Below are 56,701 nucleotides of genomic sequence, written 5' to 3' on the forward strand. Positions count from 1 at the left end.
CCGCTGGCATTGTTGCGGCGGGTCAATGGCGGCCACTGGCGCAGCAGCCGGTCCAGCATGCGGCCGCGCAGCCGCGCGCTGTTGACCGGCGCGCGCGGGTGCGCCGCCAGCGCGATCTCGTTCCAGTTGGCCCGGGCCAGCCGGTAGGCCACCAGCTGCTGGCCGAAGGGCTGCATCAGGACCGCCCACAAGGCCGCGAACACCAGCGCCGCCAGGCTTGCCAGGCTGCTGTTGAAAATGCCGGCGAAACTTGCCGCGGTCAGGTGCTGCGGGCCCGGGAACGATGCCGCCGTGACCGCCAGCAACACGCCGAACAGCGCATTGCGCGGCTGCGTGGTCATGGCGCCGATGACCAGGTAGGGGCCGCACAGCAGGGCGGCCAGCGAGCCAAAGTCATGGGCCAGCTGCAGCACCACGAACTGGTAGTACCAGGACAGCAACGCACAGCCGATGCTCCACGCGATCACCCGGCCGGCCATCAGCCGCGGCTCCGCGGTGGTGGCGATAAAGCAGCTGGCAAGCGCGGCCAGGCCGACCGGGACGGCGCCATCGACCCACCCCGACACCATCCACAGCAGGCCCGCGACGAAGGTGGCCGAGCCGGCGGTGGCGCCGCGGAACAACAGTTGCGCGTGGTCATGGTGCCGCGCCTGCCCGGCGGGTTCCACGCGGTAGCGCAGCGCGGTGGGCTCGCTCCCGCCCTGGCGCAGGCTGGCCTGCAGCAGGCGGCAGTCTTGCCAGAGGTCGCCCAGTTCGTCCAGGTAGGTGCAGGTCGCCGCGACCAGCCGTGCATGCCAGTCCGCGGGTGCGGCGGGCGTGGTGCCTGCCGGGTACCAGGAAGGCGGCGGCCGGGACGCGCAGGCGTCGCCGGCGATCCAGGCCAGCGTGGCGCGCATGCGCTGCGCGACGGTGTCAGGCATGCCCGCCGGATGCCGGTGCAAGGCGCCGGCGGCATCGGCCAGCGCCAGCACCAGCGGCAGCAGGGCCGTCATGCGCTGGTGCAGGGCACGTGCGCGCCGCAGGGTCAGGGCGCCGTCGGCTTCATAGGTCAGCTGCGCCAGCTGGGTTTCCATTGCCAGGATATCGGCGGCCAGCAGGCTGAAGCTGTCATGGCGCTGGCCCGCGCTGGCGCCGGCGGCCAGCACGTCGGTGATCCAGCGCGAGGCGTGGTCCAGCCACGCCGACGCGCGCGCGGCCAGCGCCGGCGTGGTGCGCGAGGGAAACACCACCGCGCTGACCACGCTGGCGCAGACGATGCCGATGACGATTTCCTCGATGCGGGTGAGGGCCACGTCGAAGACCGTGGCCGGGTTGGTGACCGTCGGCAGCGCCACGATCGGCAGCGTATAGGCGGCCAGCAGGCAGATGTAGTTGCGCGGCGCCGGCTCCAGCAAGGACAGGTAGAGCAGGGTGCCGGTCCAGCACGCGATCGCGGCCATCAGCAGCACCGGCTCGTCGACCAGCCAGGGCACCAGCGCCACCGCGCACACCGCGCCCAGCAGCGTGCCGAAGACGCGGTAGGTGCCCTTGGCATAGGTGGCGCCGGCCAGCGGGCTGGACACCAGGTAGACGGTGGCCATGGCCCAGTAGGGCCGCGGCAGCCCGAGCGCCAGCGCCACGTAGAGCGCCAGCATTGCCGCGCCGAACACCTTCAGCGAATGCAGCCAGGGTGCAAGGTCGGGGCGTCCCGCCCAGGCTGCCGCGAGCGTGTCGAACACGCCGGCGGTGCGCGCGGGCAGCGCGGGACGGGAGAGCGGGCCAGAGGACGGCATGGCTTCAGTTGGCAAGCCCGGCTGCCCGCATCAGCAGCTTCATCAGGCTGGCGCAGACGAAGACGGTGCCGACCCCCGCCAGCCACAGCGCCAGCAGCCAGCCCAGGCGGGCCGCCAGCCGCGATTGCGGGATCCTGGCCATCAGTGGTACCCCTCCCCGCGCTTGACCTTGCCGCGGAACACGTAATAGGACCAGGAGGTGTAGGCCAGGATGATCGGCACGATGAACAGGGTGCCGACCAGCGCGAAGCCCTGGCTTTGCGGGGGCGACGACGCATCGAAGATCGAGATAGACGGCGGGATGATATTGGGCCAGATGCTGATGGCAAGCCCGGTATAGCCCATGAAGATCATCAGCAGCGCGTACAGGAACGGCGACACGTTCGGGTGCTTGCGCAGGGACCGGTAGATGCCGAAGGCCGAGAACAGCACCAGCAGCGGCACCGGCAGGAAGAAGAACAGGTTGGGCAGCGCGAACCAGCGTTGCGCGATCTCCGGATGGGTCAGCGGCGTCCACACGCTCACCGCGGCGACCATTGCCAGCATCACGCCGGTCAGCACGTTGGTCACGCGCAGCATGGTCCATTGCAGGCGGCCCTCGGTCTTCATGATGAGCCAGGTGACCCCGAGGAAGGCATAGGTGATCACCACGCCCACGCCGCAGAAGACCGGGAACGGCGCCAGCCAGTCGAGCGCGCCGCCGGTGAAGGTGGCGCCTTCCATGGCGATGCCGTCGATATAGGCGCCCAGTGTCACGCCCTGGAAGAAGGCGGCGAGCACCGATCCCCACGTGAACGCGGCATCCCAGTAAGGGCGGCTGCGGTCGCTGGCCTTGAAGCGGAATTCAAAGGCCACGCCGCGGAAGATCAGCCCCATCAGCATGAACATCAGCGGCAGGTAGAAGGCGCTGAGCAGCACCGAGTAGGCCAGCGGGAAGGCGCCCAGCAGCGCCGCGCCGCCCAGCACCAGCCAGGTTTCGTTGCCGTCCCAGACCGGGGCCACCGTGTTCATCATGACGTCGCGGTCATGACGGTCGCCGACGAAGGGAAAGAGAATGCCGATGCCAAGATCGAATCCGTCCATGATGACGTACATCATCACACCGAAGAAGATCAGGGCGGCCCAGATAACGGGAAGGTTGATACCCATGTTGATCACCTGTTCAGGATTCGCGCTGGCCGTGCGGGGCCATCGGGTTGGGTGTGGAAGCCGCGGCGATGGCGGCGGGGACGACGCTGCCGGGGCCGTAGGACGGCTCTTCGTGCGGGTGCGCGTCGGGGGCGGGGCCGGCGCTGGCCAGCTTGAGCATGTAGCGGATGCCCACGCCGAAGCAGACGAAGTAGATCACCACGAACAGTGCCAGCGACAGCGCCACCGGGCCGGCCGCATGCGCGGAAACGGCATCATGGGTACGCAGCAGTCCATAGACCACCCACGGCTGGCGGCCGATCTCGGTGGTCATCCAGCCGGCCAGCAGCGCGACCAGGCCGGCGGGGCCCATCACCACCGCGAGGCGCAGGAAGGCCTTGGACCGGTACAGCGCGCCGTTGCGGCGCAGCACCCAGCCCAGCAGGCCGAACAGGATCATCGCCACCCCCAGGCCAACCATGATGCGGAAGGTGAAGAACAGCACTGTGGCATTGGGGCGGTCTTCCCTGGGGAAGTCCTTCAGGCCACGGATCTGGCCGTCAAGGCTGTGCGTGAGGATCAGGCTGCCCAGGCGCGGAATCTCGATGGCGTAGCGGGTTTCCTCGCGTTCCATGTCGGGGATGCCGAAGACGATCAGCGGGAAGCCGCCCTTGTCATCCTTGGCCGCGGTGTTCCAGTGCCCCTCCATCGCAGCGATCTTGGCGGGCTGGTGCTCCAGCGTGTTCAGGCCGTGGGCGTCGCCCACCACCGCCTGGATCGGCGCCGCGATCAGCACCATCCACAGCGCCATCGACAGCATCTTGCGGGCGGCGGGCACGGCGCGGTCATGCAGCAGCTGCCAGGCCGAGGATGCCGCCACGAACAGTGCCGTCGACAGCAGCGCGGCGATCACCATGTGCGCCAGGCGGTAGGGGAACGACGGGTTGAAGATTACCTCGAGCCAGTCGGTCGGCACCACCTTGCCGGCAACGATGACGTAGCCGGCCGGCGTATGCATCCAGCTGTTCGATGCCAGGATCCAGGTGGAGGAAATCATGGTGCCGAGCGCCACCATCACCGTCGAGAAGAAGTGCAGCCCTGGCCCGACCCGGTTCCAGCCGAACAGCATCACGCCCAGGAAGCCCGCTTCCAGGAAGAAGGCGGTCAGCACCTCGTAGGTCAGCAGCGGTCCGGTGACGCTCCCCGCAAACTGCGAGAAGCCGGACCAGTTGGTGCCGAACTCATAGGCCATGACCAGGCCGGAAACGACCCCCATGCCGAAGTTCAACGCGAAGATCTTGATCCAGAACTGGTACAGGGTCCTGTACACCGTGTCCTTGGTGTAGAGCCAGCGTGCTTCCAGGAACGCCAGGAAACATGCCAGCCCGATCGTGATGGCGGGAAATAATATGTGGAAGGAAACCGTGAATCCGAACTGGATTCGAGCGAGTTCCAGGGCTGTGAGTCCGTACATCGATGTGCTCTCCGTGGGGTGGCCGCCGGCACGACGGCGTGTCGCGCGAGACTGTGTCCGGTCCCGCAACGACGCATGGCGGGCAACTGGGCGATTTCATATCGGGTCAATTGCGGGACAGGACACCATGGACAAGCGTAAGGACTACAGCCTGCCCGCTAGGGATACAGTTCTTGCGGAACCGTTCAAGCTCAGTTCTTCAGGCCGGAAGCAGCGCTTGCCAGGCACTTCGCGCCACCGGTACAGATGACGCGATTGCGCGGGATCACAGTCATGCGACAGGATCCCGCGGCACCAGTCAGGAGGCTCTCGGGTGTGCGCTGCGAAGATGGATCAGGACGCAGCGGACGGCCGGCGCGAGCGCTCAGCTGAACAGCTTCATGGCCTTGCCGAGGGTCGACCAGATCCCCGCGCCCAGCGGGATCAGCACGTATGCCCAGAACGCGAGCAGCAGCAGCGTCTTGCCGAAAGTACGGTCGTCTTGCACGGTGGTGTCTCCTGTGTATTGGTATCGGAAGCCGGGGTGGCGCTCAGGCTGCGCTGGTGGCTTCGCGCAGGTGGTGGCGCTCATGCACCGGCCGGATCAGCAGGTTGCAGACGAACCCCGCCACCAGCAGGCCGGCCATGATGTGCAGGGTGTCGACATAGACCTCTGACCTGGGCACACCCATGGCCAGCTTGTGCTCGCGGATGTAGTTGACCAGCGCCGGGCCGGCAATGCCGGCGGCGGCCCAGGCGGTCAGCAGGCGGCCATGGATGCCGCCGACGTAGGCCGTGCCGAACATGTCCGCCAGGTAGGCGGGAATGGTGCTGAAGCCGCCGCCATACATGGTCAGGATCAGGAAGTAGCAGACCACGAACAGGGCCACGTTGCCGGACGAGCCGACGGCCGGCACCGCCATGTACAACGCGGCGCCGAAGGCGAAGAAGATGGCATAGGTGATCTTGCGGCCGAAGTAGTCGCTGGCGGAGCTCCACAGGAAGCGCCCCGTCATGTTGCCGATGCTGAGCAGGCCGACGAAGCCGGCGGCGGCTGCCGCAGTGATGCTGCCCTTGAAGGTTTCCTGGATCATCACCGCAGCCTGGCCCAGCACGCCGATGCCGGCGGTGATGTTCAGGAACAGGATCACCCACAGCAGGTAGAATTGCGGCGTCTTCAGCGCCTGGTCGATGTGCACGTTGGCGTGCGTGACCATCTTGCGGGCCTTGGTGGTGGGTACGTAGCCCGGGGGCGCCCAGCCCGGGGCCGGGATGCGGATGGCCAGCGCCCCGATCGACATCGAGATGAAGTAGATCACGCCCATCACCAGGAAGGTCTGAGCCACGCCCGCGCTGGTCGCGCTCTTGAAGTAGTTCATCAGCGCGACCGACAGCGGCGCGCCGATCATCGCGCCGCCGCCGAAGCCCATGATCGCCATGCCGGTGGCCATGCCGCGGCGGTCGGGAAACCAGCGGATCAGCGTGGACACCGGCGACACGTAGCCCAGCCCCAGCCCGATCCCGCCCAGCACGCCGTAGCCCAGGTACAGCAGCCAGATCTGGTGCAGCCAGATGCCCAGCGCCGAAACCAGGAAGCCGCCGCCGAAGCAGCACGCGGCCGTGAACATGGTGCGCCGCGGCCCGACCTTCTCCAGCCACTTGCCGGCAAAGGCGGCAGAGATGCCGAGGAAGAAGATCGCCAGCGAGAACACCCAGCCCAGCGTGGTCAGTTGCCAGTCGCCTGGCGCGGACTGCGTGACGCCGAGGATCCGCGTCAGCGGCTCGTTGAAGACCGAGAACGCATAGGCCTGGCCAATGCACAGGTGCACCGCCAGCGCGGCCGGCGGTACCATCCAGCGGTTGAAGCCGGGGCGGGCGATGATGGCCTCCTTGGAGAAGGCCGACGGGCGTGATGCTGGCCGGGACGGCGACGCGTGCTGGGACTTCTGCGAGGGCGTTTGCGCTTGCGCGGGGTATGACATGAAGGTGTCTCCTACCTGGAAGTGGCAGCCTCTTTTTTGCGCGTGATGCGACGGGCTGGAGTGCGTGGTTCAGCAAAAGCCATGCCCAAGGCGCAATCCCTTTGTCGTCAATGGATTGCGTCGCGCGGCCCCGCGCGCCGGGGCGCAGCCTTGGACAAAATGTCCGGACGGAGGCCCCTTGCCCGCGCCAAAATGTCCATGTGCGGCGGCCGGCTCGGTTTAATTCCCAATACAGCCGGGTGGCCGACTGTCGCTAGACTCTTCCCTTGCCCCGCAACAACTAAAGTGATGAGCGAAAGACAAAGCAACCCGCCCGATGCCGACAACTGGCAGCGTCGCACGATCCTGGTGGTGGACGACGAGGCCGGCATGCGTTCGTTCCTGTCGCGCGCGCTCGAAGGCAAGGTGGGCAGCGTGGTGACGGCCGACAGCGCCGAAGCGGGTGCCGCGCTGCTGGAGCAACGGCATTTCGACCTGATCCTGCTCGATGTGGCGCTGCCCGGTGCCAGCGGGATGGAGTGGCTCAAGGCACTGCGCGCGGCCGGCAACCCCGCCGACGTGATCCTGATGACGGCCTTCGCCGACATGGACACGGCGATTGCCGCGCTGCGCTCGGGCGCCGCAGACTTCATCGTCAAGCCGTTCCGGGTCGACCAGATGCTCAATGCGATCCGGCGCTGCTTCGACCGGACCCGGCTCACGCGCGAGAACTACCTGCTGCGCCGCGAGCTGGACAAGTACACCATCCACAAGCACTTCATCGGCGAGTCCGAAGCGATGAAGAAGGTCATGGCGCTGGTGGCACGGGTGGCACCGATGCCATCGACGGTACTGGTGACGGGCGAGTCCGGCACCGGCAAGGAAGTGGTGGCGCGCGAGCTGCATCGCCTGAGCGGACGGCAGGGCCAGTTCGTGCCGCTCAACTGCGGCGCGATGGCGCCCGAGATCATCGAAAGCGAATTGTTCGGCCACGCCAAGGGGGCCTTCACCGGCGCGGCCGGCGGGCGCCATGGCCTGTTTCTCTATGCCGACGGCGGCACGCTGTTCCTGGACGAGATCTCGGAGCTGCCGCTGCCGATGCAGGCCAAGCTGTTGCGGGTGATCGAGGACCGGCGCATCCGGCCGCTCGGCACCGAGCGCGAGATTGCCGTGGATGTGCGCATCGTCGCGGCCTGCAACCGCAACCTGGCCAACGAGGTCGCCGCCGGGCGCTTCCGCCAGGACCTGTTCTACCGGCTCGATGTCGTGTCCGTAGCCATCCCGCCGTTGCGCACGCGGCCGGAAGACATCGTGCCGCTGGCCGAGCATTTCTCGGAGCAGCTGTCGGCCCAGCTCGGGCTGCCGGCGGTGCCGCTGTCGCCCTCATTGATCCGGGTGCTCAAGGGCTACGACTGGCCAGGCAATGCGCGCGAACTGCGCAACCTGGTGGAGCGGGCGCTGATCCTTGGCGAATACCCGGTCGAGCTGCTCGCGCACCAGGCCGATCCGGCTCAAGCCAACCTTCCGGAGGAAGAGCGCGAGGATGCAGCCATGCCGGCCGACGACGGCACGCTGCTGGAGTCGGTGGAGCGGCGGCACATCCTGCAGGTGCTGGCGGCCGAGGGCGGCAACCGGGTGGAAGCGGCGCGCCGGCTTGGCATCTCGCGCCGCACGCTGGACCGCAAATGCCTGCAGTGGGGCCTGCGTCCTTGAGCCCGGCTGCGCTGCTGCGCCACTATCGCGCCTCGCTGCGGGCCAAGCTCGTATCCATCGTGGTCGCGCCCCTGCTGGTGGCGCTGCTGGCACTGCTGCTGATCATGGGGTTGTGGGGCAATCGCGCGTTCCAGGCCTTGCTTGCCTACAAGGTCAACAGCGACTTGCTGGTCGCCCACGAGTATTTCGAGCATATGGTGGGCGGCGTGGGCGACCGTGTCCTGCAGGAGGCGAGGTCATATGCGCTGGTGGACGGACTTCGCCGCGGCGGCGCCATGCCCGGGATCCTGGCTGACGCGCGGCGCACGCATGGGCTCGATTTCCTGCAGTTGCTCGATCCGCAAGGGCGGCTGCTTGCCGCTGCGCCTGCCGGTGCGGCAGGGGCGGACTACGCAGCCTGGCGCGTGGTGGCCAGCGCCGCCGCCGGCCGCACGGACGCCGCCACCGACGTATGGTCTGCCACGCAACTGGCCGCGGTTTCCGGCGAGCTTGCCCGACGCGCACAGGTGGCGCTACGCCCCACCGCCAACGCAGCGCCGACCGACAGGACCCAGGAAAGCCGCGGCATGGTGATGCACGCAGCCGCACCGGTATTTGACCAGGCGGGAACGCTGGTGGCGATCCTGCATGGCGGCACGCTGCTGAACCACAACCTCGGCTTCATCGACACGATCAACGCGCTGGTCTACCAGCCGGAATCGCTGCCTCGTGGCAGCGAGGGCACGGCGACCCTGTTTCTGGACGACACGCGCATTGCCACCAACGTTCGGCTGTTCCATGGCGAGCGCGCCCTGGGAACGCGGGTCTCCCGCGAGGTGCGCGACAAGGTGCTGCTGCGCGGCGAGAAATGGCTGGACCTGGCGTTCGTGGTCAGCGACTGGTACATGAGCGCCTATGAGCCGATCGTGGACAGCCGCGGCGAGCGGATCGGCATGCTCTATGTTGGCTATCTTGCCAGGCCCATCGGCCAGGTGAAGAACCTGGCTTTTGGGGTCCTGGTGGGCCTGTTCCTGCTGCTGGGCGTGGCGGGGTCGTTATTGGCCTTGTTCTGGGCCAGGCGCGTGTTCGCGCCGATGGCGCGGATGGTCGGCACCATGCAGGCGCTGAAGGCGGGCGACGCCGATGCGCGCGTGGGCCCGGTGCGCAGCGAAGACGAGCTCGGCCAGCTCGCCAGCCAGTTCGACCAGCTGCTGTCGGCCCTGCGGCAGCGCAATGACCAGCTCAGGGACTGGGCGGACTCGCTCGATCGCAAGGTGGCCGAGCGCACGCGCGAGCTGGAGGACGCAAACGCCGAGCTGCGTGCCACCCGGCAGCAGCTGATCACGTCGGAGAAGCTCGTCGTCGCAGGGCAACTTACAGCGGGCGTGGCACATGAGATCAACAATCCGATCGCGGTCATCCAGGGCAACCTGGACGTGGCGCGCGAGATTCTTGGCCCGGCTGCCGAGCCAGTCCGGCACGAGCTGAGGCTGATCGACGAGCAGGTGCGGCGTATCCACCTGCTGACCAACCGGCTGCTGCAGTTTGTCCGGCCAGAGGCCTACGCGGGCAATATGGAGCGCCTGGATGCGGGCGAGGTGGCGGCTGGCTGCGTCGACCTGGTCCAGCACATGCTGAAGGGCGCGTCGATCCGGGTCGAGCTGGACTGCCTGGCCACGCGGCAGGTGCGCATCAGCCGCAGCGAGCTGCAGCAGGTGGTGGTCAACCTGCTGACCAATGCCATCCACGCCATGCCCGAGGGCGGCACGCTCACGCTCGGCACGCGCGACTGGGACGGGCAGGGCGTGACGCTGCATGTGCGCGACACCGGGCACGGCATCCGGGAAGAAGACGTGCCCAACCTGTTCAATCCGTTCTTCACGACCAAGAAGCAGATGGGGACGGGCCTCGGGCTTTCCATCAGCTATGCGCTGGTGGAGCGCTACGGCGGCCGCATTACCGTGGAGAGCGCGGTGGGACAGGGGGCGGAGTTTATTGTCTGGCTGCGCGAGGACGGGGCGGCCCCGGCGCAGGCGGGGGCGGGCGGCGGCGTGCCATGACATGGCATGTTGGCGGCCCACGTGAGAGCACCAAGCCTTCCAAGCCAGGGTGATGCAGCGCGGTGCACGGTCCGAAGGAGCAGTTCAATCAGGCCGATCGACTCACCTGATCGGTTGCCCGATGGCAAGGAGGTTGCCCTCGCTGTCTCTGAACCAGGCACCTTTCTCGCCCAGGCCACCCTTGGACGGGTAGTTCCCCTGGACCTCGGCGATCCCGTTGATGGTCTTGAGGCCGGGAAGATCGTATTCTTCGAACACGACTCCCAGCTGCCGCAGCTCGCTAACGGTTGCCTGGATGTCATCGACCTCCCAGGCCATTTGTGTGTGATTGCCAGAGGCCGAGCCAGCCGACTCGAAAAGTACGAAGTAGCTGTTGCCGCACTTGTAGCGCAGGCCGCCGGGCCGTTCCTCAACTGGCTCAAGACCGAGCTTGCTCGAGTAGAAGGATCTCGCTCGCGCGAGGTCTTGCGCAGGAATCCTGGCCGCGACGTCACTGTTCTGAAGCATGGGAAACCCTCCTGGTCAAGGCTGGACCTGTGACTAGCTTAGGCGTGGGACGGGCGCTAGAGAAAGGGGTAGCAGCATGACGGTACTGGTTTTGGGATTGCTCATTTTTCTGGGTTCGCACTCGGTACGCATGGTTGCCGACCCATGGCGCACCGCGCAGATTGCCAGGCTCGGCCCCCGTCGCTGGAAAGGCTTGTACACCCTGGTTTCGATTGCCGGCCTGGCGCTGGTTGTCTGGGGCTACGGCCTGGCCAGCGCGGATCCTGTGATGGCCTGGACGGCGCCGGTGTGGGGGCGGCACGTTGCCGCATTGCTCACGATCCCGGCCTTTGTGCTGATTGCGGCGGCGTATGTGCCTCGCAACCGCATCAAGGCTGCGCTTGGCCATCCGATGCTGGCAGGCGTGCAGGCCTGGGCCCTGGGGCACCTTCTTGCCAACGGAACACTCGCGGCAGTGGTGCTGTTTGGCGCGTTCCTGGCGTGGGCGGTGGCGGACTTCGTGTCAGCGCGCCGGCGGGACCGGGAAGCAGGAACCAGCTACCCGGCCGGGACACCTGCGCGCGATGCGATGGTGGCGGTCGTCGGGCTGGCAGGCTGGGTGCTGTTCGGATTCGTGCTTCACGAATGGATGACTGGCGTGCGGGCGTTCGGATAGGCGAAGAATCTGGTCGTCAGCAGGACAGGTCGGGCAGCGCCTCATCCCGGCAGCGCAAAGGGATTAAACCCGGTCCGTTGATAGCCCTCCGCCGTCACAGCATCGTCCAGCGCCAGGGAGGCAAGGTCATCGGCCACGGCCTCGGCCTGCGGGTCGCGTTCCAGTGAGATCACCTTCAGGTAACCGTGGCACACCCCGCAGCTTTCGGCGCGCACCGTAGCTTCGGCGGTGTCGAAGCTGAGGTAGTCAAGCTCCGAGGCTTCGCCGCAGTTGGTGCATTTCGCCCGCACCATGTGCCACTGGCTCTCGCAGAGCGCGCAATGCAGATAGCGCATGCCCTGGCGGTCGCCGATCAGGATCAGGCTTGCCACGGGGGCAGTGCCGCAGACCGGGCAGGATGCGTGCTCGGCCGGGCCGCTGTCGGGCACGGGCGCCGCCCGCGCGGCGCTGGCACATTGCAGCGAGAGCGCAGCCCAGAGGAAGGGCGCGATTGCCGCCGGCACCGCATCAAAGCGGCCCTCGGTCAGCGCCTGGGCGGCGCCAAGGCGCGCATCCGCAGGGAGGGCGCGCAGCGCCGCAAGATGCGGGGCGACCGGGGCGGGAACATCGTGCGCGAGCCGCTCGATCAACCGATCAAGCAGGGCGCCCCAATGCCCCTCCTGCGGGATGGCCCTGGCGTCTGCCGGGGCGGACACATCGGCCTCGGCCACAAGCGATGCCTGCACCTCGGCCACGCGGGCGGCCAGGCGCAGGTAATCGGCAAGGTCGTGCCCTTCGGCCAGCGCGCGCAGGCGTGCGGCGCGGCGGCTGTAAAGACCGGCAAGGTCTGGCTGGATCAGCGGCGTGAAATGCCGGGAGGCCTCGTCCGATGGCAGTGTTCCCGGCGTGGCCTGATGCTGGTTCATGCCTCGTTCCCCTTCGCTTGCGCCGCTTTCGACTCCTTTGCCTGCAACTCGCCATACCAGCGGTCATGGTGCTGCCTGGCCCAGGCGCGCGAGACGTAGCCCGTCACCATGCCGGTGATCGAGCCGCGGACCCAGATCGCCAGATAGATGTGGCCCACGATCAGCAGGATCAGGCCGATCCCCGCGACGGAATGGGCCAGGATCGCCAGGCGGAGCACTGGAATCGGGAAATACTCGGCGAAATAGGCGCGCCACATGATCAGGCCGGAGACCAGCAGGGCCAGGATCGAAGCCATAATGAGCCAGAACAGCACCTTCTGGCCGGCGTTGTACTTGCCGATCTGCAGCGGTTCGCCACCATGCTGGTTCAGCAGCACTTCCCTGGCGCGGCGGAACCAGATCGCGTCGGTGCGCGCGGGCATGTTGTGGCCGACAAAGCGCCAGAACATGTAGCACAGCCCCGCGAACACCGCGATGCCCAGGAACGGGTGGAGCAGCCGTGCCATCTGCGGCGTGCCAAGGAAGCCGCTCAGCCAGCTCACCGTCGGGAAGAACCACGAGATTCCCGAAACCGCTGCAAGGAAGAAGCAGAGCACGATCGCCCAGTGACACAGCCGCTCGGCGAATTTCGTGCGCAGGATCCTGTCGTTGTTGGTCGCCATTTCCGGTCTCCGCTTATGCTGCGCCGTCAGTCGGGGCGTCGTGTTCGTCTGATTCGGTGATGTTGGGGCCGACCGCCATGAAATGCGCCGCCATGCCCACGACCGCCGCCGCGCCGACGAAGCCGGCTACGGGTTTCAGGCCATCCTTCCAGCCGGAGACCACCGAGCTGATCTCCGGGTCCTTCGGCAAGCCCGCGTAACGCTTCGGGTCGTCGGCATGTTGCAGCACATACATCACGTGGGTGCCGCCGACCCCCGCCGGGTCATACAGGCCGGCCCTGGCATAGCCGCGCTCATTCAACTCGGCCACGCGCTCGCCGGCAAGGGATTGCATCTCTGCCTTCGAGCCAAAGGCGATGGCGCCGGTCGGGCAGGTCTTGACGCAGGCAGGCTCCTGCCCGACCGAGACGCGGTCCGAGCACAGCGTGCACTTGTAGGCCTTGTTGTCCAGCTTGGAAATACGCGGCACGTCGAAGGGGCAGCCCGCGACGCAATAGCCGCAGCCGATGCACAGGTCGGACTGGAAGTCGACGATGCCGTTGGCGTACTGGACGATGGCGCCCGGCGCCGGGCAGGCTTTCAGGCAGCCGGGATCCTCGCAATGCATGCAGCCGTCCTTGCGGATCAGCCATTCCAGCTTGCCCGCCTGGTCCTCATGCTCGGTGAAGCGCATCAGGGTCCAGGTGTTGGGCGACAGGTCGCGCGGATTGTCGTAGACGCCGACATTCTCCTGCACGTCGCCGCGCAGGTCGTTCCATTCGTTGCAGGCGACCTGGCACGCCTTGCAGCCGATGCAGATCGACACGTCGATCAGCTTGGCCACTTCCATCTGATGGTCGCGGATACGAGGGGCGGGTGTCAGCTCCGACGAGGCCGAGCTACGGATGATGTTCTGCGAGTTCATGTTTGCGCTCCCGCCACTTTTTCAATGTTTACAAGGAATGCCTTGAATTCCGGCGTTTGCGAATTGGCGTCGCCGACACCGGGCGCAAGCGTGTTGGCGAGATAGCCCTTGCGGGTCGCCCCCTCGAAGCCCCAATGGCAGGGGATGCCGATCTGATCGACCGCCTGCCCGGCCACCCGGAGCGTGCGCATGCGCTTGGTCACCACGGCCTTGGCAGTGATATGGCCGCGCTTGGTCGTGATCTTCACTGTGTCGCCATGCGCGATGCCCTTGTCCGCGGCCAGCTTTTCGCCGATCTCGACGAATTGCTCGGGCTGGAGCATGGCGTTCAGGTGCGAGTGCTTGGTCCAGTGGCGGAACAGTTCCGTGATGGAATAGGTCGTGGCGACATAGGGGAACTCGGTGCGGTTGCCCATCCGCTGCGCATCGTTCTGGAAGATGCGGGCGGTCGGGTTGTGCGTGACCTTGTCGTGCAGGGGGTTCTTGGCGATCGGGCTTTCAACCGGCTCGTAATGCTCGGGGAAGGGGCCGTCGGTCATGCCGCCGACGGAGAACAGGCGCCCGACGCCTTCGGGCAGCATGATGAAGGGGCCGACGGGCGTGCCGGGCGCCGCAGTGAGCGGAAAGTCGGGCACGTCAGCGCCCACCCATTTCTCGCCGTTCCAATGCAGGATCTGGCGCTTGGGGTCCCAGGGGTTCCCCATCTCGTCCATCGAGGCGCGGTTGTAGAGGATGCGGCGGTTCGCGGGCCACGACCAGGCCCAGCCCGGCGTGTTGCCCAGGCCGGTGTCGGTGTTGTCGCGCCTGGCCATCTGGTTGCCCGCCTCGGTCCAGGAACCGGCGAAGATCCAGCAGTAGCTTGAGGTGGTGCCGTCGTCGCGCAGTTGGGCGAACGAATCCAGCAGCTGGCCCTTGCGCAGGATCTTCTTGCCGGTCTCGTCGAACACGTCTGCCAGCGCGTAGCCATTGGCTTCCTTGGCCATTTCCTCGGGATGCGGGCTGTGCGGATCGTGATAGGTCGCCTCGTCCCAGGTCATGTGCAGCACCTGTTCCGGGCAGGCGCCGCCTTCCTTCTCGTAGAGCCGCCGCAGCTCCATCATGATGCCGCCGAGGATGGCCGGGTCATGACGCGCCTCGCCCGGCGGCTGCTGGCCCGCGTAGTGCCATTGCAGCCAGCGGCCGGAGTTCACGACCGTCCCGTCTTCCTCGGCAAAGCAGCTCGACGGCAGCCGGAAGACCTCGGTCATGATCTCTTCGGTCTTGACGTCGTTGAACTTGCCTTCGTTGCGCCAGAAGTTGGAGGTCTCGGTCACCAGCGGGTCGATGACCACGAGGAACTTCAGTTTCGACAGCGCGGCCGAGGTCTTGTTCTTGTCAGGCATCGCCGCCAGCGGGTTGAACCCCTGGACGACATAGCCGTTGACCTTGCCCTCGTACATCAGGTCGAAATAGGCCAGCATGTCGTAGCTGCGGTCCCATTTCGGCAGCAGGTCGAAGGCCCAGTTGTTTTCCGCAGTGGCATGCTTGCCGAACAGGTTCTTCTGCAGTGAGACGAAGAACTTGGGCAGGTTCTTCCAGTAGTTCACCTGATCGGGCAGCACGGCCTTGGGCGTGGCATCGGCCAGGTATTGCTTCAGGGTCTGCTGCCTGTCGGCGGGCAGGTCCATGTAGCCCGGCAGCCGCACTGACAGCAGGCCAAGGTCGGTATAGCCCTGGATATTGGAATGCCCGCGCAGCGCATTGACGCCGCCGCCGGACATACCGACATTGCCCAGCAGCAGCTGGATCATCGCGGCGCCGCGGATGATCTGCGCGCCACCGGTGTGGTGCGTCCAGCCGAGTGCGTAAAGCCAGGTCAGGGTCTTGTCCTTCGCCGAGCACGAGCCGACGATCTCGGCGATCTGCAGGAAGTCGGCCTTGCGGACGCCGGTGATCTCCTCGACCTTCTCGGGCGTGTAGCGTGACACGTGCTGCTTCAGCAGGCTCAGCACGCAGCGCGGATGGCGCATCGAGGGATCGCGTTTCGCGTTCCCCGCCGCGTCCAGCTCATAGTTCCAGGAGGATTTGTCGTAGACGAGCTTCTGCGGATCGAAGCCCGAGAACAACCCTTCGTCGAAGCCGAAATCCTCGCGTACGATCAGCGACGCGTTGGTGTACGCGCGTACATAGTCGTGCTGGATCTTGTCGTGCTGCAGCAGCCAGTTGACCATGCCCATCAGGAATGCCGTGTCCGACCCCGCCCGGATCGGCGAGAAGATATCGGCAACCGAGGCGGTGCGGTTGAAGCGCGGATCAATGACGATGACCTTGGCCTTGTTCCTGATCTTGGCCTCGATCACCCACTTGAAGCCGACCGGATGGGCCTCGGCCGGGTTGCCGCCCATGACGATGACGACATTGGCGTTCTTGATGTCCACCCAGTGATTCGTCATCGCGCCGCGCCCGAAGGACGGCCCCAGCGCCGAAACCGTTGGCCCGTGGCACAGGCGCGCCTGGCAGTCCAGCGCCAGCATGCCCAGCGATCGGGCAAACTTGAAGTCGAGAACCCCGGTTTCGTTAGATGCCGCCGACGAGGCGAGCATGCCCGAACTGAGCCAGCGGTTGACCAGCTGGCCCTTGTCGTTGCGCGCGATGAAGTTCTTGTCGCGGTCGTCCTTCAGCAGGCGGGCGATGCGCCTGGTCGCATCGTCCCAACTGATGCGCACCCACTCCTTTGATCCCGGCGCGCGATATTCCGGATACTGCAACCGGTTCTTCGAATGGACGATGTCCAGCAGCCCGGCGCCCTTGGGACAGAGCGAACCACGGCTGACCGGGTGATCGGGATCCCCCTCGATGTGGAAGATGCGGGGCTTCGCGTTCCTGGCGCCGTCACCCAGCGAATACATCAGCAGGCCGCACCCGACCGAGCAATAGGTGCAGTTGTTGCGCGTCTCTTTCGCACGCAGCAGCTTGTAGGGGCGCACGCCGGCAGGCGCCTGCGCCCAGGCAGTACCCAGGCCCAGCGCCGAGGCCGAGACGGCAACAGATCCAAAGCCAAGGATCTTGAGGAACTGCCGACGTCCGATATTGGTGGTGTAGGTCATCGTGGTCTCATCGTCATTTCTTCTTCCGCCCATCCCTGCTGCCAGGGGTGGGGGCGATCGCATTCGAGACCCGCAGCTTCATTTGGGCGCACGTATCCTCGGGGCGTCCGGATCGCGATCGATCACGGAGATGCCCCGTCCGGCACGTCCCTGAGGTGCATGCGCAAGAGGATGACCAACCACAAATGACGTCGCGGCGCCGGTCACGACGCGACGTCATCCGTGCCGGTTTTCCGCGCGCACGGCTCCACGAGCGGAGAAATGCCGCTCAGGTTCGAATGCAGACTAATTTGGATAAGCGATGAGAATGAGCCCGAAACGCCCTGCGGATTGCCCTGCAGATGCGCGGCCCCACCGGGGCACGACGTCGGGACGGGTATCGCTCGCTGAGGAGCGTAGCACGACCGGCCGATTACTCCAAATAGGGGAAAGTCCGGTTCGGCGCGGGCGGCTCATGCCCCAAGGAAGCGTCACGCTTGACTTCCATGCTGGCCGTTTCTACCAATGATATTGAACAGAACGGCAATTGGCCTGTGCCGCTGGCATTCCTGCATGCGGCGAGGGCTTGAAGATCTTTGCACTCCATGGGCTGGCAGAGGCCAGATGAGTGATGACGCAAGAGCTGACATTTCGCGCCCTGCTGTACCGCTACTTCTTCTTCGGCTGGCTGTACCGGGACGCCAGCAAAGGCAACCGCGCTGAACGAGCCCTCGCCTGGCATTTCAACAAGGCGCGCGCGCATTGGCTGCTAACCTACATGCGGCGCTGGCTCTGGTGCGGTGTCTGCTGCTATGGGCTGGGTAGCGTGGTGGAGTTGGTGCTGTCCGCGCCTGCGCTGTCAGCACTCTTCTACGTGCCCGGAGCGCTCTGCGTGCCGGTCAATGTTGTCATCGTGGTGCTCTGGGTCGGCCTGAAGACGCTGCCCGGGCCGCTGTAAGCGGCGACCGGCTGGGCTGGCATCCGGCTGCGACGCCAGGAATGGCGCATGGGCGACCACTTCGCCCCCTCAATCCGCCGTTGCGCCCGACCGTTTCACGACTGTCGCCCACTTCCGAATCTCGCTATCCACAAACTTCCCCGTCTCAACCGGAGTCATCGGCATCGGCTCCGACCCGCGATCCGTAATGAACTTGTGCAGTTCGGGCGATTGCAGTGCCTTCACCGTCTCCGCATTGAGCTGATTGACGATTGCCGGCGGCGTGCCCGCGGGCGCCATCATCACCGCCCATCCAAGCGCTTCGAAACCCGGTACGCCTTCCTCACGCACGGTTGGCACCGACCGCAACTGCGGCACGCGCTTTGACGTTGTTACAGCAAGCGGCACGGCCTTGCTGGTCTGGATCAGCGGCAGGGCGGCGGTCACGGAATCGACCATCAGCGGAATCTGGTTGCCCAGGAAATCCGCCTGCGCGGGGCCGCTGCCCTTGTAGGGAATATGCACGATAAACACGCCGGTCTGCGCTTTGAGCATCTCGGCAGACAGGTGCTGCGTGCCGCCGATGCCAGCGCTGGCATAGCTGTACTTGCCCGGTGCGGCCTTGGCCTTGGCGATCAGGTCGCGCAATGACGTGAAGCCCGATTGTGGCGTAGCCAGGAACACCAGCGGCACCGAGAACACACCCGAGATCGGCGCGAAGTCCTGACGCGGATCGTAATTGGTCTTCTTGTACAGCGTCTGGTTGATGGCCATCGCGCTGCCGCCCATGACGAGCGTGTAGCCGTCTGCCGGGGCTTTCGCGGCCACTTCCATGCCGATGTTGCCGCCGGCGCCGGCGCGGTTTTCCACCACGATTGACTGGCCTAGCTGCTTGCCCAGCCTCTCGGCCAGGGCGCGCGCGAAGATGTCAGTGGCCTGTCCGGGCGGGAACGGCACGATCAGCTTGATAGGGCGGTCCGGATAGGCGGCGCGGGCGGTGCTGGCGACGGCCAGCAGCAGCGCAACAATGTGTTTGCTCGACGGCTTCAACGGAATCTCCTCGAATGATTGTCGGTGTGTGACGAGGCGCCCGGATCCCGGAAGAGGGCAAGGTGACGCGCGCGTCTAATATCGATGTTATGGGTCAAATGCCTGGGCGCGCACCGCGCTTCGCCCGCCCCCAGGATCAACTGTCAAATTTTATTGAACATTTTGTCAATGTGAAGAGGGATTGTATAGCGTATTTATCCAAGCAAGAATGCTAGGCTGACCGCGATGGGGACCTTTCACGCCCGAGGAAGAGCTTCTGCTTCCTTCTGTCGCACCGTCGTCGGCGATGCGCTGAGTCTTCATCGCCGGTACCGACGTTCGGGATTCCGGCACGCGCCATCCAGCGTGCTGCGCTATGTGGCAGCCCTGCCGGCATCGCGTGACGCCAGCCCGACATAAGCTACGATTACTCACAGACGGCTCGTGCCTCGAAACAGCCCATGGAGACCAACAATGCAGACGCCTGATCAATCCCAAGGCATCGATTTCCCGCTTGAGGGCGTGCGCGTACTCGACTTGTCGCGCGTGTTTGCGGGGCCGCTGTGTGGCCAGGTACTGGCCGATTTCGGCGCGGAGGTGGTCAAGGTGGAGCACCCCGGCCGCGGCGACGACACGCGCGACTGGGGCATGCGCATCGGCAAGACCGAGACCACCTACTACAACAGCATGAACCGCAACAAGCGGTCCATCACGCTGGATCTGCAGAGCAAGGAAGGCGTGCAGATTGTCTACGACCTGCTGCCGCAGTTCGACGTGGTCATCCACAATTTCAAGACCGGCGGGGCCGAGAAGCTGGGCCTTGGCTACGAACAGCTCAAGGCGATCAAGCCCGAGCTGATCTACTGCGCGGTTTCCGGCTACAACACCAGCGGCCCCGAGGCCAAGCGTCCCGGCTACGACCTGGTGATCCAGGGTGAGGCCGGCCTCATGGCGCTCAACGGCGAAGCCGACACGCCGCCGCTGAAGTTCGGCGTAGCCGTGGTGGACCTGATGACCGGCATGTATGCCGCGCAGGCGGTGCTGGCTGCCTTGTTCCGCCGCGAGCGCAAGGGCAAGGGCCAGCTGATCGAGATGGCGCTGTACGACTGCGGGCTGATGGTCACCGGCTACTACGGCCTGGACGCCATGCTGCTCGGGCGCGACCCCGCCCGCTATGGCAATGCCCATCCGTCCATCGTGCCCTATGGCATGTTCGAGTCCGCCGATGGCCCGCTGATCATCGCGGTGGGCAACAACAGCCAGTTCGACAAGTTCTGCCGCCAGGTCATCGAGCGTCCGGACATCGTCGAGGACCCGCGCTATGCCACCAATGTGGAGCGCGCCAGAAACCGCGAGACGCTGACCCCGCTGATCACGGGCCTGATCCGCAGCTTTGCGCGCGACCTGCTGCTCGAGCGCATGACCGCCTGCGGCATTCCCTGCGGCAAGGTGGCGGGACTGCACGAGGCTTTGACCAGCGAACGGACCCGCGAGGGCGGTCTGCTGCGCGAGATGCCCCATCCCGTGGCAGGCAGCACGCACGTGTTCGCGCCCCCATATCGTCTGGATGGCCAGCGCCTGCCGATCCGCAACGCGCCGCCCACGCTGGGCGAGGGCACGCGGGCGGTACTGCAGAACCTGCTGCAGATGAGCGATGAGCAGTTGCAGGACCTGCAGGCCCGCGGCGTGCTGACGCTGCCCGAGGCACCTCAGCAAGCCTGAGTATTCGCGCCGCGCGGACGCTCATGGGCGTCCGCGCAGCCCTGCCCGGCAAGGGGGGCTTGGGTTCCCTTGCACTGATTCAAACTGGAACAACATCGTGCGCACTCGAAATTTCACCCGTATGGTCCACTCCCGGCGTCGTGCCATTCTGGCCCTGGCCGCAGTGCCGCTGCTCGCCGGCAGCGCTTTCGCGCAATCCTGGCCCAGCAAGCCGATCAAGCTTGTCGTGCCGTTCCCGCCGGGCGGGCCCACGGATACTGCGTCGCGCATCGTCGGCCAGAAGCTGGCCGAGCGCCTGAAGCAGCCCGTCGTGGTCGAGAACCGCGCCGGTGCATCGGGTTCCATCGCTGCCGCGCAGGTAGCCAAGAGCGCGCCTGACGGCTACACGCTGATGATGCTGGCCACGCCCACGCTGCTGGCGCCGCACCTGTACAAGAAAGCGGGCTACGACACGACCAAGGACTTCACGCCCGTGGCCACCGTCTATGACCTGCCGATCGTGGTGGTGGTCAACCCGACGCTGCTGCCCAACGTGACCGACCTGCCCAAGCTGATCGCACAGGCCAAGGCACAGCCGGGCAAGCTCAATTACACCAGCTCCGGCGCGGGCAGCTTCGGCCACCTGAGCATGGAACTGCTCAAGCAGATGGGCGGCTTCGAGATGCAGCACGTGCCCTACAAGGGCGGCGTGCCCGCCATCAGCGACACCCTCGGTGGCCAGGTCCCGATCATGTACGCCGATCTCGTCGCCGCGCTGCCGCACATCCAGGCGGGCAAGCTGCGCGCCATCGCGGTCGGCTCGCCGCAGCGCGTGAGCATGCTGCCGGACGTCAAGACCATTGCCGAGCAAGGCTTCAAGGGCTACGACGCCGTTTCCTGGGGCGGCCTGCTGGCGCCGCCGGGAACGCCCATGGAGGTGGTGGACCGCGTGTCGGGCGAGGTCGGCAAGATCCTGGCCGACAAGGATGTACAGGACAAGTTGCTGAAGGCCGGCGCCATTGCCAACTACCAGGCGCCGGCGCAGATGGGCCAGCGCATCCAGCAGGACTATTCCAAGTGGGGCAAGGTGATCCGCGAGAAAGGCATCGCGGTCGAGTAAGCGTCTGCAAGCCGGGCACGCTGCAATGGCGTGCCCGGTGCCAGTTGGCGAGGTTGGAGTGGCCTTCGCCGCGGGAAGTGGCTGCCACGGGCTACCAGGAGTCTTCCCCCGACACTTCTCATTTGCTCTTCAATCCGTTTGCCTTCTGCGCGTTCTCCAGGGCTTGCTTGTTGCACGCCAGCCCTATAACTCTCAGTCAGATTCCATATTGGAATTTAAATAATGGCCTCGGTACAGTGGTGCGCACAAGGTGCAGGACGCCGTTGTCCTGACCAGCACACTGAGGAGACCAGGCCATGCCAGGCAACACCGAGCAGCAAGCGCAGGCAACATCGCACGCCGGGGACAAGCAGAGCGCAGTCCGGCGCTATGAAGTAACGCGCTCGGCGGCGATCTCCATCGAGGTCTACGAGCTGGGTGCCGGCCCGGCCATCGTCTTGCTGCCATCGCTCGGCCGCGGCGCAACTGACATGCTGGAACTGGCCGAGCCGCTTGCGGCTGCCGGTTATCGCGTGCTCTGCCCGGAGCCGCGCGGCAATGGCCGCAGCGTCGGCCCGCTTGCCGACAAGACGTTGCACGACTGGGCAGGCGATATCGCGGCCGTGATCGAGCATGCCGGCCAGGCGCCGGTCGTGATCGTCGGGCATGCCCATGGCAACTGGATCGCCCGCACCGTGGCCAGCGACCGGCCCGACCTGGTGCGCGCGCTGGTCCTGCTGGCCGGCTCGGCGGGCAAGGTGCCGAAGGACGTCGATGCCGTGCCGATTCCGCCGGAGGTACGCGCCCAGATCGAGCGCTGCGGCGATACCAGCCTGCCGGACGCGGTGCGCCTGGAAAGCCTGCGCGCCGTATTCTTCGCGCCGTGCAATGATCCTGCACCGTGGCTGCAAGGCTGGAACACGGAGCTGATGACGATGCAGACGCTGGCTCAGAAGCGCACACCGGTCGATGACTTCTTCGCTGGCGGCAACGTGCCGATCCTGAATGTGCAGGCTGAGTACGATGTGATTGCACCGCAGCGCTATGCCAATGTGCTGCGTGACTACCTGGGTGAGCGCGTGACCAACCTCACCATCCGCGATGCCGCGCATGCCTTGCTGCCGGAGCGGCTGGACGAGGTTGTGGCGGCGATCATCGACTATGTGGCTGCGCTGTCTCCGGCGCGAAGCACGGTGGCTTGAAGGCGGTATGACGGTGCCGAGATGCGGCTTAGTAGCCGATCGGTTCGCTCATCACTTCGCTCACGACCCGCATGACCAGATCGCTGGGCGCCTGCTCACGCCAGATTGCATAGAGCTGGATGTGGCCAGCGGTCTGGCCGATCTCGCGGAACACCACGCCTGGCAGCCCGGCGCGGGCGTAGGAACGCGGCACCAGCGCCACGCCCAGGCCGAGCTTTACCATCTGGAAAGTGGTCAGCGGATTGCGCGCCGTATGCGCAATGACGGGACTGAAGCCGGCATGCAGGCATGAGGCGATCATGCCGTCGAACAGCGCCGGCGCGTGCTCACGCGAGAATGCCACCAGCGGCACGCCCTCGAGGTCGCGGAGCGCCAGCGCCGGCCTTGCGGCGAGTTCGTGGCCCTCGGGCACGACGATAGTGAAATACTCGGTGAAGATCGGCGTCTTGCCGAGGCCGCTGCGCGTCGGGATCGAATGCACGATGCCGATATCGAGCTTGCCCTGCATCACGGCATGCGCCTGGTCGGCCGAGCCCATGTCGGTCACGGCGATATGCAGTCCGGGAAAACGCTCTGCCATGCGCGTCAGGATGGTAGGCAGCACATGGAAGATGCCTGACGTCACCATGCCGATCTGCAGTGTGCCGATGTCGCCGGCCGCCGTGCGCCGCGCGGTGGTCACGGCTACGCGCACCTGTTCGAGCACGGCGCGGCAGTCTGCCTGGAAGGCACGGCCCGCGTCGGTCAGGCGCACTTCCCGGCGATTGCGCACCAACAGCTCCACGCCCATCTCGTCTTCCAGTGCCTTGATTTGCTGGGAGAGCGGTGGCTGCGACATGTGCAGCCGCACCGCCGCCTTGCTGAAGTTCAACTCATCCGCGACGGTCACGAAATAGAGCAGTTGCCGGAGTTCCATGGTGCTGATTTCCTTGCGGGACAAGGTACTAGGATAGCCGCAACCAACCCGGGGTAGCGCGCTGCCGTGTCATATGCCAGCCCTATAACTCATGGTGCGAAACAGTATTGGACGGTCTGCCGGCCCGTCCCTACAGTGGCCTGCATAGCGCGGCGGCATGCGGACGAAAGGATCCGGAAGCCTTTGGAGACCGCGCAAAAACCAAGGAGACAGCCATGAACAAGACAGGCAGAACAGGGCGGCGTGCGGCGCTGGGTGGGATCGGCGCGATCGCGATGATGGCCATGATGGTCGGATCGCAGCCGGCGGCGTTCGCGAGCGAGGCGTATCCCAATCGCCCGATCAAGATGATCATCCCTTACACCCCGGGCGGCTCGATCGATACAGTCGGGCGCCTGGTGGCTGCACAGCTGCAGCGTCAGCTTGGGCAAGCGATCGTTATCGAGAACCGACCGGGCGCGTCGGGCATGATCGGGTCCGAAGCGGTGGCGAAGGCATCGGCTGACGGCTATACGCTGCTCTTCAATGCCTCCAGCCAGGTCTACCTGCCGCTGGTCGCGAAGAACGCCCCTTACGACGCGATCAGGGATTTCACCCCGATCGCACAGGTGGGGCATGTGCCGCTGATCGTCGTCGCCAACACCAGCCTCCCCACCAGCTCGCTGCGCGACCTGGTCAAGCTGGCGAAAGCCAAGCCGCGGACCTACACCTGGGCCACCTCCGGGCTAGGCACCACCAGCCACCTGGCCGAGGAGATGATCCGCCACGCCTTCAAGCTGGAGATGGATATCGTGTCCTACAAGGGCGCCGTGCCGCAGTTGAACGACGTGATGGGCGGTCACGTGTCGGCGGCGGTGTCGCCGATGCCAGGCGCATATCCGTTCGTCAAGGCGGGGCGGCTGAAGGTGCTGGCGGTCACCAGCAGCAAGCGTATTCCGCAGCTTCCCGGCGTGCCGACCGTTGCCGAGAGTGGCCTGCCCGGGTTCGAGTTGCTGTCGTGGTACGGGCTCTGGGGTCCCGCCAACCTGCCTGCGGAGATCACCCGCAAGCTCTCGCAGGAGGTCAACAAGGCCGTGCGCGAAGCCAGTCTTAAGACGCGCTTCGACGAACTGGCCTTTGAAACCGTGCAGTCCACGCCTGAACAGTTCAAGGTGGTGATCAAGGATGAGATCGACAAGGTCGCGGGCATCGTCAAGGCAGCCAGCATCCGTATCGATTGAGCGAAGGGCAGGGACAAGGACAAGCAAGCATGCATCAACAAACGCAACCGATGGCCATCACCCGGGAGCTCGCCGGATGGATCGCCGGCATCCGCAACGCCGACCTGTCGGACGCGGTGCGGCAGGCGGTCGCCGGACTCTCGCTGGATACGTTCGGCGCCGGCCTGACCGGGCATGACGAGCCCTGGTCGCAGGCTATCCGTGGCTGGGCCGACGATGGTTACCTCGCTCCGTGCGATGGCGGGGCACGCGCATGGGGCCGGCGGGGCAGGACGTACCGCGCCGCCGATGCCGCGCTGGTCAATGGCGCCGCTGCACACGCGTACGAGCTGGACGACTTCCATAATGCAAAGGTCCACTTGGGCGCGGTCGTATTGCCGGCGGTCTTCGCGTTGGCGGAGACGCTCGAGGTGCCGCCCGAGCGGGTCGAAACCGCTATTGCCGTCGGCTACGAAACCATGATCCGCTGCTCACTGGCGCTGCAGCCGGCGCTGGCCAGGATGAAGGGATGGCATATGACCGCCGTGTGCGCGCCACTGGGCGGAGCCGCGGCATCGGCGGTGATGCTGGGGCTCGACGCCGAGCGCACGGCGTGGGCGCTGGGTCTTGCCGGCACCCAGTCGGGCGGACTGTTTGCGTTCGCTTGCGACGGCGCGGATTCGAAGCGCTTCCATCCGGGGCGCGGCGCTCAGGCCGGCGTGATGGCTGCCGAACTGGCGGCGCGCGGCCTGACCGGCCCGACGCAGTTGTTCGAGACCGGGGACGGCGGCTGGCTCAAGGCGTTCTCGGAGTCGCCCAAACCGGAAAGGCTGCTGGCAGGGCTGGGCAGCGACTGGCACATGCCCCGGACCAACTTCAAGCCCTATGCTTGCTGCGGCAGTGCCCATGCGCATGTCGATGGTGCGCTGCGGCTGCGTGCCGACTGGGCGGGGCAGGGGCCGATTCGCGTCGGCATGCCGGCCGTTGTCGATGTGCAATGCGGCTACCGCTATGCGCCGGGCAGTGTGCTGAACGCGCAGATGAGCGCCCGTTACGCGCTGGCGGTGGCGCTGCTGGATGGCGAGGTGCTGCCGGCGCAGTTCGGGCAGGCCCGCCTGGCGGATCCGAAGATCATCGCGCTGGCCAACGCGATCGAGATCGTACGCGACCCCGAACTCGACGCGCTGTATCCGGCCAGCTTCTGTGGCTGGGTGGAGCTGATGTCGAAGAACGGTGAGCCGCTGCGTGCGTACCAGGCCAACCCGTCGGGTTCCGCGGAGAATCCGGCGCGCATGGCAGCCATCCGGGACAAGTTCCGCGCCTTGACGGCGGACGTGCTTGCGCCCGCGCAGGTTGAGGTGCTGATCGACGCATTTGGCAAGCTGGCGACGACGCCGGTGCGCCACATCCTCGCCGCCGCCGAATCCGTCGCCTGAAGCCGGAATGCCGGCGACCAGAATAGCTTTCATCAAACCAACAATGAAGCGGAGACAGCCCGGCCGACCCAGTCGCATCGCGCCCCATCGGTGCCCTGGCCTGCGTTCCGCTTCCGACCATCGACACGGAGCGCAAGCGAATGGAACGCCTCAAGCCACTGAAACCCGAAGAACTGACGCCCGAGCAGCAGGAAGTCCACGCGGCCATTGCCGCCGGTCCGCGCGGGCAGGTTCGCGGGCCGCTTGCGATGTGGCTGCACCGCCCGGGCCTGGCCAACCGCGCGCAGGCGCTGGGCCAGTACTGCCGCTATGACTCGTCGTTGCCGCCGCGGCTGTCGGAGCTGGCCATCCTGGTGATGGCCCGCATCTGGATGTCCGAATTCGAATGGTGGGCACACAAGCCCATCGCGCTGAAGGCAGGCGTGGCCGAAGACGTGGTCGAGGCGATCCGCACCGGCCGTGAGCCGGCCTTCGTCAAGGAGGATGAGCGCGTGATCCATGAGTTCCTGACTGTGCTGCACGCCACGCGCAATGTGCCGGACCAACTTTACCAGCGCGCGATGGCGGTGCTGGGCAAGGACCAGGTGGTGGACCTCGTTGGCCTGGCGGGCTACTACACGCTGATCTCGATGACGATCAACGCTTTTGGTGTCATGCCCCCGGCCGGCAGCGCGCCGGAGCTGGTGCGCGCCTGAATTCCGTTCAAACCGTTACCCCGAAACACAAAAGGACTCCGTATGTCAGGCCGTCTCGAAGGAAAGGTTGTCATCGTTACCGGCGCGGGTTGCGTCGGCCCCGGTTGGGGCAATGGCCGCGCCGTTGCGGTGCGCTTTGCACAGGAAGGCGCAAAGATCTTTGCCGTCGACAAAAGCGCTGACGCGATGCGTGAAACGCTGGAGCGGCTGGACGCCGCGGGTGCAGAGTTTGACTCGCACCTGTGCGACGTGACCGACACCGCCGCGGTCAAGGCCATGGTCGATGCCTGCGTGGCGCGCTTCGGGCGCGTGGATGTGCTGGTCAACAACGTCGGCGGCTCGGCCAGGGGTGGCCCGGTGCAGCTTAGCGAAGAAGACTGGGACCGCCAGCTCAACTTCAACCTGAAGAGTGTCTTCCTGACCTGCAAGCACGTGCTGCCGCACATGGAGCGGCAGGGCGGCGGCGCCATCGTCAATACCGCGTCGACTTCGGGCATGCGCTGGACCGGTTCGGCCCAGGTCGGCTACGCCTCGGCCAAGGCGGCAATCATTCAACTCTCGCGCGTGGTCGCGGTCGAGTACGCCAGGAAGAACATTCGCGTCAACACGGTGATCCCCGGCCAGATGCATACGCCCATGGTGGAGGCGCGCCTTGCCGGGCAACGTGCGGGCGGTGATGTCGACTCACTGCTGGCCCAGCGCCAGGCACGTATTCCGCTCGGGTTCATGGGCGATGGCCGCGATACCGCCAATGCGGCGCTGTTCCTGGCATCCGACGAGGCGCGCTTCGTCACCGGCACGGAGATCGTGGTCGACGGTGGCATGAGCGTACGCTGCGACTGATCAGCATCCGGTGCCGGACGACCGTTCGCCGCTGGGCTGGCTGCAAGCTGCGGCTGGCAAAGACTCATTGCTGCGTGCCGTGTTGTCGGTTACCCCGTCCCGTCGCCACGGTTAACCCTCTTTTCGGATCCTCTGGGCTGAACCATGACCATGCACACTTTCCTTGCGCCGGCCGAGCCGGTGCGCTATCCGGATGCGCGCGTCCAGGCACTGAGCCCGCGCTTCGAGAAATACCACCTGCCCCTTGCCGCGATCGACCGCATTGCCACCGGCTGCCGCTGGAGCGAAGGCCCGGTCTGGTTCGGTGATGGCCGCTACCTGCTGTGGAGCGACGTCCCGAACGACCGGATCCTGCGCTGGGATGAGGAGACCGGTAACACCAGCATGTTCCGTAGCCCGTCAAACCATGCCAATGGCAATACCCGCGACCGCCAGGGAAGGCTGGTGACCTGTGAACATGTCGGCCGGCGTGTCACGCGCACCGAGTATGACGGCAGCATCACCGTGCTGGCGGACCGCTATGACGGCAAGCCGCTGAATTCGCCCAATGACGTGGTGGTGAAATCGGACGACTCGATCTGGTTCACCGATCCGCCGTTCGGTATCGCCGGCTACTACCAGGGCGAGAAGGCAACTTCGGAACTGCCGGAGCGCATTTACCGCATCGATCCGGCCAGCGGCCGCCTTGACATCGTCGCCGATGACGTCAGCGGGCCCAATGGCCTGGCATTCTCGCCTGACGAGGAATTGCTGTATGTGATCGAGTCGCGCACCCGGCCTCGCCGCATCCGCGCTTTTCAGGTCAGTGAAGGCGGCGAGGCGCTGGGCAACAGCCGAGTACTGGTTGACGCCGGGCCCGGCACCCCGGATGGCTTCCGTGTCGATATTGATGGCAACCTGTGGTGCGGCTGGGGCATGGGCACGCCCGAACTCGACGGCGTGCGCATCTTTGCCCCGGACGGCGAACCCATCGGCCATATCAGCCTGCCAGAGCGCTGTGCCAACCTGTGTTTCGGGGGGCGCCATCGCAATCGGCTGTTCATGGCGTCCTGTACGTCGATCTATACGCTTTATGTCAATACGCAAGGCGCGGCCGGCGGCTGACGGCAAGCACCCACTGAAGCGCCTCAGGCCTGAGTAATGTGCTCGCCGGACCCAGGTCCGTCGTCGGTTTGCAGTCCTGATTTCCCCGGGGGCTGGCGGTCTGGGACTGGTTTGGGGATACGGTTGGCCCTGCAGAGTTTGTGGGCTCTGCAGGGCCTCCTTTTTTGCCGCGCGGGATGGCGCCCTATGAATTCCATACAGTGGAATTGTGGGGGTGTGGAATCGCCCGCCTGGGCCTAAGCTGTCTCCAACAAAGAAACGCGCCCGGTGCACGCAGTGTGATGGCCGCGGCGTTCCGACTCGTTCCAGGAGACAAAGCATGCATCGGTTCTGCACCGGATTGTTCCGCCGGCTTGCCAAGGCAGCCATTCCGTTCCTCATGGCGGCGACAGCGCCTTTGCCGGCGCTCGCAGCCTTTCCCGACAAGCCGATCCGCATGGTGGTGCCGTTCGCCCCCGGCGGCGGCACGGACCTGGTGGCGCGTGCCATGGGCATTACCATGGGCGAGGACCTTGGCCAGCCCGTCATCGTCGATAACAAGCCGGGCGGCAGCACCATTATCGGCACCGATGCGGTGGCCAAGAGCGCGCCAGACGGCTACACGCTGGTGATGGCGACGCTGGCCCACGCGGTCAACCCGAGCCTGCACAAGAAACTGCCGTTCGATACGGAGAAGGCGTTCGCGCCGGTCATGCTGGTGGGCCGCTCGCCCAACGTGCTGGTGGTGAAGCCGGACAGCCCCATCAAGACCGTGCAGGACCTGATCGCGGCCGCCAAGGCCAAGCCGGGCAAGCTCAACTACGCCTCGCAAGGCGCGGGCACTTCGGCGCACCTGGCCGGCGAGCTGTTCAAGAACATGGCCAGGGTCGACTTGAACCACATTCCTTATCGCGGCGCCGGCCCGGCGATCACGGACCTGCTCGGCGGGCAGGTCGATGTGATGTTCGCCACGGCAGCCGCAGTCGCGCCGCACCTGGAGAGCGGCAAGCTTCGGGCGGTGGCGGTCACGACCGCACAGCGCTCGCAGGCGCCGGCGCTGAGCAAGGTGCCAACGATCGCGGAAAGCGGCGTGCCCAATTATGTGGCGGATAGCTGGTATGGCCTGTTCGTACCGGCCGGCACGCCGCCGGCGGTGATCACGCGGCTGAACGCCGCGGCGAAGAAGGCCGTGCACACCGACGCGTTCCGCAAGCGCGCCGAACAGGAGGGGCTTGCCATCAGTGGCGGCACACCAGATGAGTTCGGCCGCTACGTCAAGGCCGAGAGCCAGCGCTGGAGCAAGGTCATCAAGGACGCCAATATCACGGCCGACTGAGCGCGGCACTCGTAAAAAAACAGATCGCACACATAGCACCGGACAGGACCATGGACAACTATTCCCTGATTGAACTGAAGATCGAATCGGGCATCGCGCTGCTCACCTTTAACCGCCCCGACAAGCGCAATGCCATGAGCGACGACATGCGCTCGGAATTCATCGACGCGCTGGAGCGCGTGGCGGCGGACAAGGCCATTCGTGCCCTGGTGCTCACCGGGAACGGCAAGGGCTTCTGCGCCGGCGGCGACGTGGCCGGCATGCAGCGCCGCATGGAGGCGCCCATCGGCGAGGTGGGCTTCAATGGCTGGAGCCGCCAGCAGCGGGTCCACTACACCGTGAAGCTGCTCCACACCATGCCCAAGCCCACCATCGCCGCGGTCAACGGTGCCGCGGCCGGGCTGGGTGCCGATACCGCGCTGTGCTGCGATTTCGTGCTGGCGTCCGAAGCGGCGTCGTTCTCCTGGTCCTATATCAACCGGGGCCTGATCCCGGACGGTGGCGGCATGTATTTCCTGCCGCGCCGCGTAGGGCTGTCGGCAGCGAAGGAACTGGTCTTCACGGGCCGCAAGGTCGAGGCGCAGGAGGCCGCGGCCCTCGGCATCGCGGACCGCCTGAGCAAGCCCGAAGCGCTGATCGACGATGCGCTGAGCTGGGCGGCGCAACTGAGCCAGGGCTCGGCTACCGCGATCGCGCTGGGCAAGAGCATCATGAACCAGTCCTTCGAACTGCCCGCCGACCAGGTCTTCGCCCAGGGCAGCCAGGCGCAGGGCATCTGCTACACCAGCACCGAGCATCGCGACTCCGTGCTGGCTTTCCTGAACAAGACCGCCAGCAACGCCTGACCACATGAATGCCATCCAAAGACTTGTCACGCCGCGCAGCGTTGCCGTGATTGGCGCATCCGCCGACCCCGCAAAGACTGCAGGCCGCCCGGTTTCCTACCTGCGCAAGCATGGGTTCAGCGGGGCGATCTACCCGGTCAACCCCAAGGTCGAGTCGATCGACGGGCTGCCTTGCTTTCCGGACATTGCCTCGCTGCCCGAAGTGCCGGACGTCGGCATCGTGCTGCTGGGCGCCGAGCGTGCGCACCTGGCCGTGCGCGACCTGGCGGCGCGCGGCGCCGGCGCGGCCATCGTGCTGGCGAGCGGCTATACCGAGACCGGCGCCGAGGGCGCGCGGCGCCAGGCTGAGCTGATCGAGGCGGCCGGCAGCATGCGCCTGCTGGGGCCCAATACCATCGGCCTGGTCAACCTGACCGACAACATCCCGCTGTCGGCCAGCGGCGCGCTGGAGATGGACCAGTTCCCGACCGGCAGCATTGGCGTGGTGTCGCAAAGCGGCGGCATCCTCGGTGCCTTGCTGTCGCGCGCCGCGGCACGCGGCATCGGCCTGTCCAAGCTGGTTTCGACCAGCAATGAAGTCGACCTGGATCTGGCCGACTTTATCGATTATCTGGCCGATGACGAGGCCACCCGCGTGATCGCGCTGTATGTCGAGAGCGTGCGCAACCCGGAGACGTTCCGCCGCGCGGCGCTGAAGGCGGCGCGCGCCGGCAAGCCGGTGGTGGCGTTCAAGATCGGCCGCTCCGAGAGTGGTGCGCGCGCCGCGGTGTCACATACCGGCGCGTTGGCCGGTACGGATCGCATGTATGACGCGCTCTTTGAGCAGGTCGGCGTGATTCGCGCGCAGACCTTCTCGGACCTGCTCGACATGCCCGCCGCCCTGGCTACCGGGCGCAAACTGACTGGCAATCGCGTTGCGATCCTGACCTCGACCGGCGGCGCCGGCACGCTGGTCTCCGACAGCCTGGGCGTGGCCGGCTTCGAGACCCCGGCCCCTGACGAAGCGACCGCGGCGAAGCTGCGCGCGCTGCAGAAGGGCGACCACGCGGCGCTCGACCGCAACCCGATCGACGTAACCCTGGCCGGGCTGCAGCCCGACCTGCTCCGCGCAGCGATCCGCATCCTGCTCGACAGCCCGAGCTACGACGCGGTCGCAGTCATCGTGGGCTCGTCCAGCCTGGCCATGCCAGACCTGATGGCCAATGCCATTCGCGACTGCCTGCCCCATAGCGACAAACCGGTGATTGCGTACGTGAGCCCGCATGCGCCGGAAGTCGCATCGCTGCTCAATCGCCGTGGCGTGCCGGCGTTTTCCGCGCCGGAGGCTTGCACGGTGGCGATCGACGCGATGCTGCGTGCCGGCAAGCTCGGCGCGGTCGACGAAGCGGGCACTCCCACGCTGCCGTTGCCCGATCTCACCTCCTATGGCACCGGCTCGCTCGACGAAGCCGCGGCCAAGACCTTGTTCGCCGGTTTCGGCGTACCGGTTGCGAAGGAGGTTGTGGTTGCCGATGGCGCCGAGGCGATGGCGGCGGCGCAAGCCTTCAGCGGCAATGTCGTGCTGAAGATCCTGTCGGCCGAGATCACCCACAAGAGCGATGTCGGCGGCGTGGCCGTCAATGTCCCGCCTGCGGAGGTGGGAAGCCGGCTGGCAAGAATGGCAAGCGACGTGCAGTCGGCCACGGGTATCGCGCCCCAACGCTTCCTGGTGCAGGAAATGGTCAAGGCCGGCGTCGAAGTGATCCTCGGTATGCACCGCGACGCGCTGGGCACCGCGATCCTGCTCGGCATGGGCGGCGTGACCGCGGAGCTGTTCGGCGATACCACGCTGCGGCTGCTGCCTGGCGAGCGCGGATTGAGCCGCGACGCCGCGCTGGCGATGATCGGGCGCCTGAAGACGGCCCCGCTGCTGCAGGGCTTCCGGGGCCGGCCGAAGGCGGATGTGGAAGCCCTGGCCGACGCGATCGTCGCCTTCTCGCGCATGGTCGCCACGCTTGGCGACCGGCTGGTCGAGGCGGAGATGAATCCCGTGTTCGTGCTGCCCGAAGGGCAGGGTGTGATGGCCGCCGATGGCGTGGCGGTGCTGGCCGGCAACGACAAGCCCTGACGAGACCCTGGCATGTGCAACGTGCGCGACGGTGTGTTGGTGACTTCGGTCGATGGGTGCGAGATCATCTGGCGAAGCTTTGGCGACGGCCCGGCGAGCGTGCTGTTGCATGGCGGCCATGGCAGCTGGCAGCACTGGACGCGCAATATCGGGCCGTTGTCCCGGAACCGCCGGCTGCTGGTGCCAGACATGCCGGGCTTTGGCGATTCCGGTGCGGCGCCGCGCGCCGATCTGCCTGGAGTCGTCGAGATCCTGGCCCGCTCGCTGGCCCAGCTATCACCTGGCCGTGTCGACCTGGTGGGCTTTTCCTTCGGCGCGCTGGTGGCGGTGCACCTTGCGACCCATGCGGGCCTTGGCGATATCGATGTCGGTCGCCTGGCGTTGCTCGGGCCGGCCGGCCATGGCGGTCCGCGCCGCATGACGCGGGCGCTGGTCGACTGGCGCCGCTGCCACGATCCGCACGCGCTTGCCGCGGCGATGCGCGACAATCTGGCGGCATTCATGATCGCCGATCCGGCCGCCATCGACAGCGAAGCCGTGGCCATCCACACGCGTGCCTGTCGTGCGACCCGCTTCCATAGCAAATCGATCTCGCGCGCAGGCGGATTGCAGCAGGCGCTGGCGCGCTTTCCCGGCCCGGTATTGATGATCTGGGGCGAAGCGGACGTGACCATGTCGCCCGAATCGATTGCCGGGATCGCCCGCGACTCGCGGCATGCATCAGCCGACGCGCCCGAAGTCAGTGTCAGCGTGGTGCCGGGCGCCGGCCATTGGGTCCAGTATGAGGCCCACCAACAAGTCAACCGGCTGCTGCAGGCATGGCTGCAGCAGCTCCCCGACACGCCGGCGCAGGCCGGCTGAGGAGAACCTATCTTGAACGCAACCGAGGCCTTTGGGCCGTTCTTCAGCATCATCAAGGCAGGACCGCTGCCAGCCGAGGTGATGCATCATGCGAAGCGCGCGCTGGTCGACTGGCATGCGGCGCTGTTCCCGGGCATCGGCACCGATGCGGTCCAGCGCCTGCAGCGCGTGCTGGAAGAGGAGCTTGGCCGCGGCAACGCCACCCTGCCAATGGGGCAACGCGCCACGGCGCGCGCCGCGGCGCTGCTCAATGGCGCTGCCGCCCACGCTGCCGAGATCGATGACAGTTTCCGTGATGCCATGTACCACCCCGGCGCCGCCACCATCGCCGCCGCCATTGCTGCGGCACAGGACGCGGGCGCCAGCGGCGAGACGCTGCTCAAGGGCATCGTCGTCGGCTATGAGGTTTCAACGCGCATCGGCGTCGTGCTGGGCCGGGCGCACTATCGCTTCTGGCACAGCACCGCGACTGTCGGCACGTTTGGCGCGGCGGCCGCCGCGGCGTTTATCCATGGGGCGAGCGAGGAGCAGCTTGCCCACGCGCTGGCGACCGCGGCGACCTTCGCCGCCGGACTGCAGCAGGCGTTCCGCATGGACTCGATGTCCAAGCCGCTGCACGCAGGCCGCGCAGCGGAGGGCGGATTGCTGGCCGCCCGCGCCGCCATTGCCGGCATCACCGGTTCGCTCGATGTGCTCGACGGTGAGACCGGCATGGGGCGAGCGATGTCGGACGGCCCTGACTGGAACGGGCTGGCATCGACGCTTGGGCAAGACTTCCATATTTGCCGGCTGACCTTCAAGAACCACATTGGCTGCGGCCATACCTTTGCGGCAATCGACGGCGCGCTGGCGCTGAAAGCGAAGCTGGGCATCGACACCGCCCAGATCCGTCGCATCCGCGTCGCCACGTATCGCCCGGCGCTGGATATCGCCTGCTATCTCGACCCCAGGAGCGAGAACGAAGCCAAGTTCAGCCTCAAGTTCATCGTCGCCGCCGCCCTGGTGCATGGCAGCGTGCGCTTGTCGGCCTACACGCCGGAACGGTTGTGGGACAGCGAGACGCGCCGGCTGATGGACTGCATGACTGTCGAGGTCGATCCTGAAATCGACGGCTGGTTTCCTGGCAAGCGCGCGGCAAGGATTGAGATCGAAACCCTGGACGGGGCCACGGCAGACTACTTGCAGCCAAATCGCAAGGGCGATCCGGAGGACCCGCTGTCCGACGCTGACCTCGGCGGCAAGCTGATCGAACTGGCAGCGCCGGTGATAGGCGCCGATGGCGCGCGCCGGCTGGCGCAGAAGATCTGGCACGTCGAGACGGAGCCGGTGGTCAGCCTGTTTGGCTGAGCAGCGGCGCTCCGGCGCCAACGCGGTCACCGGCATGACGAACACAAGCGGTGTAGGACAAGGAGATCGGCATCGAGTAGCATTGCCTGCGGCGGGTGCAACCTCAGCAAATGCATGCACCGGACGCCGCTTTCCAGAACGGTCACTGGTGCGCAGTGATCCCCTGTCATGCCAAACAGCACCGTCAACATCGAACGGATCAAACCAGGCCAAGGCAAGGCGACGCCCAACCGCTCGCTCGAACGTGGCATTGCCGTACTGCGCGCCTTCCGCGCCGGCGCGTCCATGCTCGGCAACAGCGAGATTGCCGAGCGCACCGGCTTGTCCCGCTCGACCGTCAGCCGCCTGACGCAGTCGCTGATTGAGACCGGCATGCTCGAGTATGTCCCGCAGTGCCGGGCCTACCGGCTGGGTGTGCCGGTCCTCAGCATGGCGCATGCCATGCGCGACGGCTCGCAGGTTCTCAGGGTCGCGGCGCCGATGATGGCCGAGGTTGCCATGCGGCACAAGATCAATGTCGGACTGGCGGTGGCGGAGGGAGATGAGATGATTTACCTGGAGTCGTTCCGCTACAACCGGCGCCAGTCACTGCGCACGGTGGTGAGCGGGCAGCGCATCCCGATGGCGCTGACCTCTCTCGGCCGCGCGCACCTCGCAACGCTGGCACCTGAGGCGTTCAACGCGATGATGAGGGCCATGGCCGACAAGAACCGCGGCCGCGGCTGGGGGGAGCTGCGACGCGAAATCGATGCTGCGGTGTCTTCCGTGCATGAGAAAGGCTACTGCGTCGCGTCATGGCAGCCTCAGGTTGTGGCCATGGCAACACCATTGCGATTTGACGAATATGCCGTCCATGTATTGAACGTCAGCGTATCCACGCACCAGGATGCCGGTGCTGTCGAGGCGGCGCTGGCCAAGCCACTGATGGAACTTGCAGCGGCGATACAGGAGCGGATGCCGCGCGTGGAGTAGGGGCGCTGCGGTATCGAGATCCGCGCCGGCTTTCGCCCCATGTCAAAGGCCGGGCTCCCCGTTATTGGTCCCAAGATTGTTGTCCGGTCTTTGGGGTTGAGCCTCACGCATCAGGCGCAGCCCGGCGTAGCCGCCAGGCATGGTCATCCGCCGTAACCCAGGCGGGGACAAGATGGGCTCGCAAGGTGTCGCTCGAACCAGCCTATCGTGAGTGCCGCGATGTCTTCCAGGGCCCTGCGGTCTTCAAATCCGCGGCCGCTGGTCGGGATGAGCCTCAGTTGCCGCGGACAATGCATCTGCTCGAATGCAAGATTGTTGATCTGGATGTCTTTCGGATTGCCGCTGGCACATATCAGCAAGGCAGGGATTTCAAGCTGCCGCAGGGTTGCGCTGCCCGCGAGATCCAGCCGCCCCGCAACACAGGCCACGGCGCTGAGTTGCGTCGCGCCGCACGCGGCTGAGCGCAAGGCTGCCGCCGCTGCGGTGCCGGTACTTAGCAGGCCCACAGGCAAGCTTGCGCAAGGGGTCCCAGTACGCAGGAAGCTCAAGGTCTGGTCCAGTCTTGCCACCAGCTCATCGACCTCCGATTCCGGTGCGTCGTCGACGCGGCTGTCAGGCTGCAGGTCTACGAGCATGGTGGCGAATCCTTTCGCGCGCAGCTTGCGTGCCAGGTAATTGCTGCGGGCTGCACGGCGTTGCGCGCCACCGGCATACACCATCACCGCGACGCCGACCGGGTTCGGGGCCGTTTCGAGCATGGCCCGCAGCCGAGTGGTCTGATACGGAATCAGCATCGCCTTGCTCAACGACGGCACGCCCGCCACCGCACCTGGCCGGGCACGGGTCCGGGGCTGCGTTGGCGGTATCCCTGTCAACTGTCGCACGCGGTCGTCGCTGACCAGCTGGAACTCATGATAGAAGTGCGCGAGGTTTTCGATGCGGTCCGGAGTATCCAGGCAGATGACTTCGTCGGCCAGGGCGCGGACCCGGTCCAGCCCGGCTGGGGTGGCGATCGGGAGTGCGCATATGAGCCGGGCAGGTTGCCGCTTGCGCAGGCTGGCGAGGGCCGCATACATCGTTGCGCCGCTCACCAGGCCGTCATCCACGACGATCACCACGCGACCGCCCGGATCCGCCAGCTTGCGGACCGGCGTATACACGGCGCGCTGCCTGCGAAGCTGGTCGAACTGGGCATCACGCTGGCTGTCGGCGCCGCCATTTGCGTCCATTGCGTCCGTGCACCATGTCGCGCCAGAGTCGTCCAGTGCTACGCCAGGAACGATCCTGCGCGCCATCACCAGGTCGAAGTCAGCGCCCAGTGCGTCGGCCACAACACGCCCGACCGGCACGCCGCCGCGCGGAATCGCCAGCACCAGGGCATCGGTTCCCCGATACGCGCGCAACGCCCAGGCGAGCTCCGAGCCCGCATGCTCACGCGCCTGAAAACGTGTCTGGTAACGGCTCATCGATCTATCTGCCAGGGATCTATTGACGGACTTTCAGGACGGCGGCGCCGGTAAGCCGGCCCTCGCGCAGGTCGGCCAGTGCTTCGTTGGCCTGCTCCAGCGGATACGCGGTGGTGTGCGTATGCAGCGGCGTCCGGGCGGCGATATCCATCAGCGCGATGCCGTCGGCACGCGTGAGGTTGGCTACGGAACACAGGCGCCTTTCTTCCCAAAGCAGCTGGTAAGGCATGCTTGGGATATCGCTCATATGAATTCCGCCACAGACCACGATGCCACCCTTGTCCACGGCGCGCAGCGCCTTGGGCACCAGCGCGCCCACCGGGGCGAAAATCAGCGCGGCGTCCAGCGGCACGGGCGACTCGAGCTCGCTCGAGCCGGCCCAGCACGCACCGGATTGGTAGGCGAGTTGCTGGGCGCCTGCGTCGCCCGTGCGGGTGAAGGCGTAGACTTCGCGGCCTTGCGCCACCGCGATCTGCGTCACCAGGTGGGCGGCGGCGCCGAAGCCGTAGATGCCGACGCGCTGCGCATGGCTGGCTGCGCCCGCCATGCGCAGCGTCCGGTAGCCGATCAGGCCCGCGCAGAGTAGTGGCGCGGCGTGTTCGTCATCGTAGCCGGGCGGAATCCGGAAGCAATAGCCGCTGTCGGCAACAACGTACTCCGCATAGCCGCCATCGCGGGTATAGCCAGTGAACAGCGGTGCGTCGCAAAGATTCTCGTGATGACGCAGGCAGTAGCGACAATGGCCACAGCTATGTCCGAGCCAGGGCACACCGACGCGGTCCCCCGGCTTGAAGACGGTGACACCGGCGCCGCACGAATCCACCTGTCCGACGATTTCATGTCCCGGGATGAGCACCGGCTTGGGATGGCGCAGGTCGCCGTCGGCGATATGCAGGTCGGTCCGGCACACCCCGCAAGCTCCCACGGCAATGCGAAGTTCGCCGGGCCCCGGTTCGGCAACCGGCAAGTGGTGGAGGCGCAGCGGCAGGCCTGCGCCCTCGAAGACCATTGCACGCATGGTTTGGTGGGGCATGGCGCGCCTAACCTTCGACTTCGCTGCGGACCAGGAGCACGGGCTTGCTGGTCTTGGCAAGCACGCCTTCCGACACGCTGCCCATCAGCAGGCGCCGGACGCCGCGGCGGCCGTGGGTGCCAAGCACGATCAGGTCGGCATTCCACGCATCGGCTTCGGTGACAATGGTCAACGAGATCCGGCCCGGCGCCACCGGCTTTTCATCCAGTTTCACCGAATTGCGCACGCCTGCTTCGCTGAGCCTGGCTGAGGCGGCATCCAGTGCCTTGCGGCCGTGCGCGGTGATGTTGTCGACCAGTTCTTTTGGATTGAAGTAACTGGCCTCGAAGAACACATCGCTGTCGTCTACCACGAACAGCGCCTTGACCTCGGCCCCGGTTGCCTTGGCGATGATGATGGCCTGGCTCAGTGCCAGGTCGGAAGAACGGCTGCCATCGACGGCGAGCAGGATGCGCTGGTACATGATGGATCTCCTGAAGGGCAAGGGTGTGCTCGATGTTGCGATTCGCTGCATTCAGCGTAGGCGCCGGCCTCGATATGCGCTTGAGATAGGTCAACCCGAAGGGGCAGGCGCCGCGAGAAACTGACCGCAGACAGAAGTGATGGCCGCATGGCTTGACGGTTTTACATACCTTGTTCGCAGTAGCCTCCACCGCACATCAGGACGAACTTGAGCCATGTCGCCGCATGGCTGGCCCGTTGATCCGGGTCAAGCGCCGGTCGGCCTTGCTGCCTAGACTGGTCTGTAGTTGAGGGGGAGGGCGATCATGGCTTACGACAGCATCCTCGTGCATCTGGACAGCAGTCCGCAGGCACGGCAGCGGCTCGAAGTGGCGGGGCGACTTGCGGCGGCCAGCCAGTGCCGGCTGATCGGCATGTACGCAGGTTTCATTCCCGATCCTGCCTGGTTCTACCTCATGGACGGCGCGCAGCAATATGTCGCGGACGATCTGGCCCGGCGCAAGCAGGTCAGGGAAGACGTCCGCGCGCAGTTTCTGGCTGCAACCCAGGCCATGCCGGTGCGCGCGGAGTGGCGCGCCGCGGAGCAGGGGGCGGTGGCATCAGTGCTGCGCGAGGCCCGCGAGGCCGGCCTGGTCGTTGCCGGCCAGTACGACCCCGGCAATACGGAAGGTCCGGTGGCCCGGCAACTGCTGGAATCGCTGCTGCTGGAGACCGGCCGACCGACGCTCGTGGTGCCGTGCGCGGGCACGTTTCCATCGCTGGGTACGCGCGTGATCGTGGCGTGGAATGGCAGCCGCGAGGCGGCGCGGGCGCTTCACGACGCCGTGCCGCTGATGGCCGGCGCGCAGGCGCGCATTTTTTGCGCACAGACCGCGGCCAAGGAGGCCAGAGCCGACGCCACCCCGGTCGGCCACGCCGCACGCGTGCTGGAGCGCCACGGCGTCGCCGTGGAAATCGAACACGGTCCCGGTGGGGCTGACCTGACCATCGGCGAACTCATCCTTTCGCGCGCGGCGGATTTCGATGCCGACCTGATCGTGATGGGTGCCTACGGACACGGTCGCATGCGGGAGCTGGTGCTCGGCGGTGTCACGCGTACGCTGCTTGACTCGATGACGGCACCGGTGCTGTTTTCACGATGATGCAAGGTCAAACCAAAGAGTGGAATCACCTCATGGACTTCAGAACCATCCTTGTCGACCTGAGCGAAGATGCTGCACGGTCCGCGCGCATTGAAACGGCAGCACGGCTTGCCGAAAAGTCCGGCGGCAGCGTGGTCGGACTGACGGCAACAGGAACGCACCTGGAGCCGTTTCGCGGGGCGGGCGAAGAAGCCGGGCAATACGGCGTGCTTGCCGCGAACCATTTGCACAAGCTGGCTGCGGCTCACAGGAACGCACTCGAAACGCTGACCGGGCAAGTGTCGCCGGCCATTCCCAGCCGGCACATCGTTGTCGAAGCCGAGTCTGGCTGGGCGCTTGCCGACGAGGGCCGCTTCGCCGATCTCATCCTGCCCGCAGCGCCCTCGGCGCAGGCCGATGTGCCGGCTTTGCTGGCCGGGGTCGCGGAGTACGCAATGCTCAATGCAGGCCGGCCCATCCTGCTGGTGCCGGGCGCGTCCGGCCCGCGACTTGGCGGCCATGTCGCCATCGCATGGAACGGCGGCCGGGAGGCCGCGCGCGCGGTCGCGGACGCACTGCCGTGGCTTGTGCATGCCAGCGCCGTTACCGTCCTGGTGGTCAGCGCTGGCAAGTACAGCGCTGCCGGTGAGAAAGAGGCCTATCGTGACAGCGCCGATCGGCTGACAGCATGGCTGCTCAGCCATGGCATCCGCGCCAGTCTGCTGGTCGGAGAGGGCGATCCCGACCACGTTCTGCCACAGCTTGCGGCCAAGGTTCAGGCCGGCCTGCTGGTCGCCGGCGGCTATGGCCGCTCCCGGCTGAGGGAGCTGGTGCTGGGCGGCACCACCCGCGCCCTGCTGCGGCAGTCAGGCTTGCCTGTCTTCATGTCGCACTGAGGCGAACCCTCCCGGTACCTCAAGCCACGCGCCGCCCAGGCATCAGCCCGCCATATTCCTTCCCCAAAAACTCCGCCGTGTGCTCCAGCAGATAGGCGCGGCAGCTCTCGCTCGCCGGTGACAAACGCTTGCTGGACATATGCGCGACATGCCAGATGCGCTCGATCGGCGTACCGGTCACGTCCAGCAGCGCGATCTCGCCGGTGCGCAGTTCCAGCGACAGCGTGTGCAGCGACAACAGGCTGATGCCCATGCCGGCCATCACCGCCTGCTTGATCGGATGCCCGCCGCCAAAGCGTGGCCGTCTCTGACCGACCCTGAACCGCCTTTCGGACGCAAGACGGCGCAACGACCGCTTCCGACGTACAACCGCCGCCGGTCGCTGAACTCAATGGCACCCAGCACTGATCAAGTGGAGGGCACCGGGCCAACCCCAAGGATCTCCACAGATCGACAATTGAATCGAACGTCAAAGCCGGCGAGGGGCCTCATATCAAAGCTAAAGCGACCATTGTCTTGCCTCGATATAACGATCTCGTCCAGCCATGCACCGCCAGACAGTTCATTGAGATTGATGTCGGTCTCGGCTATATCTCGGCATAGGAATTCAACGATCCGATCTTCCCTTGAGCCCGTCCACTTTGGATTGTCCTGGCCGCCATGCCGTACTGCAATAGTTGCATCAGCCACATACCCGCCTGCTTCTTCAGCAATCCTAATGCAGAAGGTGACAACCTCAGAATCGTGAAAGGCTGGCCAGTAGCCAAACGCATTCAGGACCAACTGGCTGTTCTGTACCAACGTCTGACCCGACTCACCTCCGGAACTGTCTACGCCCATCGCTCACCTCCAAAGTCTAGAAATTGCTTCGCCCCTCCCGTACTCGGCGGCTATCCAGATATATTTGGCAATTGAAGCATAACGAGGGCTGGCCAGCTTGCGCTTGCGTTGGAGAGGGCGCCTATCCACCGGCGATGCCGAAGATGAGTGTCGATATCATCTACCGTGCCTCAGCCGCCATGGTGCCACACTACTTGCAATGACTTTGAATAAGGTGTCGGACATTGCGACGACGTGAGTTCGATCGCTCGGTCGCATGCGGCTGAGCTCGAATACGATACTGAGGTTAGCCCCATCACTTGCGACACCAAGTAGCTCTCGCATCAGCCGTGTTCCGGCCTCCCACTCTTCGTCGGATGGCTCCACGTGAGATTGGATATGAACGAAACAAACTCGCCCATTTGGTCTCAATGCCACGTGATCAATCCATGTACATGCAGGCCATATGACTTCGAAGATGCCCAATTGAATACCTGGCAATCGTTGGGCGATTAACTCTTCCGCGGTTTGCATGACCCTCCTTCGCATTGTTACCGCCATGACGGCTCTGAACCTGCATTGATGTATGCAGGACGTCAGAAGCGACTTGCGTTACCCGCCAGGAAACTGCGGCCGTCTCTGACCGACCCTCAGCCGCCTTTCAGATCCGAGAGACCGTAACGACTGATTCCGAGGTGCAACCGCCGATCGCCGGGCAACTTCGCCGGTCGCTAAGAACTTGTAATGCGGAATTGTTCGCTTCCTAGCCATTGGGCCAACCGGTCCCACATTGCTGGGCCATTCGTCCAGACATCAACAAGATCTCCTTCCCAGAAATAAACGGTAGCGATTCGCGGTACGTATAGGTAAGCACTCATTCCGCATTGGACCACCCGGAAACAACACTCAAACATTTCATCGACTTCACTGGCGTCGAATACCATGCCCCAAGCATCGAATGGGTTGCCAGAAGTTTTCGATTCCAGGTCAATCAGTCTTGAATTCTCATGCTCCGCATACCGCGACCAGTCGGTAACCTGAAACAGGCAGGTTCGCGGTGATCCAAGAAGAGTACGGATGCAATCAATCGTCTGGGAGACACCCCCGTCGGCTTTCGAAATGGCAAACTGAATATATGAGGCTGGGCTAAATTCCTTTCCCCCATACGGGTTTTCGCGGCAACCTTCACGCTTCAACCATGCCGAACATTCGGATGGAGAGAGAGCTTTCATGTCATCACCCCACGGGGGCTGAGCCGCAGATGCCACCGGCTGCTAGCATACGTCTAATCAGTGCCTTCAATCTCCTATAGGCTAACGAGGAGCGGCAGGCATGTGCGTGCGTTAGAGTACACATAAAACTAGTCGACGGTTGCGTAGCGTGCCGCGAGCCGGACACATGAGGCGAAGTGCTTGGGCGGCTTTGTTGATACACCGGCCGTTCGGGCGGCTTGGTCAAGGAGCGAACGAGTGACGCTTCATGGCCGACAAGGGACGGTCCAGCCAGCCCAACGTTGTATCAGGCGTCCAAAGTAAATAACCGCAGCCGAAGCTGCGGTTATCCTTCATTCCCCAGTATGACCAACCGCCATCAGGACTGCCCTCGTAGCGGCCGCGCCAGACATTCGCCTCAGTCCGAGGGGAAATGCTCCGCAGCAGTCCGATCAAGCTGCGGCTTGATCAAGAGGATTCGCAATTCTCTCTAGCCTTTGTCATCCGAAGGCCTTCACCAGCCGCCGCTGCCCAGTGGGTTCCGACCGGGACGGGACGGATGGCTCTCTAATCCCAGCCAACCCTCCTGGAACCTCAGGCCACCCGCCGCCCGGGCATCAGCCCCCCGTACTCCCTCCCCAAAAACTCCGCAGTGTGCTCCAGCAAATAGGCGCGGCAGCTCTCGCTGGCCGGCGACAAACGCTTGCTGGACATATGCGCAACATGCCAGATGCGCTCGATCGGCGTGCCGGCCACGTCCAGCAGCCCGATCTCGCCGGTGCGCAGCTCCAGTCCCAGCGTGTGCAGCGACAACAGGCTGATGCCCATGCCGGCCATCACGGCCTGCTTGATGGTCTCGTTGCTGCCCAGGGTGATCACCTTGGCCGGCGTGAACAGGTGGTCCCGGAACATGTACTCCGCCACGGTGCGGGTGCCTGAACCCGGTTCGCGCAGCAGGAAGGTCTCGTGACGCAGTTCCTGCAGGTCGAACCCCTTTGCATCGTGTAACGGGTGCCGCGGCGAGGCCACCAGCACGTGCGGATGCGCGGCGATGGGTTCCGACACCGCATCCAGTTCGCGCGGCGGGCGGCCCATCAGCGCGAGGTCGATGGCGTTGTCCTGCAGCAGCCGCAGCAGCGTTTCCCGGTTGCCTTCGGCGATGCGCAGATCCACGCCCGGGTGCAGCGCGGTAAAGCCGGCCAGCAGCTTGGGGGCGAAGTACTTCGACGTGCTGATCAGCCCGATCGTGATCGAGCCCTGCTCGACGTCCTTGACCGCCTGCAAGCCTTCCTCGGCGTCCTTGACCTCGCCGAGGATCCGGGACGCATGGTGCAGCAGGCGGTCGCCGGGCTCGGTCAGCGTGAGCTGCCCCTTGACCCGCTCGAACAGCGCCATGCCGACCACGGATTCAAGCTGCTTGACCTGCATCGAGACCGCAGGCTGGGTCAGGTGCAGTTCTTCGGCCGCGCGCACGAAGCTGGCGTGCCTGGCCACGGTGACGAAGATCTGCAACTGGCGAAGGGTAAGGGCGCGCAGGAAGGACGACATGGGCGGTTGGGGGCGGCTTTGGATGGTCCCGTGATGTGCAGCTTGGTCCGCACTTAAGGGATTGCTTATACAGGGGCTAAGAATATCTGAATTTACCTTATGTGGGTGGGCTTATATCTTTGCATCAACGCAGCAGCCAAGACGCTCAACCACGCAAGGAGACAAGCATGAACGCACCTGAATCGGTCCAAGCCAAGCCGCGCAAGCGCTACGACGCCGGCGTCATGAAGTACAAGGAAATGGGGTACTGGGACGGCGACTACGAGCCCAAGGATACCGACCTGCTGGCGCTGTTCCGCATCACGCCGCAGGACGGCGTGGATCCGGTCGAGGCCGCCGCCGCGGTTGCCGGCGAGTCCTCCACCGCCACCTGGACGGTGGTGTGGACCGACCGCCTGACCGCCTGCGACATGTACCGTGCCAAGGCCTACCGGGTCGACCCGGTGCCCAACAACCCCGAGCAGTTCTTCTGCTACGTGGCCTATGACCTGTCGCTGTTCGAGGAAGGCTCGATCGCCAACCTGACCGCGTCGATCATCGGCAACGTCTTCAGCTTCAAGCCGATCAAGGCGGCGCGCCTGGAAGACATGCGCTTCCCGGTCGCCTACGTGAAGACCTTCGCCGGCCCGTCCACCGGCATCATCGTCGAGCGCGAGCGCCTGGACAAGTTCGGCCGTCCGCTGCTGGGCGCCACCACTAAGCCCAAGCTGGGCCTGTCGGGCCGCAACTACGGCCGCGTGGTGTATGAGGGCCTGAAGGGCGGGCTGGACTTCATGAAGGATGACGAGAACATCAACTCGCAGCCCTTCATGCACTGGCGCGACCGCTTCCTGTTCGTGATGGACGCGGTCAACAAGGCCTCGGCCGCCACCGGCGAGGTCAAGGGCAGCTACCTCAACGTGACCGCCGGCACCATGGAAGAGATGTACCGGCGTGCCGAGTTCGCCAAGTCGCTGGGCTCGGTCATCATCATGATCGACCTGATCGTCGGCTGGACCTGTATCCAGTCCATGAGCAACTGGTGCCGCCAGAACGACATGATCCTGCACCTGCACCGCGCGGGCCATGGCACCTACACCCGGCAGAAGAACCACGGCGTGTCGTTCCGCGTGATTGCCAAATGGCTGCGCCTGGCCGGTGTCGACCACATGCACACCGGCACCGCGGTGGGCAAGCTGGAAGGCGATCCGCTGACCGTGCAGGGCTACTACAACGTCTGCCGCGATGCCTACACCCATGCCGACCTGTCGCGCGGGCTGTTCTTCGACCAGGACTGGGCTTCGCTGCGCAAGGTGATGCCGGTGGCCTCGGGCGGCATCCACGCCGGCCAGATGCACCAGCTGATCAGCCTCTTCGGCGACGACGTGGTGCTGCAGTTCGGTGGCGGCACCATCGGCCACCCGCAGGGCATCCAGGCCGGCGCCACCGCCAACCGCGTTGCGCTGGAAGCGATGGTGCTGGCGCGCAACGAAGGCCGCGACATCCTCAACGAAGGGCCGGAGATCCTGCGCGATGCCGCGCGCTGGTGCGGACCGCTGCGGGCTGCGCTCGATACCTGGGGCGACATCAGCTTCAACTACACGCCGACCGACACCTCGGACTTCGCGCCCACCGCGTCGGTGGCCTGAGCCCTGGCGCGACGCCACCAAAGCACGACGAGCGAACCCAAAGAACGAGAGGACATCATGCGTATTACTCAAGGCACTTTCTCCTTCCTGCCCGACCTCACCGACGCGCAGATCACCAGCCAGCTTGAATACTGCCTGAACCAGGGCTGGGCGGTCGGCATCGAGTACACCGACGACCCGCATCCGCGCAATACCTACTGGGAGATGTTCGGCCTGCCGATGTTCGACCTGCGCGATGCCGCCGGCATCCTGCTGGAGATCAACAACGCGCGCAGCACCTTCCCCAACCACTACATCCGCGTCACGGCCTTCGATTCGACGCATACGGTGGAGTCGGTGGTGATGTCGTTCATCGTCAACCGTCCTGCGGACGAGCCCGGCTTCCGCCTGGTGCGACAGGAAGAGCCCGGCCGCACCATGCGCTACTCGATCGAGAGCTACGCTGTGCAGGCACGCCCCGAGGGCAGCCGCTACTGAGCGGCGCCGGCGATTTCCTGACTGTGCAATCCCACGGTTGCGCCGCCGCAAGGCCGCGCACCGGGGGGGAGTTGCGCCTCGAATCTTTCGAGCCGGATGCTCGATTGATCCTCACGGAGCCTGCCATGTCCGCACCTGAAACGACCGCACCGCTGCAGCCGCCGGCCGCTCCGGCCGGATCGCTGGCCGAGTCGCTGGCCAGCTCGGGCATCACCGAGCTGCTGGCCCAGCTTGACCGCGAGCTGATCGGGCTGAAGCCGGTGAAAGCGCGCATCCGCGATATCGCCGCCTTGCTGCTGGTGGACAAGCTGCGCGCCGCGCGCGGCTTCAGCGCCGGTGCGCCCAGCCTGCATATGTGCTTCACCGGCAATCCCGGCACCGGCAAGACCACCGTGGCCATGCGCATGGCGCAGATCCTGCACCAGCTGGGCTACGTGCGCCGCGGCCACCTGGTGGCGGTGACCCGCGACGACCTGGTCGGCCAGTACATCGGCCATACCGCGCCCAAGACCAAGGAGATCCTGAAGAAGGCCATGGGCGGGGTGCTCTTCATCGACGAGGCCTACTACCTCTACCGCCCGGAGAACGAGCGCGACTACGGCCAGGAGGCCATCGAGATCCTGCTGCAGGTGATGGAGAACAACCGCGACGACCTGGTGGTGATCCTGGCCGGCTACAAGGACCGCATGGACCGTTTCTTCGAGTCCAACCCGGGCATGTCCTCGCGCGTTGCCCACCATGTCGATTTCCCCGACTACCAGCTCGACGAGCTGCGCCAGATCGCCGACCTGATGCTGTCCGAGATGCAATACCGCTTCGACGACGAAAGCCGGGCCGTGTTTGCCGACTACCTGGCCCGGCGCATGGCGCAGCCGCACTTTGCCAATGCCCGCAGCGTGCGCAATGCGCTGGACCGCGCGCGCCTGCGCCATGCCTCGCGCCTGCTGGACGATGCCGGCGCGGTCGTCGACGACCGTACCCTGACCACCATCACCGCGTCTGACCTGCTTGCCAGCCGCGTGTTTTCGAAGGCCGCGCCGGACGCACGGACGCCGGCCAAGGAGTAAGCCATGCAAGCCCTGATTTTCGATGTCGACGGCACCCTGGCCGATACCGAAAGCGCGCATCTGCAAGCCTTCAATGCCGCCTTCGCGGAGGTCGGCCTGGACTGGTACTGGGACGCGCCGCTCTATACGCGCCTGCTCAAGGTGGCCGGCGGCAAGGAGCGCCTGATGCATTACTGGCGCATGGTCGACCCGGAAGAGGCCCGCGGCTGCAAGGTGAAGGAAACCATCGACGCCGTGCACGCCATCAAGACCCGCCACTATGCCGAGCGCGTCGGGGCGGGCGGCCTGCCGCTGCGCCCGGGCATTGCCCGCCTGATCGACGAGGCCGGCGAGGCCGGGCTCCCGCTGGCGATTGCCACCACCACCACGCCGGCCAACCTCGACGCGCTGCTGCAGGCGCCGCTTGGCGCCGACTGGCGCCGTCGCTTTGCCGCCATCGGCGACGCCGGCACCACGGCCATCAAGAAGCCGGCGCCCGATGTCTACCTGGCGGTGCTGGAGCGGCTGGGCCTGGAAGGCGGTGACTGCCTGGCGATCGAGGACTCGGCGAACGGCCTGCGCGCCGCCCGGGCGGCCGGCATTCCCACCGTGGTCACGCCCACCGCGTTCAGCGCGCAGGACTCCTTCGAGGGCGCGCTGCTGGTGCTGCCGCATCTTGGCGATCCCGGCGAGCCCATGCCCCAGCACGTGCCCGGCGCGGCAAACCGCTGGGCCGACCTTGCCGCGTTGCGCGCCTGGCACCACGGCACCCTGATCGAGGCAACCTGACATGCATGCCACTGAACCCAACACCGGCCATGGCAGCCAGCGTGCCATCCGCCTGGCGCCATCCATCCTGTCGGCCGATTTCGCGCGCCTGGGCGAAGAGGTGTGCGCGATCGAGGCCGGCGGCGCAGACCTGGTGCACTTCGATGTGATGGACAACCACTATGTGCCCAACCTGACCATCGGCCCGCTGGTGTGCGAGGCAATCCGGCCGCTGGTCTCCATCCCCATCGACGTGCATCTGATGGTGGAACCGGTCGATGCGCTGATCCCGCTGTTCGCCAAGGCCGGCGCCAACATCATCAGCTTCCATCCGGAGGCGAGCCGCCATGTCGACCGCACCATCGGCCTGATCCGCGACCACGGCTGCAAGGCAGGCCTGGTGCTCAACCCGGCCACGCCGCTGGGCTGGCTGGACCATACGCTGGACCAGCTCGACCTGGTGCTGCTGATGAGCGTGAACCCGGGCTTTGGCGGCCAGGCCTTCATTCCGGGCGTGCTGGACAAGGTGCGCCAGGCACGCGCGCGCATCGACCGGCAGGTGGACGCCGGCGGGCGGCCGGTCTGGCTGGAGATCGACGGCGGCGTCAAGGCCGACAACATTGCCGCGATCGCGCGAGCGGGCGCCGACACCTTCGTTGCCGGCAGCGCCGTGTTCGGCGCGCCCGATGCCGACGGCGGCTACTCGAGCATCCTTTACCGCTTGCGCGAGGCCGCCACGGTCACGTAGCCCGCCCCGCACCGGCACCACACAAGAATGCATAGCCAATCTATAGGAGACCTGTCATGCCTGAAGTCCAAAGGATGACCCTGACGCAGTTCCTGATCGAGGAACGCCGCCGCTATCCGGATGCCAGCGGCGGCTTCAACGGCCTGATTCTCAACGTCGCCATGGCCTGCAAGGAAATCGCGCGCGCGGTTGCCTTCGGCGCGCTGGGGGGCTTGCACGGCAAGGCCAGCAATCAAGCCGGAGAAGCAGGGGCCGTCAACGTGCAGGGCGAAATCCAGCAGAAGCTGGACGTGCTGAGCAATACCACCTTCCTGCGCGTCAACGAGTGGGGCGGGTACCTGGCCGGCATGGCGTCGGAGGAGATGGAGGCGCCTTACCAGATCCCGGATCACTACCCGCGCGGCAAGTACCTGCTGCTGTTCGATCCGCTCGACGGCTCATCCAACATCGACGTCAATGTCTCGGTGGGCAGCATCTTCTCGGTGCTGCGCGCGCCTGAGGGCGCAAGCGCCGTCACCGAGCAGGATTTCCTGCAGCCCGGCAGCGCCCAGGTGGCGGCCGGCTACGCGCTCTACGGTCCCACCACCATGCTGGTGCTGACCGTGGGCAATGGCGTCAACGGCTTCACGCTCGATCCCAACCTGGGCGAGTTCTTCCTCACGCACCCCAACCTGCAGGTGCCGGCCGATACCCAGGAATTTGCCATCAATGCGTCGAACAGCCGCTTCTGGGAAGCGCCGGTGCAGCGCTACATCGCCGAGTGCATGGCCGGCAAGAGCGGGCCGCGCGGCAAGGATTTCAATATGCGCTGGATCGCGTCGATGGTGGCCGAGGCGCACCGCATCCTGATGCGTGGCGGCGTCTTCATGTACCCGCGCGACTCCAAGGATCCCGCCAAGCCGGGCCGCCTGCGCCTGCTGTACGAGGCCAATCCGATTGCCTTCCTGATGGAGCAGGCTGGCGGGCGCGCCAGCACGGGCCGGCAGACGCTGATGTCGGTGGCGCCGGGTGCGCTGCACCAGCGCATTGGCGTGATCTTCGGCTCGCGCAATGAAGTGGAACGGATCGAGGGCTACCACACCGACCAGACCGATCCCGACCTTCCGAGTCCCCTGTTCAACGAGCGCAGCCTGTTCCGCGCGTCTGCCTGAGGTGCCTGGCCATGTCAGAACGTTATCCCATTATCGCCATCACCGGCTCCTCGGGCGCCGGTACCACGTCGGTGACCCGTACCTTCGAGAACATCTTCCGCCGCGAGGGCGTGAAGTCAGTGGTGATCGAAGGCGACAGCTTCCACCGCTATGACCGCGCCGAGATGAAGGTCAAGATGGCCGAGGCCGAGCGCACCGGCAATATGAACTTCAGCCACTTCGGCGAGGAGAACAACCTGTTCGGCGAGCTGGAGAACCTGTTCCGCTCCTATGCCGAAACCGGCACGGGCATGCACCGGCACTACCTGCATAGCCCGGAGGAAGCCGCGCCGTTCGGGCAGGAACCCGGCACCTTCACGCAGTGGGAGCCGCTGCCGGCCGATACCGATCTGCTGTTCTACGAGGGCCTGCACGGCGGCGTGGTCACCGATTCGGTCAATGTCGCCCAGTATCCCAACCTGCTGATCGGCGTGGTCCCTGTCATCAACCTGGAATGGATCCAGAAGCTCTGGCGCGACAAGAAGCAGCGCGGCTATTCGACCGAGGCCGTGACCGACACCATCCTGCGCCGCATGCCGGACTACGTGAATTACATCTGCCCGCAGTTCTCGCGCACGCATGTGAACTTCCAGCGCGTGCCGTGCGTGGATACGTCCAACCCCTTTATCTCGCGCGAAATCCCCGCGCCCGATGAAAGCATGGTGGTGATCCGCTTTGCCAACCCGAAGGGGATCGACTTCCAGTACCTGCTGAGCATGATCCACGACTCCTTCATGTCGCGCGCCAACACCATCGTGGTGCCCGGCGGCAAGATGGAGCTGGCCATGCAGCTGATCTTCACGCCCTTCGTGCTGCGCATGATGGAGCGCCGCAAGCGCGCCGCGCAGTAAGGACTCGACCGTGAAACGCCGACTCGCGAGGATCTCCTGAATGAACGCACCAGAACGCATCGATTCCGCAGCGCGCTGTGCCAACGCGCTGCGCTTCCTGGCCGCCGACGCGGTGGAGCAGGCCAAATCGGGCCACCCCGGCGCACCCATGGGCATGGCCGAAATGGCCGAAGTGCTGTGGCGGCGCCACCTGCGACACAACCCGGCCAACCCGGCCTGGCCCGACCGTGACCGCTTCGTGCTGTCCAACGGCCATGCGTCCATGCTGCAGTATGCGCTGCTGCACCTGACCGGCTACGACCTGCCGATGTCGCAGCTGCGCCAGTTCCGCCAGCTGCACGCGGCCACGCCCGGCCATCCGGAGCTTGGCGTGACGCCGGGCGTGGAAACCACCACCGGGCCGCTGGGACAGGGCCTGGCCAATGCCGTCGGCATGGCGCTGGCGGAGAAGCTGCTGGCCGCCACCTTCAACCGGCCCGGCTTCGACATCGTCGACCACCACACCTACGTCTTCCTTGGCGATGGCTGCCTGATGGAAGGACTCAGCCACGAGGCCTGCTCGCTGGCGGGCACGCTCAGGCTGGGCAAGCTGATCTGCCTGTACGACGACAACGGTATCTCCATCGACGGCGAGGTCGCCGGCTGGTTTGCCGACGACACCCCGAAGCGCTTTGCCGCCTATGGCTGGCATGTGATTGCGGACGTCGACGGACACGATGCGCACGCCCTCGATGCCGCGCTGCACGAGGCCAAGGCCGAGCGCGACCGGCCCACGCTGATCTGCTGCCGCACCGTGATCGGCAAGGGCGCGCCCGCCAAGGCCGGCGGGCACGATGTGCACGGCGCCCCGCTGGGCGCGCCGGAGATCGCCGCCATGCGCACCGCGCTGGGCTGGGAAGCCGAGCCCTTCACGGTGCCGGCGGATGTCGCCGACGCCTGGGATGCACGCGCGCAAGGCGCCGCGCGCGAGGCCGAATGGGAGGCGCGCTTCGTCAGCTATTGCGCCGCGCACCCCGAACTGGCCGAAGAATTCGTGCGCCGTGCCAATGGCCGCCTGCCCGAGGGCTTCGATGCCGAATTGATGGCGTTGCTGGACGCGCCGTCGCCGCTGCAAGGCAAGATCGCCACGCGCAAGGCATCGCAGCTGTGCCTGGAGGCGCTCACGCCCGCCTTGCCCGAGCTGCTGGGCGGCTCGGCCGACCTGACCGGGTCCAACCTGACCAATGTCAAGGCGTCGGTCTGGGTCAACCATGCCGGGCATGGCAACTACGTGAGCTACGGCGTGCGCGAGTTCGGCATGGCCGCCGCGATGAACGGCATTGCGCTGCATGGCGGGCTGATCCCCTACGGCGGCACCTTCATGACCTTCTCGGACTACTCGCGCAATGCCATCCGCATGGCGGCGCTGATGCGCCTGCGCGTGGTCCACGTGCTGACGCATGACTCGATCGGGCTCGGCGAGGACGGTCCCACCCACCAGCCGGTGGAACACGCCGCCAGCCTGCGCCTGATCCCCAACAACCAGGTCTGGCGTCCCTGCGACGGCGCCGAGACCGCGTACGCGTGGCTGGCCGCGCTACGGCGCGAGGATGGCCCGAGCTGCCTGGTGCTGTCGCGGCAGGCGCTGATGCCGTTCGAGCGCAATCCGGCCCAGCGCGCGGAGATTGCGCGCGGCGGCTATGTGCTGCGCGATGTGCCGGCGCCGCGCGTGGTGCTGATTGCCACTGGCTCCGAGGTGGAAATCGCCATGCGCGCGGCGCTGGACCTGGCCGATGCCGGCATCGCCGCGCGCGTGGTGTCCATGCCCTGCGTGGAGCTGTTCTACGCGCAGGACGTGGCGTACCGCGACACCGTGCTGCCACCTGGCCTGCCGCGCGTCAGCGTGGAGGCGGGCGGCACCTGGTTCTGGCGCGGCGTGGTGGGCGAGCAGGGCCTGGCGCTGGGCATCGACACCTTCGGCGAATCCGCGCCGGCCGAGGCGCTGTACCAGCACTTCGGCCTGACCCCGGCGCATGTCGCCGCGGCCGCGCGCGTGCTGCTGGAGGAGGCGTGATGGCTACCGTATCCATGCCCTGCACCGCGGTGCTGATCGACCTGGACGGCACGCTGGTCGACAGCGCGCCCGATATTGTCGAGGCCGCCAACCGCATGCTGGCCGACTTCGGCAGCCCGGCATTGCCGTTCGACACCGTGGCCGGCTTCATCGGCCGCGGCGTGCCCAACCTGGTGCGGCGCGTGCTCGAGACCGCCGGGCTTACGCCGCGGGTTGAGGCCGCCGAAGCCGTGGCGATGTTCCACCGCCACTATGCCGAGACCAACGGCCGCCTCGGGTCGGTGTTCCCGGGCGTGGAGGCAGGCCTGGAGGCGCTCAGGCGCCAGGGCTACCGGCTTGCCTGCGTCACCAACAAGCCGCGCGCGCTGGCGGTGCCGCTGCTGGCGCTGACCGGGTTGTCGCAGTACCTGGAAGTGCTGGTGGCGGGCGACTCGATCGCGCAGATGAAACCGGATCCCGAACCGCTGCGCCACGCCTGCAACCTGCTCGACGTCGATACGGCGCAGGGCGTGCTGGTGGGGGATTCGGCGGTGGACGTGGCGGCGGCGCGCGCGGCCGGCATCCCGGTCTGCCTGGTGCGCTATGGCTACGCCGGCCCCGGCGGGCCCGCGGCGCTGGGCGCGGATGCGCTGCTCGATTCGCTGGAGGCGTTGCCGGCGCTGCTGACGCCGGCGCGGCTGGCGCCAGCCGCCTGATGTTGCGCCGGCGCGCCAGCGCGACCGGCAAGGATACCAAGACAAGTAAAGGAGACAGCATGACTATCAAGGTTGCCATCAACGGCTACGGACGCATCGGCCGCAATGTGCTGCGCGCCCACTATGAAGGCGGCAAGCGGCACGATATCGAGATCGTCGCCATCAACGACCTCGGCAACGCGGCCACCAATGCGCACCTGACCCAGTACGACACCGTCCACGGCCGCTTCCCGGGCGAGGTCTCGGTCGACGGCGATGCCTTCCGCGTCAACGGCGACCGGATCCGCGTGCTGGCGCAGCGCAACCCGGCCGAGCTGCCGTGGGGCGAGCTGGGCGTGGACGTGGTGATGGAATGCACCGGGCTCTTCACCAGCAAGGAAAAAGCCTCGGCCCACCTGAGGGGCGGCGCGAAGAAGGTGATCATCTCCGCCCCCGGCGGCAAGGACGTGGACGCCACCATCGTCTATGGCGTCAACCACGGCGTGCTGAAGGCCACCGACACGGTGATCTCCAACGCCTCCTGCACCACCAACTGCCTGGCGCCGCTGGTCAAGCCGCTGCACGAGAAGCTGGGGCTGGTGAATGGCCTGATGACCACCGTGCACTCCTATACCAACGACCAGGTGCTGACCGACGTCTACCACGAAGACCTGCGCCGGGCGCGCTCGGCCACCATGTCGATGATCCCGACCAAGACCGGCGCAGCCGCCGCGGTCGGGCTGGTGATGCCTGAGCTGGACGGCCGGCTGGACGGTTTTGCCGTGCGCGTGCCGACCATCAATGTGTCGCTGGTCGACCTGTCCTTCGTGGCGGCGCGGCCGACCACGGTGGAGGAGGTGAACGGCATCCTGAAGGCCGCCGCAGAAGGCGAGCTCAAGGGCATCCTGGACTACAACACCGCGCCGCTGGTCTCGGTGGACTTCAACCACAACCCGGCGTCGTCCACCTTCGACGCCACCCTGACCAAGGTCAACGGCACCCTGGTCAAGGTGTCGGCCTGGTATGACAACGAATGGGGCTTCTCCAACCGCATGCTGGATACCGCGGTGGCGTTGGCCCACGCACGCTAGCAGATCGCCATGATGAGCCTATCCCATGCTACGAACCCGCAACCGAAACCCGCGGCGGCGCCGCACACGCTGGCCGCACTGCTTGCAGCCGGTGGACTGGCTGGCAAGCGGGTCTTCATCCGCGCCGACCTCAACGTCCCGCAGGATGCAGCGGGCGCTATCACCGACGATACCCGCATCCGGGCTTCCGTGCCCGCCATCGCGGCCTGCCTGCAGGCGGGCGCCGCGGTGATGGTCACCTCGCACCTGGGCCGGCCGCAGGAGGGGGCGCCCGACCCGCGCCACAGCCTGGCGCCGGTGGGCCGCCGCCTGTCTGAACTGCTGGGCCGCCAGGTGCCGCTCTTGTCCGGCTGGACCGAGGGCGGCTTCCAGGTGCCGCCCGGGCAGGTGGTGCTGCTGGAAAACTGCCGCATGAACACGGGCGAGAAGAAGAACAGCGACGAACTGGCGCAGAAAATGGCGGCGCTGTGCGATGTCTACGTCAACGACGCGTTCGGCACCGCCCACCGCGCCGAGGCGACCACGCATGGCATCGCCAGGTACGCCCCCATTGCCTGCGCCGGCCCGCTGCTGGCCGCCGAGATCGACGCGCTGGGCAAGGCGCTGGGCCAGCCGGCGCGTCCGCTGGTGGCAATCGTGGCCGGCTCCAAGGTCTCGACCAAGCTGACCATCCTGAAGTCGCTGGCCGACAAGGTCGACAACCTGATCGTCGGCGGCGGCATCGCCAATACCTTCATGCTGGCCGCCGGCCTGAAGATCGGCAAGTCGCTGGCCGAGCCTGACCTGCTGGCCGATGCCAGGGCCATCATCGACATCATGGCCAGGCGTGGCGCCTCGGTGCCGATTCCGGTCGACGTGGTGTGCGCCAAGGAATTCAGCGCCACCGCCGCGGCTACCGTCAAGGACGTCAAGGACGTGGCCGACGACGACATGATCCTGGACATCGGCCCCAGGACCGCAACGATGCTGGCCGAGCAACTCAAGGCCGCCGGCACCATCGTCTGGAACGGCCCGGTGGGCGTGTTCGAGTTCGACCAGTTCGGCAACGGCACCAGGGTGCTGGCCCAGGCCATCGCCGAATCGAAGGCATTCTCGATCGCCGGCGGCGGCGACACGCTGGCCGCGATCGCCAAGCACGGCATTGCCGACCGCGTGGGCTATATCTCGACCGGCGGCGGCGCGTTCCTGGAATTCCTGGAGGGCAAGACGCTGCCCGCGCTGGCCGTGCTGGCACAGCGCGCCGCTGC

At 66.1% G+C, this 56,701-nt stretch carries 51 protein-coding genes (1 of these 51 cut by a window edge); 31 read left to right on the plus strand and 20 right to left on the minus strand.

From position 1 onward, the window contains the following. The 6 genes from C265_RS26770 to C265_RS26785 all read right to left on the minus strand — a co-directional run. Positions 1-1,787: FUSC family protein (locus C265_RS26770; RefSeq protein ID WP_246840255.1), on the minus strand; the 1,787-nt coding region annotated here is incomplete at its 3' end. After that, positions 1,777-1,914 carry a DUF2474 family protein gene (locus C265_RS31865; protein WP_010809252.1) on the minus strand — a complete coding sequence of 46 codons (138 nt, stop codon included), beginning with the start codon at positions 1,912-1,914 and terminating at the stop codon, positions 1,777-1,779. The genes C265_RS31865 and C265_RS26770, both read right to left, overlap by 11 nt. Next, on the minus strand, positions 1,914-2,921 hold the full coding sequence (gene cydB, locus C265_RS26775; RefSeq protein WP_010809253.1) for a cytochrome d ubiquinol oxidase subunit II: 1,008 nt from the start codon (positions 2,919-2,921) through the stop codon (positions 1,914-1,916). Before cydB ends, C265_RS31865 begins: the two co-directional genes overlap by 1 nt. A gap of 13 nt (positions 2,922-2,934) precedes the next feature. Further along, complete coding sequence (locus C265_RS26780) at positions 2,935-4,374, minus strand: cytochrome ubiquinol oxidase subunit I (RefSeq protein ID WP_010809254.1); 1,440 nt, start codon at positions 4,372-4,374, stop codon at positions 2,935-2,937. A gap of 364 nt (positions 4,375-4,738) precedes the next feature. After that, complete coding sequence (locus C265_RS33105) at positions 4,739-4,861, minus strand: hypothetical protein (protein WP_010809255.1); 123 nt, start codon at positions 4,859-4,861, stop codon at positions 4,739-4,741. A gap of 43 nt (positions 4,862-4,904) precedes the next feature. Next, positions 4,905-6,335: an OFA family MFS transporter gene (locus tag C265_RS26785; RefSeq protein ID WP_010809256.1), complete on the minus strand. Its 1,431-nt coding sequence runs from the start codon at positions 6,333-6,335 to the stop codon at positions 4,905-4,907. Positions 6,336-6,623: 288 nt separating this feature from the next. Between C265_RS26785 and C265_RS26790 the strand changes: the two genes are divergently transcribed. Together C265_RS26790 and C265_RS26795 are read left to right on the plus strand one after the other, a co-directional pair. Beyond that, positions 6,624-8,027 carry a sigma-54 dependent transcriptional regulator gene (locus tag C265_RS26790; protein WP_010809257.1) on the plus strand — a complete coding sequence of 468 codons (1,404 nt, stop codon included), beginning with the start codon at positions 6,624-6,626 and terminating at the stop codon, positions 8,025-8,027. After that, a complete protein-coding gene (locus C265_RS26795; RefSeq protein ID WP_052181686.1) occupies positions 8,000-10,066 on the plus strand; it encodes a cache domain-containing protein in 2,067 nt (688 codons plus the stop codon). Before C265_RS26790 ends, C265_RS26795 begins: the two co-directional genes overlap by 28 nt. 102 nt (positions 10,067-10,168) lie before the next feature. On the opposite strand, the gene C265_RS26800 is transcribed toward C265_RS26795, so the two are convergent. After that, complete coding sequence (locus tag C265_RS26800) at positions 10,169-10,573, minus strand: VOC family protein (RefSeq protein WP_010809259.1); 405 nt, start codon at positions 10,571-10,573, stop codon at positions 10,169-10,171. Between the two features lie 76 nt (positions 10,574-10,649). Between C265_RS26800 and C265_RS26805 the strand changes: the two genes are divergently transcribed. Further along, complete coding sequence (locus C265_RS26805; protein ID WP_037025411.1) at positions 10,650-11,228, plus strand: NnrU family protein; 579 nt, start codon at positions 10,650-10,652, stop codon at positions 11,226-11,228. Between the two features lie 41 nt (positions 11,229-11,269). Here C265_RS26805 and fdhE read toward each other — a convergent pair whose 3' ends face one another. From fdhE to fdnG, 4 genes are read right to left on the minus strand one after another with little or no spacing between them, the layout of a single operon-like run. Beyond that, positions 11,270-12,133, minus strand: a complete 864-nt coding sequence (gene fdhE / locus C265_RS26810; protein WP_010809261.1) for a formate dehydrogenase accessory protein FdhE — start codon at positions 12,131-12,133, stop codon at positions 11,270-11,272. Continuing rightward, positions 12,130-12,795, minus strand: coding sequence for a formate dehydrogenase subunit gamma (locus C265_RS26815; protein ID WP_010809262.1), 666 nt, complete (start codon positions 12,793-12,795; stop codon positions 12,130-12,132). Before C265_RS26815 ends, fdhE begins: the two co-directional genes overlap by 4 nt. 13 nt (positions 12,796-12,808) lie before the next feature. After that, positions 12,809-13,699, minus strand: coding sequence for a formate dehydrogenase subunit beta (gene fdxH, locus C265_RS26820; protein WP_010809263.1), 891 nt, complete (start codon positions 13,697-13,699; stop codon positions 12,809-12,811). Further along, positions 13,696-16,785, minus strand: a complete 3,090-nt coding sequence (fdnG, locus tag C265_RS26825) for a formate dehydrogenase-N subunit alpha (RefSeq protein ID WP_010809264.1) — start codon at positions 16,783-16,785, stop codon at positions 13,696-13,698. Before fdnG ends, fdxH begins: the two co-directional genes overlap by 4 nt. A 610-nt stretch (positions 16,786-17,395) precedes the next feature. Here fdnG and C265_RS26830 point away from each other — a divergent pair. After that, complete coding sequence (locus C265_RS26830) at positions 17,396-17,722, plus strand: hypothetical protein (protein WP_010809265.1); 327 nt, start codon at positions 17,396-17,398, stop codon at positions 17,720-17,722. 69 nt (positions 17,723-17,791) lie between these two features. Here the strand turns inward: C265_RS26830 and C265_RS26835 are convergent, their stop codons facing one another. Continuing rightward, on the minus strand, positions 17,792-18,751 hold the full coding sequence (locus C265_RS26835; RefSeq protein ID WP_010809266.1) for a tripartite tricarboxylate transporter substrate binding protein: 960 nt from the start codon (positions 18,749-18,751) through the stop codon (positions 17,792-17,794). A gap of 453 nt (positions 18,752-19,204) precedes the next feature. Here C265_RS26835 and C265_RS26840 point away from each other — a divergent pair, with 453 nt between their 5' ends. From C265_RS26840 to C265_RS26850, 3 genes are all read left to right on the plus strand, one after another. After that, positions 19,205-20,452: a CaiB/BaiF CoA-transferase family protein gene (locus C265_RS26840; RefSeq protein WP_010809267.1), complete on the plus strand. Its 1,248-nt coding sequence runs from the start codon at positions 19,205-19,207 to the stop codon at positions 20,450-20,452. Positions 20,453-20,573: 121 nt separating this feature from the next. Next, positions 20,574-21,551, plus strand: coding sequence for a tripartite tricarboxylate transporter substrate binding protein (locus tag C265_RS26845; protein ID WP_010809268.1), 978 nt, complete (start codon positions 20,574-20,576; stop codon positions 21,549-21,551). Positions 21,552-21,847: 296 nt separating this feature from the next. Beyond that, entirely contained in the window at positions 21,848-22,732 is an 885-nt protein-coding gene (locus C265_RS26850; RefSeq protein WP_010809269.1) for an alpha/beta fold hydrolase, read from the plus strand. 28 nt (positions 22,733-22,760) lie between these two features. Here C265_RS26850 and C265_RS26855 read toward each other — a convergent pair whose 3' ends face one another. After that, entirely contained in the window at positions 22,761-23,648 is an 888-nt protein-coding gene (locus C265_RS26855; RefSeq protein WP_010809270.1) for a LysR substrate-binding domain-containing protein, read from the minus strand. A gap of 215 nt (positions 23,649-23,863) precedes the next feature. On the opposite strand from C265_RS26855, the gene C265_RS26860 reads away from it, so the two are divergent. The 11 genes from C265_RS26860 (at position 23,864) to C265_RS26910 (ending at position 36,372) form a co-directional block, all read left to right on the plus strand. Next, a complete protein-coding gene (locus tag C265_RS26860) occupies positions 23,864-24,868 on the plus strand; it encodes a tripartite tricarboxylate transporter substrate binding protein (protein ID WP_010809271.1) in 1,005 nt (334 codons plus the stop codon). Between the two features lie 50 nt (positions 24,869-24,918). Next, positions 24,919-26,283, plus strand: coding sequence for an MmgE/PrpD family protein (locus tag C265_RS26865; RefSeq protein WP_052181687.1), 1,365 nt, complete (start codon positions 24,919-24,921; stop codon positions 26,281-26,283). Between the two features lie 140 nt (positions 26,284-26,423). Then, positions 26,424-26,978, plus strand: coding sequence for a carboxymuconolactone decarboxylase family protein (locus tag C265_RS26870; RefSeq protein ID WP_010809273.1), 555 nt, complete (start codon positions 26,424-26,426; stop codon positions 26,976-26,978). Between the two features lie 42 nt (positions 26,979-27,020). After that, the gene (locus tag C265_RS26875) at positions 27,021-27,821 is read left to right on the plus strand and encodes an SDR family NAD(P)-dependent oxidoreductase (protein WP_010809274.1); all 801 of its coding nucleotides are present in this window, start codon (positions 27,021-27,023) and stop codon (positions 27,819-27,821) included. A 144-nt stretch (positions 27,822-27,965) separates the two neighbouring features. Further along, positions 27,966-28,925 carry an SMP-30/gluconolactonase/LRE family protein gene (locus C265_RS26880; RefSeq protein ID WP_010809275.1) on the plus strand — a complete coding sequence of 320 codons (960 nt, stop codon included), beginning with the start codon at positions 27,966-27,968 and terminating at the stop codon, positions 28,923-28,925. Between the two features lie 319 nt (positions 28,926-29,244). Beyond that, positions 29,245-30,240 (plus strand): tripartite tricarboxylate transporter substrate binding protein, encoded by a 996-nt coding sequence (locus C265_RS26885; protein ID WP_010809276.1) that lies wholly within the window; start codon positions 29,245-29,247, stop codon positions 30,238-30,240. 50 nt (positions 30,241-30,290) lie between these two features. Further along, positions 30,291-31,085 carry an enoyl-CoA hydratase/isomerase family protein gene (locus C265_RS26890; protein ID WP_010809277.1) on the plus strand — a complete coding sequence of 265 codons (795 nt, stop codon included), beginning with the start codon at positions 30,291-30,293 and terminating at the stop codon, positions 31,083-31,085. Between the two features lie 4 nt (positions 31,086-31,089). Continuing rightward, positions 31,090-33,192, plus strand: a complete 2,103-nt coding sequence (locus C265_RS26895; RefSeq protein WP_010809278.1) for an acetate--CoA ligase family protein — start codon at positions 31,090-31,092, stop codon at positions 33,190-33,192. Between the two features lie 12 nt (positions 33,193-33,204). Next, entirely contained in the window at positions 33,205-34,053 is an 849-nt protein-coding gene (locus C265_RS26900; protein WP_010809279.1) for an alpha/beta fold hydrolase, read from the plus strand. Between the two features lie 12 nt (positions 34,054-34,065). Continuing rightward, positions 34,066-35,400: an MmgE/PrpD family protein gene (locus C265_RS26905; protein WP_010809280.1), complete on the plus strand. Its 1,335-nt coding sequence runs from the start codon at positions 34,066-34,068 to the stop codon at positions 35,398-35,400. 168 nt (positions 35,401-35,568) lie between these two features. Further along, positions 35,569-36,372 carry an IclR family transcriptional regulator gene (locus tag C265_RS26910; RefSeq protein ID WP_010809281.1) on the plus strand — a complete coding sequence of 268 codons (804 nt, stop codon included), beginning with the start codon at positions 35,569-35,571 and terminating at the stop codon, positions 36,370-36,372. Positions 36,373-36,515: 143 nt separating this feature from the next. Here the strand turns inward: C265_RS26910 and C265_RS26915 are convergent, their stop codons facing one another. Genes C265_RS26915 through C265_RS26925 form a run of 3 tightly spaced genes read right to left on the minus strand, consistent with a single transcriptional unit; the run spans position 36,516 to position 39,334 of the window. Continuing rightward, positions 36,516-37,838, minus strand: a complete 1,323-nt coding sequence (locus tag C265_RS26915) for a phosphoribosyltransferase (protein WP_010809282.1) — start codon at positions 37,836-37,838, stop codon at positions 36,516-36,518. Positions 37,839-37,857: 19 nt separating this feature from the next. After that, positions 37,858-38,871, minus strand: coding sequence for a zinc-dependent alcohol dehydrogenase family protein (locus tag C265_RS26920; protein ID WP_011617238.1), 1,014 nt, complete (start codon positions 38,869-38,871; stop codon positions 37,858-37,860). A gap of 7 nt (positions 38,872-38,878) precedes the next feature. After that, a complete protein-coding gene (locus tag C265_RS26925; RefSeq protein ID WP_010809284.1) occupies positions 38,879-39,334 on the minus strand; it encodes a universal stress protein in 456 nt (151 codons plus the stop codon). Positions 39,335-39,638: 304 nt separating this feature from the next. Between C265_RS26925 and C265_RS26930 the strand changes: the two genes are divergently transcribed. Together C265_RS26930 and C265_RS26935 are read left to right on the plus strand one after the other, a co-directional pair. Next, on the plus strand, positions 39,639-40,475 hold the full coding sequence (locus C265_RS26930) for a universal stress protein (RefSeq protein ID WP_010809285.1): 837 nt from the start codon (positions 39,639-39,641) through the stop codon (positions 40,473-40,475). A 32-nt stretch (positions 40,476-40,507) separates the two neighbouring features. Further along, positions 40,508-41,350, plus strand: a complete 843-nt coding sequence (locus tag C265_RS26935; protein WP_010809286.1) for a universal stress protein — start codon at positions 40,508-40,510, stop codon at positions 41,348-41,350. A 19-nt stretch (positions 41,351-41,369) separates the two neighbouring features. On the opposite strand, the gene C265_RS26940 is transcribed toward C265_RS26935, so the two are convergent. From C265_RS26940 to C265_RS26945, 4 genes are all read right to left on the minus strand, one after another. Further along, entirely contained in the window at positions 41,370-41,699 is a 330-nt protein-coding gene (locus C265_RS26940) for a LysR substrate-binding domain-containing protein (RefSeq protein ID WP_081645163.1), read from the minus strand. A 59-nt stretch (positions 41,700-41,758) separates the two neighbouring features. Then, entirely contained in the window at positions 41,759-42,190 is a 432-nt protein-coding gene (locus tag C265_RS31870) for an Imm50 family immunity protein (RefSeq protein WP_081645164.1), read from the minus strand. A 710-nt stretch (positions 42,191-42,900) separates the two neighbouring features. Then, positions 42,901-43,401: a hypothetical protein gene (locus C265_RS32370; protein WP_144062271.1), complete on the minus strand. Its 501-nt coding sequence runs from the start codon at positions 43,399-43,401 to the stop codon at positions 42,901-42,903. 573 nt (positions 43,402-43,974) lie between these two features. Then, entirely contained in the window at positions 43,975-44,928 is a 954-nt protein-coding gene (locus C265_RS26945) for a LysR family transcriptional regulator (protein WP_010809288.1), read from the minus strand. 167 nt (positions 44,929-45,095) lie between these two features. Between C265_RS26945 and C265_RS26950 the strand changes: the two genes are divergently transcribed. From C265_RS26950 to C265_RS27000, 11 genes are all read left to right on the plus strand, one after another. Beyond that, on the plus strand, positions 45,096-46,556 hold the full coding sequence (locus C265_RS26950) for a form I ribulose bisphosphate carboxylase large subunit (RefSeq protein WP_010809289.1): 1,461 nt from the start codon (positions 45,096-45,098) through the stop codon (positions 46,554-46,556). A 57-nt stretch (positions 46,557-46,613) separates the two neighbouring features. After that, positions 46,614-47,033: a ribulose bisphosphate carboxylase small subunit gene (locus C265_RS26955; protein WP_010809290.1), complete on the plus strand. Its 420-nt coding sequence runs from the start codon at positions 46,614-46,616 to the stop codon at positions 47,031-47,033. A gap of 125 nt (positions 47,034-47,158) precedes the next feature. Further along, complete coding sequence (cbbX, locus tag C265_RS26960) at positions 47,159-48,100, plus strand: CbbX protein (RefSeq protein WP_010809291.1); 942 nt, start codon at positions 47,159-47,161, stop codon at positions 48,098-48,100. Between the two features lie 3 nt (positions 48,101-48,103). After that, a complete protein-coding gene (locus C265_RS26965) occupies positions 48,104-48,868 on the plus strand; it encodes an HAD family hydrolase (RefSeq protein WP_010809292.1) in 765 nt (254 codons plus the stop codon). A 1-nt stretch (position 48,869) separates the two neighbouring features. Next, positions 48,870-49,595, plus strand: coding sequence for a ribulose-phosphate 3-epimerase (gene rpe / locus C265_RS26970; RefSeq protein ID WP_010809293.1), 726 nt, complete (start codon positions 48,870-48,872; stop codon positions 49,593-49,595). A gap of 56 nt (positions 49,596-49,651) precedes the next feature. Continuing rightward, positions 49,652-50,746: a class 1 fructose-bisphosphatase gene (locus C265_RS26975; RefSeq protein ID WP_010809294.1), complete on the plus strand. Its 1,095-nt coding sequence runs from the start codon at positions 49,652-49,654 to the stop codon at positions 50,744-50,746. Positions 50,747-50,757: 11 nt separating this feature from the next. Further along, positions 50,758-51,636, plus strand: a complete 879-nt coding sequence (locus tag C265_RS26980) for a phosphoribulokinase (protein WP_010809295.1) — start codon at positions 50,758-50,760, stop codon at positions 51,634-51,636. Between the two features lie 40 nt (positions 51,637-51,676). After that, positions 51,677-53,689: a transketolase gene (gene tkt, locus C265_RS26985; protein WP_010809296.1), complete on the plus strand. Its 2,013-nt coding sequence runs from the start codon at positions 51,677-51,679 to the stop codon at positions 53,687-53,689. Next, entirely contained in the window at positions 53,689-54,384 is a 696-nt protein-coding gene (gene gph / locus C265_RS26990) for a phosphoglycolate phosphatase (RefSeq protein ID WP_010809297.1), read from the plus strand. Before tkt ends, gph begins: the two co-directional genes overlap by 1 nt. A gap of 59 nt (positions 54,385-54,443) precedes the next feature. Next, the gene (gene gap / locus C265_RS26995) at positions 54,444-55,454 is read left to right on the plus strand and encodes a type I glyceraldehyde-3-phosphate dehydrogenase (protein WP_010809298.1); all 1,011 of its coding nucleotides are present in this window, start codon (positions 54,444-54,446) and stop codon (positions 55,452-55,454) included. Positions 55,455-55,463: 9 nt separating this feature from the next. After that, positions 55,464-56,701, plus strand: partial view of a phosphoglycerate kinase gene (locus tag C265_RS27000; RefSeq protein ID WP_010809299.1) — the 5' portion only. Its footprint extends 4 nt past the window's final position; the window shows 1,238 of its 1,242 coding nt (coding positions 1-1,238); it begins with the start codon at positions 55,464-55,466; its stop codon lies beyond the right edge, outside the window.

The organism is Cupriavidus sp. GA3-3 (genome assembly GCF_000389805.1).
Lineage (GTDB): Bacteria > Pseudomonadota > Gammaproteobacteria > Burkholderiales > Burkholderiaceae > Cupriavidus > Cupriavidus necator_D.

What these genes read in the sequence shown, in the direction of transcription:
- C265_RS26890 (WP_010809277.1), top strand. Translation starts at nt 30,291, where the DNA reads ATGGACAACTATTCCCTGATTGAACTGAAGATCGAATCGGGCATCGCG.
- C265_RS26895 (WP_010809278.1), top strand. Translation starts at nt 31,090, where the DNA reads ATGAATGCCATCCAAAGACTTGTCACGCCGCGCAGCGTTGCCGTGATT.
- fdnG (WP_010809264.1), bottom strand. Translation starts at nt 16,785, where the DNA reads ATGACCTACACCACCAATATCGGACGTCGGCAGTTCCTCAAGATCCTT.
- C265_RS26975 (WP_010809294.1), top strand. Translation starts at nt 49,652, where the DNA reads ATGCCTGAAGTCCAAAGGATGACCCTGACGCAGTTCCTGATCGAGGAA.
- tkt (WP_010809296.1), top strand. Translation starts at nt 51,677, where the DNA reads ATGAACGCACCAGAACGCATCGATTCCGCAGCGCGCTGTGCCAACGCG.
- C265_RS26950 (WP_010809289.1), top strand. Translation starts at nt 45,096, where the DNA reads ATGAACGCACCTGAATCGGTCCAAGCCAAGCCGCGCAAGCGCTACGAC.
- C265_RS26885 (WP_010809276.1), top strand. Translation starts at nt 29,245, where the DNA reads ATGCATCGGTTCTGCACCGGATTGTTCCGCCGGCTTGCCAAGGCAGCC.
- cbbX (WP_010809291.1), top strand. Translation starts at nt 47,159, where the DNA reads ATGTCCGCACCTGAAACGACCGCACCGCTGCAGCCGCCGGCCGCTCCG.
- C265_RS26925 (WP_010809284.1), bottom strand. Translation starts at nt 39,334, where the DNA reads ATGTACCAGCGCATCCTGCTCGCCGTCGATGGCAGCCGTTCTTCCGAC.
- C265_RS26855 (WP_010809270.1), bottom strand. Translation starts at nt 23,648, where the DNA reads ATGGAACTCCGGCAACTGCTCTATTTCGTGACCGTCGCGGATGAGTTG.
- fdhE (WP_010809261.1), bottom strand. Translation starts at nt 12,133, where the DNA reads ATGAACCAGCATCAGGCCACGCCGGGAACACTGCCATCGGACGAGGCC.
- C265_RS26965 (WP_010809292.1), top strand. Translation starts at nt 48,104, where the DNA reads ATGCAAGCCCTGATTTTCGATGTCGACGGCACCCTGGCCGATACCGAA.
- C265_RS31870 (WP_081645164.1), bottom strand. Translation starts at nt 42,190, where the DNA reads ATGGGCGTAGACAGTTCCGGAGGTGAGTCGGGTCAGACGTTGGTACAG.
- C265_RS26850 (WP_010809269.1), top strand. Translation starts at nt 21,848, where the DNA reads ATGCCAGGCAACACCGAGCAGCAAGCGCAGGCAACATCGCACGCCGGG.
- C265_RS26900 (WP_010809279.1), top strand. Translation starts at nt 33,205, where the DNA reads ATGTGCAACGTGCGCGACGGTGTGTTGGTGACTTCGGTCGATGGGTGC.
- C265_RS26865 (WP_052181687.1), top strand. Translation starts at nt 24,919, where the DNA reads ATGGCCATCACCCGGGAGCTCGCCGGATGGATCGCCGGCATCCGCAAC.
- fdxH (WP_010809263.1), bottom strand. Translation starts at nt 13,699, where the DNA reads ATGAACTCGCAGAACATCATCCGTAGCTCGGCCTCGTCGGAGCTGACA.
- C265_RS26830 (WP_010809265.1), top strand. Translation starts at nt 17,396, where the DNA reads ATGACGCAAGAGCTGACATTTCGCGCCCTGCTGTACCGCTACTTCTTC.
- C265_RS26910 (WP_010809281.1), top strand. Translation starts at nt 35,569, where the DNA reads ATGCCAAACAGCACCGTCAACATCGAACGGATCAAACCAGGCCAAGGC.
- C265_RS26915 (WP_010809282.1), bottom strand. Translation starts at nt 37,838, where the DNA reads ATGAGCCGTTACCAGACACGTTTTCAGGCGCGTGAGCATGCGGGCTCG.
- C265_RS26880 (WP_010809275.1), top strand. Translation starts at nt 27,966, where the DNA reads ATGACCATGCACACTTTCCTTGCGCCGGCCGAGCCGGTGCGCTATCCG.
- C265_RS26920 (WP_011617238.1), bottom strand. Translation starts at nt 38,871, where the DNA reads ATGCCCCACCAAACCATGCGTGCAATGGTCTTCGAGGGCGCAGGCCTG.
- C265_RS26840 (WP_010809267.1), top strand. Translation starts at nt 19,205, where the DNA reads ATGCAGACGCCTGATCAATCCCAAGGCATCGATTTCCCGCTTGAGGGC.
- C265_RS26785 (WP_010809256.1), bottom strand. Translation starts at nt 6,335, where the DNA reads ATGTCATACCCCGCGCAAGCGCAAACGCCCTCGCAGAAGTCCCAGCAC.
- C265_RS31865 (WP_010809252.1), bottom strand. Translation starts at nt 1,914, where the DNA reads ATGGCCAGGATCCCGCAATCGCGGCTGGCGGCCCGCCTGGGCTGGCTG.
- C265_RS26860 (WP_010809271.1), top strand. Translation starts at nt 23,864, where the DNA reads ATGAACAAGACAGGCAGAACAGGGCGGCGTGCGGCGCTGGGTGGGATC.
- gph (WP_010809297.1), top strand. Translation starts at nt 53,689, where the DNA reads ATGGCTACCGTATCCATGCCCTGCACCGCGGTGCTGATCGACCTGGAC.
- C265_RS26780 (WP_010809254.1), bottom strand. Translation starts at nt 4,374, where the DNA reads ATGTACGGACTCACAGCCCTGGAACTCGCTCGAATCCAGTTCGGATTC.
- rpe (WP_010809293.1), top strand. Translation starts at nt 48,870, where the DNA reads ATGCATGCCACTGAACCCAACACCGGCCATGGCAGCCAGCGTGCCATC.
- C265_RS26815 (WP_010809262.1), bottom strand. Translation starts at nt 12,795, where the DNA reads ATGGCGACCAACAACGACAGGATCCTGCGCACGAAATTCGCCGAGCGG.
- C265_RS26875 (WP_010809274.1), top strand. Translation starts at nt 27,021, where the DNA reads ATGTCAGGCCGTCTCGAAGGAAAGGTTGTCATCGTTACCGGCGCGGGT.
- C265_RS32370 (WP_144062271.1), bottom strand. Translation starts at nt 43,401, where the DNA reads ATGAAAGCTCTCTCTCCATCCGAATGTTCGGCATGGTTGAAGCGTGAA.
- gap (WP_010809298.1), top strand. Translation starts at nt 54,444, where the DNA reads ATGACTATCAAGGTTGCCATCAACGGCTACGGACGCATCGGCCGCAAT.
- C265_RS26955 (WP_010809290.1), top strand. Translation starts at nt 46,614, where the DNA reads ATGCGTATTACTCAAGGCACTTTCTCCTTCCTGCCCGACCTCACCGAC.
- C265_RS26930 (WP_010809285.1), top strand. Translation starts at nt 39,639, where the DNA reads ATGGCTTACGACAGCATCCTCGTGCATCTGGACAGCAGTCCGCAGGCA.
- C265_RS26805 (WP_037025411.1), top strand. Translation starts at nt 10,650, where the DNA reads ATGACGGTACTGGTTTTGGGATTGCTCATTTTTCTGGGTTCGCACTCG.
- C265_RS26795 (WP_052181686.1), top strand. Translation starts at nt 8,000, where the DNA reads ATGCCTGCAGTGGGGCCTGCGTCCTTGAGCCCGGCTGCGCTGCTGCGC.
- C265_RS26845 (WP_010809268.1), top strand. Translation starts at nt 20,574, where the DNA reads ATGGTCCACTCCCGGCGTCGTGCCATTCTGGCCCTGGCCGCAGTGCCG.
- C265_RS26870 (WP_010809273.1), top strand. Translation starts at nt 26,424, where the DNA reads ATGGAACGCCTCAAGCCACTGAAACCCGAAGAACTGACGCCCGAGCAG.
- C265_RS26790 (WP_010809257.1), top strand. Translation starts at nt 6,624, where the DNA reads ATGAGCGAAAGACAAAGCAACCCGCCCGATGCCGACAACTGGCAGCGT.
- cydB (WP_010809253.1), bottom strand. Translation starts at nt 2,921, where the DNA reads ATGGGTATCAACCTTCCCGTTATCTGGGCCGCCCTGATCTTCTTCGGT.
- C265_RS26980 (WP_010809295.1), top strand. Translation starts at nt 50,758, where the DNA reads ATGTCAGAACGTTATCCCATTATCGCCATCACCGGCTCCTCGGGCGCC.
- C265_RS26935 (WP_010809286.1), top strand. Translation starts at nt 40,508, where the DNA reads ATGGACTTCAGAACCATCCTTGTCGACCTGAGCGAAGATGCTGCACGG.
- C265_RS26800 (WP_010809259.1), bottom strand. Translation starts at nt 10,573, where the DNA reads ATGCTTCAGAACAGTGACGTCGCGGCCAGGATTCCTGCGCAAGACCTC.
- C265_RS26945 (WP_010809288.1), bottom strand. Translation starts at nt 44,928, where the DNA reads ATGTCGTCCTTCCTGCGCGCCCTTACCCTTCGCCAGTTGCAGATCTTC.